Source organism: Methylobacterium litchii (assembly GCF_038442315.1).
Classification (GTDB): domain Bacteria; phylum Pseudomonadota; class Alphaproteobacteria; order Rhizobiales; family Beijerinckiaceae; genus Methylobacterium; species Methylobacterium litchii.
This window is the reverse complement of record NZ_JBBXMY010000016.1, coordinates 1-57,671: the sequence shown is the minus strand read 5'-3', so window position 1 is coordinate 57,671 and position 57,671 is coordinate 1. Positions and strand designations below refer to the sequence as shown.

Below are 57,671 nucleotides of genomic sequence, written 5' to 3'. Positions count from 1 at the left end.
GCCTCGATCGCCTCCGGATCCTTCCGGACCCGCGGCATGGTCGTGGCGCCCTGCTCCATGCGGAGTCAGGCCGAGATCGCGACCGGCGTCACATCCGGCCTGCTGACGCGGGCCGCCGACGTGACCCTGAAGGAGCGCCGCCGCCTCGTCCTGATGGTGCGGGAGACTCCCCTCCACACCGGCCACCTCCGCACCATGACGGCGCTCTCGGAAATGGGGGCGATCATCGCCCCGCCGGTTCCGGCCTTCTACGCGCGTCCGGAGAGCCTCGCCGACATGGTGGACCATACGATCGGGCGGGTTCTCGACCTGTTCGACATCGACGCACCCGGCGTCCGGCGTTGGCGGAGCGGAGAAGGCTGACCGGCGCTCAGCCCTCCAGCGCCGTCGCGAGAACCCGCAGCGGTGCCTCCGGCCAGGTCCGGCCGAGATGCGCGGCATAGAGGGCCAGGGCCTCGCCGCCCGAACTCGCCGGCATATCCGGGACCGGCGCGGCCTCGAAGAGAGCCGCGAGGGCGAGGCGCTCCGCCTCAATCTCCGCGAGCTTGATCCGCTCCCGGAGCGCCTCCGTCGTCTGGCCCGAAAGGATGTCCGACCGCATCGCCCGGCGGATCGCCCGTAAGGGACTGATCACCTGCCCACGCCAGGGGCCGATCCGGGCTTCCGCTCCGGCGAGCGCCGAGGCGTCCAGCCTTCGTCCGGTCCTCCCGCACCAGATCAGGTACAGGAGCAGGGGCACATCGGCGCCGCCCTCGTCCTGGAGCGCGAGGCAGGCCGCGGCGACGCCGGGCCGGCCGTAGAACGCGCAGGCGAAGGTCCAGAGGGGATCACTCGTCATGGGAGGCCTCCGCCCGCGCAGAACCGTATCGTCAGGCCCGGTCGAGATTGCCCTGCGTCTCGTCGGTCAGGAAGGCACCGACGAGATAGACCAGGGTGACGCCGGTCATGACGACGGCCAGCACCATCGGGATCTGCGTCGGCCCGTCGGCGACGAGGGAGACGAGCGTCGGCAGCATTCCACCCAGCGCGAAGCCGATGTTCCAGGTCAGGCCCGTCCCCGTGGCCCGCACCGCCGTCGGGAACTTTTCGTTGAGGAAGATCAACAGCGGCCCGTAGCTGGCGTTGGCGATGAGCGCCAGCAGGAAGGCGCAGGCCGCGACCCCAACGAGGCTCGTCGTGTTCGCCATGGTCAGGAACAGGGCGGGAAAGGCGAGCAGGCGGACGACGCCCATGACGAGGAACGACCGTCTGCGCCCGATATGCTGGCTTAGTTCGCCCATGCCGCAGGCGCCGATCGCCGCCGCGACGTTGGCGCCGATCAGGATCATCGAGGCGGTGGCGTTCGGCACGCCGTTCACGAGCTTGAGGAGGGTCGGCAGGTAGCCGGACGTGAGGTAGTAGGCCGCGCCGCCGCCGAAAGAGATGAGAGTCGCGACCGCGAAGCTTCCCCGGTTGGACGGTGAGAACAGGGAGCGGATCGGCGAGGCCTCCGCCGGAGCGCCTGCCCGGAGCGCCGCCTTCCGGGCCTGGAGATTCTTGAAGATCGGGGATTCCTCGAGATTGCGGAAGAGGATTAGGCCGATCACCGAGGTCAGGAGACCCGAGAAGAACATCAGTCGCCAGCCCCAGTCGGTGAAGGCTTCTCCCGGCGCCATGAGCGAGACGACGTAGAAGACCAGGGAGGCAAGCAGGCCGCCGATGGCCGAGCCGCCACCGCCGACCGCCCCGGACATCAGCCCCCGCCACCGCTCCGGGACGGATTCCGTCCCGATCGTGTGAGACGCCGCGACCACGCCGCCGACGAAGATGCCCTGGACGAGGCGGAAGATCAGGAAGATCGCGGTGGCGAGCCATCCGATCTGGCCGACCGTCGGCAGGAGGCCGAAGACCGCCGTCGACAGGCCGACCCCGGTCACCGCCACCATGAGCGCGCGGCGCCGGCCGAACCGGTCCGCATAGGAGCCGAACAGGGCCGAGCCGAGGGGCCGGATCAGCAGCGTGACCGCGAAGGAGGCATAGGCTCCCGCCAGCGACAGCATCGGCTTGTCGGCCGGAAAGAACAGGGCGCCGACGACGGGCGCCACGTAGAGCAGGATGAACAGGTCGAAGAGATCGAGCCCCCAGCCGAACAGCGAGGCCATGGCGGCCGTCGCCGTTTGCCGGCCCGTGGGCTTGGCGTGAGCGGGGGGATCGGATGCGAAGGTTGCGGCGGTCTGCATGGGGTTCCTCCGGGGGATGCGGTCGTTGCCGCGGTGGGCCGGTTCGGGCTCTGGGTCGGGACGGGGGCCATCAGGGCGCGCGCCATCGTGTCCCGCCGGGGCGGGATCGAAGCGGTGCCGTGGGGGTCACGGGGGTGGGGGGAGCTGCCCTGCAGCCCCCCCCGGCGTGGTGGGTTTAGGAGCCGGTGAAACGCGGGGCGCGCTTGGCGTGAAACGCCTCGACGCCCTCACGGAAGTCGTCGGCCTGCCGCAGGCGGCTGTAGCAGTGTCCCTCGAGCTCGATGGCGATGGACAGGCTCGCGTCCTCGGTGTCGTTGAGGAGCTTCTTGGCGGTGCGCTGGGCGATGGGCGAGAAGGCGCGCAGCTCCTCCACGAGGGCGTCGGTGGCCTTTTCCAGGTCCGCGTCGGGCACGCATTCGGTGGCGATGCCCCAGTCGAGGGCCTGCCGGCCGGGGATGCGCTTCGAGCGCATCACGATGTCCTTCGTCCGCGTGATACCGACGATCTTCTGGAGCCGGGCCGAGCCGCCGGAACCGGGGATCTGGCCGAGCTTCTGTTCGGGAAGCGCGTAGCGGCAGGTCTCGGAGACGATGCGGAAGTCGCAGGCCAGCGAGATCTCGAAGCCGACCCCGAACGTGTAGCCACGGTTGGCGGCGATGACGGGCTTCGAGCAGCGGGCCGGCGCCGCCATGTTCCAGGCGAGCTTCGAGACGTGTTCGGGCGAGGCGTCGAGGAAGCCCTTGATGTAGCCCCCCGACGAGAAGTGCTCGCCCTCCGCCCGCAGGACGATGACCCGCACGCGGGGATCCTCGTCCAGCGCCTCGAACACCTTCCGGATCTCGTCGCGCTGGGGCATCGCGATGACATTCATCGGCGGCCGCGCCAGGATCACGTCGGCACGCTCGCGCTCGGCGTCGATCTCGACGCGGAAGCCGTCGAGGTTCGTCAGGCGCGGGTCGATGGTGGGGGTGTCACTCGTCATGGGGCAGGGCTCTCGCTGAAATTCGTTGGGGGGTGTCAGGCGGCCTCGTGGCCTTCGGCGCGGGGCTCGGCCTCGCCCTCGGGCACGTACTCGCCGGCCACGAGCTGACGGCGCAGCAGCTTGCCGACCGGCGATTTCGGGATCTCGTCCACGAAGACGTAGCGGCGCGGCAGCTTGTGACTCGGCAGGCCGCCCGCACGGCAATGGGCGTCGAGCGCCGCTTCGTCGGTGCTGCCGCTCCGCTTGATGAAGGCCGCCACGATCCGGCCCCAGCGCTCGTCGGGCAGGCCCACGACGGCGACCTCGGACACGGCCGGATGCAGGGACAGGCGACTCTCGATCTCGACGGGCGAGACGTTCTCGCCCCCGGTGATGATCATGTCGTCGACCCGGCCGGTGACGTAGAGGTCGCCATCGGCGTCGGCGAAGCCGGTGTCGCCGGTGAAGTACCAGCCGTCGCGAAAGGCCTTGGCGTCGGCCTCGGGGCGATGCCAGTAGCCCTCGAAGGCTTCGTCGCCCTTGGCGATGACGGCGATCTCGCCCTCCTCGCCCGGCGCGGCGGTCCGGTCCGGGTCGCCCCCCATGGGCACGACGCGCACCATGGTGTTGAGGCCCGCCCGCCCGGCCGAGCCGGGTTTCACCGCCGCCTCGTGGTTGATCGTGAAGGTGTAGACCTCCGACGAGCCGTAATGGTTGACGAACAGGTCCGGCCGGAACGCCTCGGTCAGGCGGGCGAGCAGGCCGTCCGTCATCGGCGCCCCGGCGAAGCCGAGCTTGCGCACGGAGGTCGTGTCGGTCGCCGGGAAATCCCGGTGGTGCACGAGGTCGTGATAGAGGGTCGGCACGAGGTAGAGGTTGGTGATCCGCTCGGCCGCGATCAGCCGCAGCGCCCCGGCCACGTCGAAGCGCGGCAGGCAGACGAAGGTCCCGCCGATCAGCGACATGGCAAGGAGCGAGCGCACGCCCATCGTGTGGTAGAGCGGCATGACGCCGAGCGTCCGCTCGCCACGCCCGTAGAGGTTCTGCGCCACGTGGGCGAGCGCCGCCGCCCGCTCCGCCCGGTGTCGCCGTGGCACCCCCTTGGGCTTGGCGGTGGTGCCGGAGGTGTAGAGCATCAGCGAGATCGCTTCCGCGTCGACCCGGGGCGTCGCCGGGGGGCCTTCGGTGGCGGTGAGGTCGGCGAAGGCGGTCTCGCCGGAGCCGGGTGGCGTGCCGACGGCGATGCGCGGGATCCGCTGCGACGCCGCGCTATCCCGCAGGCTCCCGGTCGAGACCGGTTCGTAGGCGATGGCGCGGGCTTGCGCGTTCTCGATCGCGAAATCGATCTCCTCGGCCTTGGCCCGCCAGTTGATCGGCGTGATCACGATACCCGCGAACTGGCAGGCCCAGTGCAGGGTCGCCGCCTCGTGCCGGTTCTGAAGGACCGTGACGAGGTGGTCGCCGGGCTTCAGCCCGAGCCGGTCGAGCCCCGCGACGGTCGCGGAGATCACCGCGAACCACTCCGTGTAGGTCAGCCGGGTCTCCCCGTCGACGAGGGCCAGGGCGCGGGGATCGCGGGAGACGCTCGCAAGGAAGCTGGTGCCGAGATCAAGCATGGGCGGCCTCCGGGGATGACGGGGCCGGGATGTCGCCCCTGAGTTCCGCAGCCGCCTCCAGGGCGGCCTCGATGATCGGCGCGTAGCCGGTGCAGCGGCAGAGATGGCCGCCGATCACTTCCGTGATCTCCCGGCGCGACGGGTTCGGCCGCAGCACGAGATAGGCATCGAGCGACATCAGGATGCCGGCGGTGCAGAAGCCGCATTGCAGGGCGTGCCGCCGCCGGAAGGCCGCCTGCAGCACTCCGAGCCGGCCGGGCTCGGGAGCCAGACCCTCGACGGTCCGCACGGCGCAACCCTCGACCCCCACGGCCAGCGTCAGGCAGGCCCGGGCGGGCACCCCGTCGATGGACACCGTGCAGGCGCCGCAGACGCCGTGCTCGCATCCGACATGCGTGCCCGTGGCCCCGAGCCCGTGGCGCAGGGCGTCGGTCAGCAGGGTGCGGGTCTCGACCTCGACCGTGGTCTCGCGCCCGTTGAGGGTGAAGGCCACCGTGTGACGGCCCTTCGCGTCTAGCTGTGGCATGGCAAGGCCTCCTGATGGGTGTCGCCTCTTGCGGCCCTGGCCGCTTCCTCCAGCACCCGGCGGCCGAGACTCCGCACGAGGTCGCGGCGGTAGCGGGCGGTGCCGTGGAGATCGTCCCCCGCGCCGAGGTCCCAGGCGAAGGCGTTGAGGGCATCGTCCAGCGCCGAGCCGGCGAGATGGGGGAAGTCACGGGCGGTGGGCCGGTCGGCGACGCCGCCGACGGCGAGCCGCATCCGGGTGCCGTCCACGACCGCCGCGCAGGCGACGATGGCGTAGTCGCCGTGCCGACGCCCCACCTCGGCGAAGGCGGTGCCGGCGCCCTCCCGGCGGAGGGGATAGGCGATGGCCTCGATCATCTCATCGTCGGCCCGGTCGGTGACCATCATGCCGGTGAAGAAGTCCTCGGCCGCCACGCGCCGGACTTTCCGGCGGCTGCGCAGGTGAATCTCGCCCTGCAGCGCCACGAGGCAGAGGGGGATTTCCGCGCTCGGGTCGGCATGGGCGACGGAGCCGCACAGCGTCCCCCGTGCCCGGGTCTGGATGTGCCCGACCCACGGCAGGGCGGCGGCCAGCAGCGGCAGGTCCCGGGCGAGCCCCGGCCGGTCGAGCAGGATCGCCTGCCGCACGCCCGCCGGGATGACGAGAGCCCCCTTGTCGAGACGGGGCTCTTTGAGAGCGGGAATGCGCATCACGTCGACGAGCACGGCGGGCTTCGTCAGCCGCATGTTGAGCATCGGCATCAGGGACTGGCCGCCCGCGATGATCCGAGCCTCGGGGCCGTGCTGGCGCAGGGCTTCCAAGGCGTCGTCCAGAGACGTCGCGCGCAGATAGGCGAAGGGCGCGGGCTTCATGCGGACACTCCCAGGCGTGCGAGGAGCCGTCGCAGGGCGGCCGGGAGGCGGAGCCTGCGCTCGCCGGACCCGCCGGCTCGCCGAGCCAGGGCGGTGAAGAATCCGCCGATGATCACCCGCGCGGCCCCGTCGAGGAGGCGCCCGCCCACCGCCGCGACCTTGCCGCCCACCGCCGCCTCGTAGACGTAGGCGATCCGCGTCCCCCCGGCGCCGTCGGGCTCCAGGGTCAGGCGGCCGGTTCCACCGCCGCTGCCGAGGCCACCCGTCACCGTGCCGGTGAGCGTCACCGCCCGGGGCTCATCGAGATCGCTGAGGGTGACCTCGGCCTTGTAGCGGCCCTTCACCGGGCCGACGCCGAGGGTGACGTCGGCCTGGAACCGTGTGCCGGAGAGCTTCCGCACCCCGTGCGAACCGGGGATGACGGAGGCGAGCACGTCCGGGTCGAGGAGCATCGCCCAGACCGTCTCCGGCGGAGCCGTGACGGTGGCCGAGCCCTCCCCACGCAAGGTGCGGTCGCCCATCTTCGTGGCGGGCTTCGGGGCAGAGTGGCCGGCGGGGGGCGCTCGTTCCTCCCCGCCCGCCGCGAGGGCAGCGAGCTTGGCGGGGGTCAGGGGCAGGTCGATGGCCTCAAGCCCGAGGGCGTCGGCCACCGCGTTGGCGAGGCAGACCGGAGTCGACATGCAGTTGCCCTCGCCGACTCCCTTGGCGCCGAGCGGCGTGAAGGGCGACGGACTCTCGACGTGCAGGATGCGTAGATCCGGCACCTCGGTCGCGGTGGGCAGCAGGTAATCGGCGAAGGTTCCGGACAGGAAGGCGCCATCGTCGCCGTAGGAGAGTTCCTCGAAGACCGCCGCGCCGAGCGCCTGCGCGAAGCCGCCGCGCACCTGCCCCTCGACCATGCCCGGGTGCAGGATGCGCCCGCAATCGTGCATCGAGACGTAGCGATCGATGATGATCTTGCCGGTGACCCGGTCGATCTCCAGGCCGCAGATGTCGAAGATGAAGCCGTGGCAGAGGGAGGAGTTGATGTGGTCCTCGGCGTCCGGCGCCGTCAGTTCCGGGGGTGTCCAGAACACCGTCTCGCGGATCACCGCGCCGAGATCCTCGGGCACGAGGCCCGGCGACCAGTGGCTCGTGGCGGCCACCCGCGCGAAGGGCAGGCCCGCATCCGGGTTCAATCGCGAGGCGATGCGACCGCCCGCGAAGAGCAAATCCTCGGGACGCAGGTTCAGCTGCGCCGCCGCGATCCGCGCGAGCCTGTCGCGCAGGCGGGTGGCGGCGAGGTGCGCGACCCCCGCCACGGCGGCGGCGAAGCGGCTCGCGTAGTTCCCCGAGGCGATGGACCACGCATCCTTGGCGGTGTCGAGGTCGGCCGTGACCCGGACCTGCTCCATCGGGAGGCCGAGCACGTCGGCCACCACCTGGGCGAGCACCGTCCGGTGCCCCTGGCCCTGCGGCACCGAGGCGACCTGCACCGTCACCGAGCCGACGGGATCGAGGGTGATGGTGGCGGTCGATTGCGCGCCGTTCTTGGGCCCGGCCTTGGCGCGTTCCTCCGCCGTCAGCACGGTGGTGATGTAGCCCATGTTGGAGACGCTGGGCTCGACCGCCGCCGTGAGGCCGATCCCATAGAGGCGGCCCTCGGCGCGGGCGGCGTCCCGCCGCCGCTTCAGCTCATCGAGCCCGCCGTCCCGGGCGGCTTCATCGAGGGCGCGCTGGTAATCGCCGGAATCGTAGAGGGCGCCGGTCGCGGTGCGATAGGGAAAGGCGTCGGCCGGAATCAGATTCCGGCGGATCACCGCGAAGGGATCGAGGCCCAGCGTCAGCGCGATGCGCTGCATCAGCCGTTCGAGCGGATAGTACACCTGCGGCCCGCCGAAGCCGCGCACGAGGCCGGTCGGCGTCTTGTTGGTCAGCACCACCCGGTTGCGCACGGCGACGTTGCGGATGGCGTAGGCGCCGGTGAGGTTGCCGTGCATCCGGTAGAGCGTGGCGGGTTCGGGCGCCCGCAGGTAGGCGCCGCAATCCTCGACCTGATCCCAGTCGAGCGCGGTGACGCGCCCATCCGCGTCGAAGGCGGCCCGGAGGGTCGTGACCCGGTTCGTGGCGGAGACGGAGGCCGAGAGGTGCTCCAGCCGGTCCTCGATCCACTTCACCGGCTGGCCCACGAGGCGCGCCGTGGCGGCGATCAGCACGGCGTAGGGCGCGACGCCCTGCTTCACTCCGAAGCTGCCGCCGGAATCGGGGGGCGTGCGCAGGCGCAGGCGGTTGCCCGGCACCTTCAGCGCCCGGGCCACCACCGCGTGGATGCTGAACGGCCCCTGGAAGTTCGCCAGCACGTCGTAGGAATCGTCGGTGGGATCGTAGGAGGCGACGACGCCGTAGGTCTCCATCGGCGAGCCGGTGTTGCGCGGGTAGCGCACGGTCACGGACAGGCTGTGCGGGCTGTCCGCGAAGGCCGCCTCGGGGTCGCCGTAGCGGAAGCGGCGGTCGCTGACGCAATTGGCGCCGACGCCCTCGTGCAGGATCTCGCTGTCGGGGGCGAGGGCCGACAGCGGGTCGACCACCGCCGGGCGGACCCGGTACTGCACCTCGATCAGGTCGCAGCCATCCTCCGCGAGGTAGCGGTCGCGGGCGACGACGATGGCGACGGGCTCGCCGACATAACGCACCCGGTCCACCGCGATGGCGCGGGCATCGACGGCCGCCCGCAAGGCCGGGACGAGGCCGGTCGTGACGGCGTCGAGGTCCCGGCCCGTGACCACGGCGGTGACGCCGGGCAGCGCCTTGGCCACCTGGACGTCGATGCCAAGGATGTCCGCATGGGCGTGGGGCGAGCGCAGGATTGCCGCGTGCAGCGTGCCGGGCCGCGTGCCGAGGTCGTCGATGTAGCGGCCGAGCCCGGAGAGCAGGGCGGCGTCCTCGACGCGCTCCACGGACCGTCCGACATAGCTCGATGACACGATGCCCAAGCCGTTTCCTCCGCCGGACCTCTCGATGGGGTCCGTATCTCGGGGAGAATGGCGGCTCCGTGTGGGTGCGGCGATGCCGAGGCGTCTCGCGACTTACCGAAACGTCTCATTCTTTGATGACGGCGCCGTCAGGCAGCGGGCTGCCCGCCCCGCCGGACGATACCGCGGAAGATGCTCGGGGGTACGCTGACGTGGTCCCGGAAGAAGCGCGAGAAATGTGCGGGCGCGGCGAAGCCGAGGCGCATGCCGATCGCGGTGATGGGCTCCTCGCTACTCACGATGGCCTCGACGGCCTGCTCGATCCGGATCGCGTTCAGGAAGACATGCGGCGGGGCCCCGGTGGATTGCTCGAACAGGCGGTAGAACTGGGCGCGGGAGAGGCCCGCCTCGCGTGCCAGCGCCTCGGTGCCCAGCATGGCGCCGGGCTCCGCCCGCACCCGCGCGATGGTGCGTCGGATGCGCCAGTCGCCAGCGTTGCGCCGGGCGGCGGCGCGGAGGGAGAGGGGCTCCTCGCGCCAGGCCGTGAACCGCTCGATCACGGCGACCATCAGGTTCGACAGCAACTCGTCCTGGATGTGGGAGGAAAGCGGCGCGTAGACCATCTCGGCGGCGAGGTCGTGGGCGAGCCGGCGAATCGTTGGTGTGACGGCGCCCGACGGTTGTCCGAAGAAACCGGGCGCCCCGCTCGCAGCCCAATTCCGCCGGAACGCGCCGAGCCAGTCGGGCTCGATGTACAGAGCCAGGATCATCGCCTTGGCCCGCTGGGGATCGTGCAGGTAGGCGTGGGTCTCCCAGGCGTTGATCAGGACAGCCTGATCGTCGGTGAGCGCGACAACCTGATCGCCGACGAGGAACTGCGTGTCGTCTCCCTCGACCTTCAGGAGCACGTGGCAATGCGGGTGCGCGTGGCGGACGAGGCTGCGGTCCATGTCGAGGAGCGCGACGCGACCGAAGGCGCCATGGGCGATCTCAAGAGCCTCGGACATCTGCACTATTTAGCATGGTCCGCGGGTGGCAGCTAGATCGCCGCCGGGACGCCCGTCCCGTCAGGGCGCCGCAACCGGTTCGTTCCGGAGCGTAGTCCTCTTCCGGAGTTCGGCGGTACCCATCACCGCTAGGGGAATGACGAGGGCCACATAGGCGTTGTCGATTCCCCCGGGATCGCCGGCGAGGAACCAGCCGATCGTCAGGACGAGGGAAACCAGAATGCTGACGACGGCGGCCCGCGGGGTGCCGAAGCGCGGAGCGTAGAAGGCAAAGACGACCAGGACCGCCAGCGTCGCCCGCAGGGATTTCGCGAGGAAGGTCACCTTCAGGATATCCGGCGCGAAGATCGCCAGGGGAATCGGGATCAGGCCCACGAGCACCGTCATGCTGCGGACGAACCGCAGGGACGACGTCCCATCCTCGCCCCGACGGCGGGGATGATAGAAATCCTTGAACAGCAGGGTGGCGGCGCCGATGCTGAGGGCCGAGATCGTGCCGAACAGCGACCCCGCCAATCCCGCCACCACGATGGCGGCCAGTAGATCGTCCATCCGGGCGATCAGGCCCGGCAAAGCCTGGATCGCGGGGATTCCCGGCAGCAGCGCCGCCGCGCAGACACCGACCAGGGCGGCGCCGATGCCGAACGGCACGAGCAGGAAGGCACAATAAAAGCTGGCCTGCCGCGCCGTGCGCCCGTCCTGCACGGTATTGATGGCCTGGATCACGTATTGCGTCGAGAAGACCGCGCCGATGCCGGCGACCATCCACGCGAAGATCTGCGACCAGCCGACCGTATCGACCGCGAACATCGCTTCGGGCACGCGGGCCCGCAGGTTCGCGAGGCCGCCGACCTGAGACAATCCGAAGGCGACGGCCGCGAGGATGCCAAGATATTTCACGACGGCATGGAGGACGTTTGTATAGATGACCGAGCGCATCCCCCCGACACTGACATAGAGCGTCGCGACGATACCCGTGATGACGATGGCAATGGTCCGATCGACATTGAGGAGACCTGCCAGGATCATACCGCCGCCAGCATAAGTCGAGACTGCGACGATCTGAAGAGCGAAGATCATAATGACCGAGGTCGCGAGCTTGGTCGGGCGACCGTAGGCCTTATTCAACGCCCCGGAGATCGTATTCTCGCCGAGTTCCTTAAAACGGGGCGCGAGTAGGATGGCGTAAAGAACGAATCCGACGGCGAGGGCGAGGACGTTCCAGGCTGCCGACACCCCGACTCTGTAGGCCGTCTGTGTGGTACCGACGCTCGTGGCAGTCCCGATGAATTCCGACATCAACAGAAAGCCGATCAGGAACGCCGGATAGCGCGTGCCGCCGGAGGTAAAGCTTCCAGCGCTCCTCGCATGGCGTCGCACATAGAAACTGATCAGCCCCATCGCCGCCATGTAGGCCAGGGTCAGGGAGAGAACGATCCAGTTTGGCTGCATGGGTGCGGCCTAACGGCGACGCCGTAGCGCCTGAGCGCCAAGGGACCCCAGCATGTTTCCTCCGAAATCATTCGGGGCCGCAGCTTTCCTCGCAGGAACGAGAAGCAACGGCCATTGCGGGGGAAACTAGATTTCGGAGAGGAAGCGGACAAATATTCTGAATTGATCGGCGCCATCAGATTATCTGATTCGGCGCGATGGTATATATGAGGCGCACCCTAAGGAGGGCGCGGCAGGCCAAAAAAATTTTTATATTGATTTGGATTTAAAATAAATCTGATTTGCCGAATTAATAGACGTTATAGATCGTTGTGTACTCGACCGTCTACAAAACTAGACTATGAAATGGGTCAAGATATCATCAGAGCGCATTTGTATCGATCTTACGTGGGATAGCCATTAAGTAGCAGGCTAGCCGAGAAAGCTAACATACTTCTCGCGACCCGTGTCTGCCATCTCGGGCGGAGTTGGCGCATCCCGATAGCGGTCTTCCGCGGCAGTTGAGCAAAGTCAGCTTAGCTTGGGGCACGAGGGGGCGTAGGCCGTTGGTGACGGCGCGAGGGCAAGGCTGACCTCAACGATGGTGTCGTCAAAGGTCCACCGGGGGATTGTGTGCCTCGGAGCTTAATTCGTGAAGGCACCTGCGAAGCCTCCCTACGGAGATGCACTGTCGGATACATCGACAACCAGGCCATCGCTCAGCTGCCGATAGAACGTCTGCTTTCAGGTTGCTGCCCGGTTCGGCTGAGTGGCAGAAATGGGCGCTTTTCGGAAGGTCCGCTTTCCGGCCGAGCACCAGGGTCAGTTGCGGCACCGAGCGGAAGCAGGTGAGGCTCGACACGCGAGACGGCGAGAGCAAGATCAGACCCGTAATAAGATAGAGGGTGATTTTCCGTTGAGCGGAAAGGCGCGAATTAACCAATCCACCACAGATAGTCAGATTTCGGTCCAATAATAAGTAAAATTAGTGCTTGACGGACCTGTATAATGTGATATTTATACCCCTGAGTGCGCGGGCCGATTCTCTTGCCTACGCAATCGATTGGTTGGCGGTGGCAGCTTGCTGCGCACCCGGAGCCGCAAGGTCCATCCAACCACCAAAACCTCCGCTCTGAAAGCGGCTGTTTTGACGTGCTGCCAGTCCTGGCAGTGCGGCAATCGATTGTGTTTGGAGTTTTCGATGACCGCCGTTTCCACTCAGCACGCTGCCGTTCTCGCGCCTGCCCTCGCCACCATCACCGACACCACGTCTCTATCTGCGTTGATTGCAGCCAACCAGGACCTGATCGACGATAAGGTTCCTGAAGGCGGTGCGCACCCCACCGATGCCGACCGCGCTACCTGGCAGACCTCCATCACCGCGATGGGTTCAGTTGTGGCGATCGCCCGCAACAGGTCACGATTTGCCAACTGGACCTTGCTCGCCATGGCCATGCTGTATTTTCAGCATGCGCCGGACAACCAGTTCCCCGATGCGTTCGGAGAGGGCAAGTTTAAGAGGCCTGGCAGCAACCATATTTTTGCTCCAGCTGCCTCCGCTTTATTTGGCCTAAACGTTGGCGACCCCGTCAATAAGACAAGCAATAGCAAGCGATTGAACTCGCTCTGCGCGCAGTTCGACGGCTTGCTGCTCGCACTTCGAGAGCAGGGTCTACGTCTTGAGGATATGCCGCTCAGTCGAGACAGTGTTCTGCAATTGCTGAACGTCATCGAGAAGGCGGGTGGCACAAACGCTCTGGAACGCAAGGAGGCAGCCGACGACGATCAGTCGCCCCAACCAATCGGGCTCAGTGCCGAAGTGGTGAGGGAAATCCTGTATAAGCGCGGCCTTTCCGTACTCGGCGGCATGGGCGGAGCAACGCCCAAAGTGGTGCTTCAGGCGGTACACCCCGACGGCACCACAGAAGAATTGGGCGAGGTAGCTGAGAACCTGGTCACCAAGGCAGTGGCGGATTTCGCGAAGCCACTGCCTCGCACTCAGGCGCTTGGGGAAGCGATGGAGATGGGGCGATGCGTGATTGCAGAGCCCACTTCAGATGTCGCGCGACCGGGTACGGACCCGCACAATCCTCGTACACCACGGCGGCATGACGAGCCACAGATGGTATTTCACCCAGACGGAAAAATTACTTGGAGCCTTCTGTTGGGCGCGAGCAGTGTGATTGTCGAGGTTCGGACACTTGTGCCCGACATCATTCTGGGCTCCGCGGTTCTTGGACATACCCGGCTCGATACGCAGAGACGCAAGCGCGTTGAGGCGAACATTCTACCGATGGAGCGCCGAGATGTCTTTGATGTCGGTGTAGAGGCCTCTGAGACAATGACGGGCGTCGGCAAGTTGATGGTGTTTACCCACGCAGCCAGCGATGCAACCGTAGGCAAGGATCGAGTTGGAGTTCTGCTCCAGGGTCTTACCGGCCCTTTGCCGATGGAGCTGAACCCCAGCTTGACCTTCCTCGCAAGTTGTGAGGCTGTGCCAGAAGTGTTCCACGGCTACGCCGCCCCTTACGCGGACAACGCCACCAGGGCCGTGAAGACTGCTACCAGAACGGCTAAACCGCCGCCGGATGTCACCATTACGATTGGTGCTGTAGGATTTACATCCAGTGGAGCCATGGCTGACGCCCGTCCCGTTGGCATGGCGGTCAACGATGTTCAGGGCGCCAGCTCCGTGTCTGTCCGCCTAGACGACTACGTGGCATTCCTTAGAGCTTTCGCGAAGGTGCGCCCCGAGATCAAGGGCGGAGTGATCTGTCGAGTCGGCGATCACGGGGTTTGCTTCGATCTCGGCACAACTAGCTCCACTTATCGAGTGTTCATTCCATTGTCTATCAACGGCGTCCGGATGAACAGTGGCGTTCGCAAAATTGTCGTTGAGAAATGGCCAGAGGGGGCTTCGCTGACCCCCAACAACGAACCATCCAAGCTCTAGCGAGCATGCGAGGGGAGCCCTTTTAGGCTCCCCATTCATCACTCATTCCACTGATTGGACACTGAAATGGTCGCGCTTCATCAGCGTGCGAACGACTACGCGCGCTTTCTTCCCGCCATCAACGGCAATTTTGCTCGGTTTACACGAAAATCAGCATCCACCCACAAGAGGCCGCTACCTGCTGGTCTTACGGCTGAGCAGTTCGACTTTCTCGATCCCGGTGGGCTGTTCTATTATCCCTGGGCTCTCTACACAGCCGCCGAGGGAGTCAACGACACTCAACCAACTATGGTGAGCCATCGCGACCGCCGCACCTCGTTCGTCCTGGGCGATAGCGGCGGCTACTCGCTCATCAGCGGTTCCGTCAAGGAATCTATTGATACCTTTCGTGAACGTTCTCTCAGATGGATCGAGACCAACTGTGATGTGGGTCTGCCCGTTGACGTTCCAACTCGCGCCATCGATGCACAACCTGACGCCTGGACCTTCCGTAAGTGTTTGGATGCCACCCTGCACAACACCGACTACGCTGTCGCCGACGCTTGTGCGGGGACCCACCTATTAGCCGTTTATCAGGGGCGCAATCATCGAGAGGCTCGAGACTGGATAGCTGAGATGAAGACCCGACGCATGTGGGGCATTGCCTTGGGCGGCCACACGCGGCTGGACTTTTGGTTTTGGTGCAAGGCGATCAAAGTCCTCATCGACGATGGCTTTTTAGATCATATCCGCCACATCCATGTGCTGGGCACCACAGAACCCGGTGTTGCCGTACTCCTAACAGCCCTCAAGCGGGCGCTGCGCTCCTATCTCAAGCGCGACGACCTAGAGGTCACCTTTGACAGCAGCCGGGCTTACCGCATTACGCAAGCTTATGGACAGGTCACCCTAGGATTGAAGCTGGGGATGGCCGGCAACAGCGGCGCAGACAATGCCTTCGACTTCCGTTCGTTTACCTTCCCGCAGCAGGGCGGAAAGGTGAATCGGGCGGCGCAGTTTCCCTTTGATAGCCCACTCGGTCGACTATGCACGATCGGCGACCTCATGCCTGCTGTGAGCCCCGCCGTGCCCGCCTTTGACGCCGTAGGTTCGAACCTCCTCAGTCACCATGAAACCTACATGGAACTGAGCGCCATCGAACAGGCGAACCTACTATGTGACATGGACCAGAAGCAGGGATCGCTGGTGCCCTGGCACATCCAGGAGGGCGTCAGGGCCATCCATCACCTGTTCCAGACGGGCGACGCCATACACTTCAATCATCGTAAGGCGCTACTTCAGCACTACAACAAAGGCTCACTGGAAAGCGGTTTTGACGATTTCCGTTAAACGGAAAGCCGCCCCAGTCATAACAGCGACGCTGCGCAAACGTCGCTACACGCTTGTCCGTCAATAATCACCAAATCATGACACCATAGTAGGAGTAATTCAGTGTGTGAAGATAAAAAGGTCCGCAAAAACCACGAGATGTCATCGCCCACCGTTACAGGCGGAGAAGATCATTCGCGCGTCACACTTGATGATCAACTTATTCAAACGGTGGCCTTCACCACCGTTGGGACGCCGGACACGCCCAGCACGTTCAAAGATCTGGCAGCTTCTTCCTTTCGCCAGCAGATGGCTGGGCAAGTCGCCCAGCAGTTCGGCGCATTCATCACGTCTTTCCGCCCGCAGGACGAAGCTAAATGGCGCAAGCGCAGGGATGCATTTGCTCGTCAACTCACTGCCTGGATGAACAACACGGATGTGCCCTTGCACCTTCGGCTTAGCGGATGGTGTCAAACAGACATCGACGCCTTTGAAGCCGACTACGATGGCTTACTAACACAGGTGAAGAAGTTCGGTGGCTCCTACAAGGCAGCGCCAGGAGCGCTTCTCATTCACAACCGCATCGCGTGCCTCAAGGCATTCTACGCGAGTGATTGCGACTGGGGCGTCATGATGGACGATGACGCGGTGCTCTATGACAAGGCGCAACACAACAGCGCTTGGAGCTTATTCCCCGAAATGGCGAAGAATGGTTTAGCCGCCTACGCTGAGGTGGACATTTTCTTCCCAAACAATCCGGGCAAGCCCGGGGGCGGCTTCAACGCTAGATATGCAAAGGAACCACAGCTATATACGAGAAATCACGTTTTCGAGCGCAATCCCGACCTAAAAGGAAGCATGTTCATCGTGCGGAATTTCCGCAAAGCCAAGCGACATGAGGTGCTACCCGATCCTTCCTACACGATCCACGGCGAGGACACCCTGTTCGCTACGGAAGCCATCAAGCAGGGCTGTACGGTAATGAAGTGTTGGAACATCAACCTCAAGGAGCTAATCAACGAGAGCGACAGCCACTTCGCGAAAAACCGCGTCCGAAAGATGATTGAGGCCCACAAGCGCATCGCGGAGATGTACGCGGATGAAGGGCTGCGCATGAAGCACCCGAATGACCCCGAGAGCAAAACGCTCGAGCGTAAGGATTTTTACGACCACTGCTGGAAGGCCCGACCGAAGAAATGGACATGGCCTAAGCCGTGAACCTCTATATGATTGGCGGCTTCTCTGCGCGAAGAACATGCGGCCCTTCAGCCCCGCGGGTACATATTTTGAGTGTTACCCGGATCCACGATTCTACCCGCCGCCCTTGCCGCCCTCGCATAAACGGAGATGGGATGCTGGGCTCGGAAGGAGAGATCGCGCTCCAACCCAATGACGAGACCCGCGCTGACCTCCTTGAGCTCATCCAGGCTGACATAGCCGAGTTCGGGTTCGCCGACGCCGAGGTCGCATAGCCCAAACAGGGTGTCGCCATCGGGTTCCATAGCGCAGATGAGCCAGGTTGCCGGCCCTGCGGGATTGAAAAGCTTGAGCACTGGGTGATGGTCGTACTCGCGCTTGAGCCCGTTGGCCAGGAGCAGTTCACGGGTCGCGGCATCGATCAAGGGCAGCATAGGCATCCTCGTGGGTGAGACGAGGAGCGTGCAGCCGCAGGAGCGCAAGGGCGAGCGAACCCCCGGTGGCAGGAGCTAAACCTAGAACATCATAAAAGCTACATTTTATGAGCTTTTACTCTAAGTCTCTGAAAGTGCTGGCTTAGAAGCGCTGCTCGCCCTCAGACCAGACTGGAAACATCATGCTTTGCTGCAAACAGCGAAAAGTGTGAGGTTCTGATGAAACAGGCGCGTGTGCCCACGGAAGCAGAGTTCAAGCGGCTGGTAGCCGTGGTAGGGCAAGGTAGACATGGCGCTCGAAACCGAGCTGCGCTGATGCTCAGCTACCTGGCGGGCCTACGCGTCGGCGAAATTGCGTCACTACGATGGAGCGATCTTCTCGACGGCGAAGGGAGCGTACGTGAGCAGCTCCGACTAAGCGCGGCTGTGACGAAAGGCGGTCACGCGCGTGTGGTCTTCATGAACGCGCGCCTGCGTCGCGAGATCGAGCAGTTCCGTGCCAGCCTGTCCGCCGCTCCCGATCTAACGCAGCCCGTGCTGATCACTCAAAAGCGCACGACCTTCAGCGCGAACACGCTGTGTCAGCTGATGCGTAGCTGGTACGATGACGCCGGTCTCGACGGTGGCTCCAGTCACAGTGGTCGGCGCTGGTTCATCACGCGCCTAGCCCACGCTGGGATCTCACCTAAAGCCATTATGATGCTAGCAGGGCATCGCCACCTTTCGACCACGCAACGCTACATTGACGTGAATGACGAGATGATGCGCGCTGCAGTTGGGGTGATATGATATGAGAAACCCTTAAAAGCGCATGTACGCCGTGGGTTCGAAACGATCTTCAATCACATACGTCGCAAATCGACCAGCTGGCTCAACATCGAGTGGAACATACCGTTGGGGTATACGGCAGACCACCTCCATATTTGGATGACTTAATGCTGCGATTCCAAGTCCTAGCGCGTGCGGCTTGGAACCTATTGCTACGCCAGTTACAACCTGCTCTTTCGTTGAAAAACAAAAATTGTCTGCTTGCTGAAGCAGTTCAACGACATTTGTTAGACTTATGTCACAGCGAACGATCCGTGGCTCAGCAAGGATCTCGGAAATCGCCAAGCGTTCAGGCTCGGGTAATTTATCAGGCTGCTGGATCAAGCTTTCCGAGATCAGCACAAGTCCCAGCCGATTTGGTTCGTATCGCTCTAAAAACGGTAGAGATAACCCAACCTCGCCCCCCATAGTGACAAATAAGTCGCGACCTGGAGGCAAAGCCGTTTCTGCCTCCAAATATGGTATCTGAAGAGATGTCCAATCGCCTTCGGATATAATGCCCTTCTTTTTTGCAGCGTCTGCATGCAAATCCGCATGGGATATATCCAGGGAGTATTCTCCCTCAGCGTAGATGCAATCCATGCGCGAGACATAGCTTCTAGTGAAGCACAGACCCAAAACAAATAGTAGGTATGCTTTTGGAAAGCAGGTTATATCCCATAGAATGCGGAGAGGTCGCCCCTTCGCCGCCGCCTTCGTTCTTAGCAATTCTTGGATTTGCCGGGAGTTTCCCAAAAAATCCAAAGAACTATTCAAATTTATTACCTTACAATCTGCACTCAACTTTTTAAATTCTTGAAGCTGCGCCTCTTTCTTCTCTGCAATGTCGGGGTCGCTTGACGCAAATCGGAGCAGAATCAATCCCGACTTAAGATTTTGAACCGCACTAATTGCAGAGGAACTGCGCTTTTCCCAACTCAGTGCCGCAAATGTAAGATCATAATCGGCTTGAAGATCAATTCGATCGAGATCTACATGCTGAGATATAAAAAGTTCTCCTGCTACGGCACTTTTAGTCATCTTGGTCAACCTGCGCGAGAGGTAATGATAGCTGACCAGCTTCCTTGGCGCTCGGATGCCTGGCCATCTGAAGTGCCCAGCCACGAGCATTGATTTGCGATTCGCGGTCGCACAGCGCCCAGAGATCGTTCCAATCCATGACTACCGGCTCATACGCGCCGCGGAATGAAAATCGAAAGTGAGGGGCAAATCGACGGTGGAGCCTAAAAGTAACTGTGCGACCCGCTATGCCGTCGGATATGATCGATGCGCTTCGGTCTCCGCCTCCCGCTTCAAATATACGAATATATCCAGAAACCTCCGCTCTTTTAATTGTATTCCATACAGCAAGTGTTGAGCTAATTTCTTTGTCATCGATTTTTTGCGGAAACCGAATGTTGAAAATACCTCTTTCCGCCCGACCAAGCGTTGTCGGATCGTCAGGATCAGATTGCAAAATCGCTGTATAATGTCCGAGCCCTTCGAGCAAGCGTGAGAGAACATCTGATTCTCTATCTGCTCTTGCGCTGACGCCATTAAAATAAGAATGGCTAGCACTATAAATTCCGTCGGATTGAATATCCTGAGCGATCTGCGAGCCAGAGACAACGAAACGATCAAGACTCGTTAAATCGGTTGGATCTATTTTATGTCGGCGCGTGTAATTTTCAAAAATCTCACCTAGTATCTCCAAAAAATCTCGCACTCCACCGTCAGCAAGAGAGACAACAATATTGCTACCTGAGTAAGGTATCTTGCGAAATCCGTAGGCACTTGCAAAGTGCAGTAGGGCCCCTCGTTGCTTCCGCCGCAGCCAGGCTTCAAATGCCGGGTCAGAAAATTCGGTAGCCAGGGAAAGCACGCGCTCTTCGTCACTCTTTGTAAAAGTCGTTGCAAAAGACTCGCTGCGCCCTCGCCATAGTAGCAAAACGTAAGTTTCGTACAAAGGCAAGACTTCGTCACGTTGACCGTATCTGGATCGGAGCTTCCGATTTACCCGTACAATTTTTTGCTTCAGTTTTTGACTTACATCGATTAGATGGGCGACATCCGGACTTGTGGAACGATTTGCCATCGCGAGCATTAGATCATTGATATTCCGACGCCCTAAACGAATATCTAATGGGAAAAAATCTCCAATCGCTTTTGGAGCACCTCTCTCGCGGATAGCTTCGGATACAGAGAAGAAAAGCCTCAGGCTTACTACTGCTTGACAAAGTTCACGGAAATCATTTTCACTCCGCGCATCGAGCGAGATGACTTTACGGTCCGCATCAGTCAAAGGCTGCCGAGCAAGGTATGTATCTGTGACGTCGTATAGCGATCCAACAAAACTTACGACCCATGATATCGGCTGTCTTGCGACTCGAACAAGCGAGTTGAGACTCTTTTGCTGCTGCGGGCTCAATACCTCACAGTCATCCAGACAGAATTTGAATCGAAGGCTCTCTCGACGCATCGGGCCGGCAGAATTTATCTGAAAAGCACTCGACAGCTGGCTCGCAACGTAAGTCAGAAACTCTCCAGGCTCGCGAGCGGGCAACAGATCGCTCAGATCTTTGATGGTACCTCGCCCTGAAGCCTCGTTCATTAGACGAACGATCATTCGAAAAAATCTCGACAGGTCTAAAAATGTTCGTGGCTCGCCCTGTCCAAAATTGAGAATTTTTGGAAACTCCAATACAATCTGCTGCGTGATCGTGATCTCCTGACTAGTGTTAATACCAATCTCGTTGAGCAATCGTAGCTCGTGGATTGCAGTTAGGACTCGTTCTGCGCAAGTGAGCTCCACAATAAGCGTGAAGAATTTATGGAACTCATACTCTGGATCTGCAGCGTTTGGATATATCTCCGCCCACCTGGACGATACGATTGCCGAACTGATGTGGTCGGGAAATCGGACATAGACACCGATGTGGCGGAAGTCCGACAATCGCTTTTGAAGGCGGAGCGATTCATTCTTAGCAAGATCTTCCCAACAAACACTTTTTAATAAAGTTGTTTTCCCGCTGCCGCGACTTCCTCGAACGTAGATTGATTTCTCCGATGCCAACTCGTCCCCGGTCCTTGTAAACCAAATCAGCTGGTAGCCGTCCCTTTGATGTTCCCAACGAGTTGGCCGAAACGGATTGAAGCTTGCTGTCGTCATAGTCCCGCGCCTATGATCCAGTTTGCTGGGGATCGGTCGTAATTATCAATTTTAATACGGCCGTCGGCAGATAGCAGCTCTATAGCTTCAACGACCTGTTCTTCGACTTCTGTAGTATAAATTTCGCTGGCTTTTGCGAGCAGTTCTGACCAATAAACTTCTCGTTCATCGAGGATGAATGAGTACAATCTCGACAACGCGCGATCATGTGATCGCCTTCGGCGTCCAATTAGTGGCAGCACGATAGCTTGGTGCATTCTGATGGTGCCCGTATTGTCAAGTCTCCAACGGTTGAGGTGGCAACCGAGCGGCGCCCCCGTCCTCGTGAACGTCAAATCAATCACGTTGAAACCATCGGTAATCAAAGGCGCTGAAATACATATAAGGGGATCACTGTCCGGTTGAGATATTATCTCAACAGGATCATCATGGATATGACCATGGAGATAAATGACTGGTCTTTTGAGTGAGGTAAGTACATCTCTTAGTGCGCCCGAATTTACCAGCTCGGTGTAGGGCGCAAGTCGAGGCTGACGCTGCGGAAGTAGGTTATGGTGGGCGCAAACCAGCAAGATAGATGAGTCTGCATTATCGGAATACTCGTTTGAGATACTTTGGATTGTCTCATCCGTAAAAGCGGGCGTATCAAACTGCCGCTCATAGTATGCTTCTGTGCTCTTCTTATTGCTGCCGTCCTTAATTGCCATTTCTATGGCTTCAGAAACACCTGCCCGAAATTCCTCGGGGATGTACTCTGCCGATCCACATCCCCAACAGCTATTCAAAAGAGCAATGGTTGCTGCTCTCCCCTCATTCAAGAGCTTCATTCGAATCGGAAGTTGGATCGGTAGTTGCGGGAGACCAACGTCGCTCAAAGAGCGCTGAAGAGGGGTAAATTTGGTTACATTTCCCGGCGCTTTAGCAAGCTCTCGACTTATATCGTGATTTCCTGGTAGGATACCGACCTGTAAATTAGAGAAAATCCCTTTGGTACCCAGCTGTAAACTTCGCGATATATAGCTAACACATGCTTCATATCCCTCAAGCTGACCGTAATCAGTGAGATCTCCCATAAATAGAATCGCATCGACTCTATCTCTAGAAATTAGTTCATAAATTTTTCGCAATACAATTTTTATTGGGATATCGGCTATTACTGTCTTCAATTCTCGCGGAAAGCGCGCGTCTTTATCATCCGCAAACGATCGTGTTTTACATGCCCCAGGAAGATGGATGTCTCCAACCTGGATGATGCGCATACGTTTCAGCACGATCTTCGCCGGCTCTCCCATCCCTTAGGTTGCATAAGCCATTTGCTGGCTTCGTCCTAGGGGCTGTGTGGCTCGGCAGGTCACGTTCGGCCGGCTCGCTTCGCTATAAACCGCGGATTGGCTCAGGACTCAAAAGCTTCATTATGCTCGAGTCCACTCCGGCCGCAGCCGGTCCACGACGCGCTCAAGACGCACTTGGCCGTAGTGCTTGTCGATCATGGCAAGCGAGGTCCGGCAGTTCCGCGCCACATCAATCACCTCAGCTCCGTTCGCAAGCTGCTCGCTGATATAGAAGTGGCGCAGCGAGTACGGGGTTCGCTTTATACCGCGGTGATCCCGTTCCAGGCCCGCGGCCTTCACCAGCTCGGTGAAGCCGTTTGCGATCGAGGTGATGCGCTTGCCCATCTCGCTCGCGAAGACCGGATCCGAATCAGCTGGCTCTCGGCCCATGCTTCGCTCGAACAGCATCCACAGGGTGTCGAACCACGGGATCGCTGCCTTCTGCGGGATGGCTTTGCCGCTCTTGCCCTTGCCTCGCACCTGCAGCCGGATGTCCCGATCATCCACGCTCTTTTTTCGACCTGCGCGGTAACCCAGCACGTCGCCCCAGGTGAGGTTGTACATCTCGGTGGGGCGCAGGCCTGAGAATGCGCCGATCATCACGTACGCGTGGAGCACGGTGCGATCGCGCCGAGTATGGTCATCCAGCCGCTTGATGCGCCAGCTGCGCCGGTCGATGGCGCGCACTTCAGCGCCGGTGCCGTCCATGATGGGATCAACCAGCCGGCTGAGGCTCACCGCCTCCAGCTTGGCGAACTCGTGTGGTTCGAAGCTCGGCCGCCGGTTGTCGGACGAGCGCCGGGACTTTATGCTGATCTCCGGCGGAGTCTTCAGGTAGCCCTGCCGCGAAGCCCAGCGCAGCAGCGCACGCAGCACCACGCTCTCTCCGCGTTGACGGCTCAGAGACGGTGTGGATCGCCGTACAGGTCGGCGAAGGCGATGACCGCCGCGCTCGTACTCGATATGCGTGACGAGCTTGCCCGGGCCGTCGGTCCAATAGGTGCGCCGCCATTCCGCGTAGTGCTCTAGGTCCGTCTCGGTGACCGCGTCGATGGGCTTCTGACCAAAGTAGCTGATGAAGTACCGGCGAATCACGGCGGGCTCGCTCTTGCCCTGGTCGGCTCGACGTTCCCCTCGTTCCACCTCACGCAGGATCTGTGCGATGTAGGCCTCGGCCACACTCTGGAAGGTGTGCGTCTTCGCGGTCAGCCCCTGCTTGGCGCGATAGGTGGCCTCGTACCAGATGGCGTCAGCCCGCCGTTCTGCCTCTCGTAGGTCATCGGTGTCGAGAGAGCGCTTGAACTGGCCCTGGCCCTTGATGCTGAAGCGCACCTGCCACTTGGTGCTGCCGGCGCGCTGGAACAGCTGGTAGCGTTCTGTTTGGACGTTGCCAGGGGTGCTCACGATGCGGCCCTGTCTGGTTACTGCGGTGCGAAGGACTGCGCTAGAAGTGCGCTAGGGTGCTTTCTGAGCCCCCAGCAAACCGTTACGCCCGCGCGATAATTTTTTGGCTGAGCTAGCGCTGTTCTAGGATTTAAAGCCGAGATCCGCAGAGAGCAAGGCAAACAAAAAGCCCCGCTAAGTTCTTAGCGGAGCTTCGGAAATTTTGGTAGCGAGGGAGGGATTTGAACCCCCGACACAAGGATTATGATTCCTCTGCTCTAACCAGCTGAGCTACCCCGCCCCAATGCGCTGCCGCCCCGTGGGGGCTGCGTGCGACCGGCGCGGTATAGGAAGAGGCGGCGCTCGGTGTCAACGGGGCGCGTGGCGGTTCCGGTTCAAATCGTGCGCGGGCGCGTCAGGGCGGCGGCGATGGCGCCGAGCCCGAGGCCGAACGTGGCGAGGCCGAGCCACAGCACCGTGCCGCCCCCGAGGGAACCGGCCAGCGACAGGGAGCCCGTCCGCCCGGTGGCGGCGTCGATGGCCGCGAGGCCGACGCCGACGAAGCTCTCGCCGACCAGAAGCCCCGAGGCGATCAGCACGCCCCGGCGACGGGACGGCTCGATCGCGCCGGGATCGCGCCGCCGCAACACGCGCTCGCAGGCGAAGCCGAGGATGCCGCCGAGGCCGATCGTCATCTCCACCGACAGGGGCAGGTACATGCCGATCCCGACCGTCAGCGCCGGGAAGCTGAAGCCGCGCCGCTTCAGCACCACCTCCAGCCCCACCGCCACGAGGCCGAGAAGGCCCCCGAGCAGCAGCATCGGCCAGGGGAGCGTCGCGTGGACGATGCCCTGCGTGATCTGCGTGACGAGGGCCGCCTGCGGCACCGCCAGCGCCTCGCGCGGGTCCATGCCCGGCCGGGGCAGCGCGCCGACGAAGCCGTAGGCGTTGTAGAGCAGCGACAGCAGCGGCACGATCACCACCGAGCCCACCGCCACCCCGAGCAACAGCACCGCCTGCTGGCGCCAGGGCGTCGCGTCGACGAGCTGGCCGGTCTTCAGGTCCTGCAGGTTGTCGTTGGCGATGGAGGAAGCCGTCACCACCACCGAGGCGGCGAGCAGTACCGCCGCCATGGCGAAGCGCTGGATGTCGGGCGAGGCGGTGGCGCCGACGACGAGGGGCACCGCCAGCGCCCCGACCATCGCCGAGAGGATGCCGATGCCGGAGATCGGGCTGGTCGAGGAGCCGAGCAGGCCGGCGAGGTAGCCGCACACCGCCGCCATCGCCGCCCCGAACAGGAGGCAGAACAGCACGCAGGCCGCCGTCACCCCCGCCGCCTCCGGGCCGGACAGACCGGCCGCGGTGCTGAACCCCATGAACAGCCACGCGAGCGGCAGGGTGAGGAGCAGCGTGCCGAGGCCCACCCAGCGGATCGGCAGGTCGCGCTCCTGCCGGGGCAGGTCGTGGACCGGGCGACCGGCCGCTTCGACCGCCGCGACGATGCTCGCGAGGATCGGCCGCGCCAGGGCGGCGACCGTCCAGAACCCGCCTACCGCGATGATCCCCGCCCCGACGAGGCGGACCTGCCCTGACCAGATTGCCTGCGCCGCCTCCCCCGGGCTCGCCCCGGCGACGGGCCCGAAGGCGGTGAGGAGCGGCACGAGGAGGCCCCAGGCGATGGCGACGCCGGTGAGCAGCGCGAGGCAGGCGCCGATGCCGACGAGATAGCCGACCCCGATCAGGGCGAGGGAGAACCCGCTGCCGATGCTGAACGCGGCGCCGCCGAGGGAGAAGGCCGTGAGGACTCCGTCCGCCAGCACCCGCAGCCCGTTGGTGAGGAACGCGACGAGGCCGGACCCGGCGGCGGCGGCAAGCAGGGTGGAGAGGCCGCCCCGCCCCTCCTCGGCATGGCCCGCGCGGAGCACCTCGGCGGCGGCGATGCCCTCCGGGTAGGGCAGCTTGCTGCCGGTGACGAGCGCCCGCCGCAGGGGGATCGAGAAGGCGACGCCGAGCCAGCCGCCGATGAGGCAGACGAGGCTCGTCTCCCAGAACGGAAACCCCTGCCAGTAGCCGATCAGCACGAGGCCGGGCAGGACGAGGATGACGTTGCACAAAGTCCCGGCCGCCGAGGCCTGGGTCTGCACGATGTTGTTCTCGAGGATGCCGCCGCCCGCGAGCCGCAGGGCGCCCATCGACAGCAGCGCCGCCGGGATCGAAGACGAGAACGTCATCCCCGTCTTCAAGCCCATGTAGACGTTGGCCGCCATGAAGGCGACGGTGATCACGGCGCCGAGGACGAGGCCCCGCACCGTGATCTCGCGCCCGTGCCGCCCGGCCGTGTCGGCGACCGTGTTCCTCGCGTCCATGGAACCTCGTGCATCCCGTTGCGCGCAACACACCACGTCCGCGCCGCCGCGACAACGTGATGGCCTTGGGCCCGGCCCTCCCCTATCTGACCCCGTGCGGGACGGGCGATCGCGGAGACGGATCGGGACACAATGAAGCAACTCGAGGCCATTATCGCCTGGACGCCGGCCCGTTGGGCCGCCCTCCGGCCGGAGACCGCCGGGCAGGTGGCCGTGCTGCCGCTGGCGGAGGCGGAGGCGGCCAAGCGCTTCGCCATGCGGGCCGGGGCGAGTTCGTCGGCGCTGGCCACGCTCACCGAGGAGGGGCGCATCGCCCGCCTGTTCATCGACTTCCAGACCCTCGTGGTCCGCGACGGAATCGACGCCCAGGCCGCCCACCGGGCCTTCCTCGCCATCGACGAGTACCGTTTCCGCATCGCCCCCGACACCGAGGGCGCCGAGTTCGAGGACCCGCCCGAGGAAGACTGACACGGCCCCCCACGCCAGAAGGACGAGCCCGATGCCCCTGTCTCGCCGCACCCTCCTCGGCGCCGCCGCCCTCGCGCCGGTCGCGCTCCGCGAGGCCGCCGCGGAGCCCGGCGTGATCCGCCGGCCGATCCCCTCCTCCGGCGAGATGCTGCCGGCGATGGGCATCGGCACGTCGCGCCGCTACGAGGTCGAGCCGGCGCCGGAGCCGGTGAAGCCACTGCGCGAGGCGGTGGAGACCTTCGTGAGGCTCGGTGGCACGGTGATCGACACGGCGCCGAGCTACGGCACCGCCGAGGACGTGCTCGGCCTGATCCTGTCGGAGGGCGACCTGCGCTCCAGGGTCTTCCTCGCGAGCAAGGTCGATACTAAGGGTCGCGACGAGACGCGGGCCGAATTCGCCCGCTCCCTCCAGCGCATGCGCACGGACCACCTCGATCTCGTGGCGGTCCACAACCTCATCGACACGAAGGACAACCTCGCCGTCCTGCGCGACCTAAAGGGCGAGAAGAAGATCCGCTACGTCGGCGTCACCGTCTGGCGGGACAACCAGTTCGACGGACTCGAACCGGTGATGCGCGCCGAGCCGCTGGACTTCGTGCAGGTCAACTACGCCATCGACAACCGCGCCGCCGCCGAGCGCATCCTGCCGCTCGCCGCCGACAAGGGCATCGCGGTGATGATCAACGTGCCCTTCGGGCGGGATCGTCTGTTCAACGCGGTGCGCGGCAAGGATCTCCCGCCCGTGGCGAAAGAGATCGGCTGCCGGAGCTGGCCGCAATTCTTCCTGAAATACGTCCTCGGCCACCGGGCGGTGACATGCCCGATCCCCGGAATGGCCAAGGCGTCCTACGTCGAGGACAACCTCGGCGCCGCCCACGACCCGCTGCCCGATGCCGGACAGCGCAAGCAGATGGAGGCCTTCATCGATGCGCTCTGACATGCTCTCGCGCCGCGCGGCGCTCGCCCTCGGCACCGCCCTCGCCCTTACCGCGAGCCCCGTACTCGCGCAGGATTCCGGCGGCAAGATCAAGATCGGCGTGATCGGCGGCGGCAACATCGGCGGCACGATCGGCGGGCTGTGGGTGAAGGACGGGCACGAGGTGATGTTCGCCTCGCGCCACCCCGAGAAGCTGAAGCCCCTCGTGGACGAACTCGGCGCCAAGGCGAAAGCCGGCACGCCGGAGGAGGCGATCCGCTTCGCCGACGCGGTGTTCCTGGCCGTGCCCTACAACGCCTATCCCGAACTCTCGAAGGAGGTCGGCCCGCTCCTGAAGGGCAAGGTCGTGCTCGATGCCGGCAACGCCACGCAGAAGCGTGACGGCGCCCTCTACGACGAGGTGCAGAAGGACGGCCTCGGCATCACCTCCGCGAAGTACTTCCCCGGCGCGAAGCTGGTGCGGGCCTTCAGTTCGGCGAACTACAAGATCTTCGCCAAGGAGGGCGCGAACGGCGGCAAGGACCGCGCGGGCGGCCGCATGGCGATCCCGATCGCCGGAGACGACCCGCAGGCCCTGAAGGTGGCCGAGGGGCTGGTCCGTGACGCCGGGTTCGACCCGGTGGTGATCGGCGGCCTGAAGGACGCCGACAAGGTCGCCATCGGCGCCCCCGGCTTCGGCCAAGACGTCACCGCGCCGGAACTGAAAGAGAAGCTCGGGCTCGCCAAGTGAGCGATGGGCAGGCGGCCGCGCCCCAACGCGGCCCCCTCGCGCGGCTCATCGACACCCGGCCCGGAGAAGGGCCGGCGCTCGCGTGGTCCTGGGCCTACATCTTCTCGATCCTCGCCGCCTACTCCGTCCTGCGGCCGATCCGCGACCAGATGGGCGTGGCGGGGGGTATCAAGAACCTGCCCTGGCTGTTCACCGCCACCCTCGTCGGCATGTTGGCGCTGAACCTGCCCTTCGCGTGGCTGGTGAAGCGCCTGCCCCGCGCGCGGTTCGTGCCGCTCACCTACCGCTTCTTCGCGCTGAACATCCTCGGCTTCGCGGCCGCGCTCTACTTGGCGCCGCCGGACTGGGACGTCTGGATCGGCCGGGTGTTCTTCATCTGGCTGTCGATCTTCAACCTGTTCGTGGTGTCGATCTTCTGGGCGACCATCGTCGATGTCTTCACCAACGAGCAGGGGCGGCGCCTGTTCGGCTTCATCGCGGCCGGGGCGACGCTCGGCGCCATCGCCGGCTCGGCGACGACGGCGGGGCTCGCCAGGAACGTCCCGAACTGGGGCCTCATGCTCTGCGCGGTCGTGCTGCTGGAGGCGGCGGTGTTCTCGATGCGCGGCCTCGCCCGGCTGGCGCAACAGCTGCACGAGGTGCCGGGGGGCGGCAACGAGGGGACCACGCGGGACACCGCCATCGGCGGCAGCGTCTGGTCGGGCATCACCCGCACCCTGGCCTCGCCCTACCTCCTCAACATCGCCCTGTTCCTGCTGCTGTTCTCGATCACCTCGACCTTCCTCTATTTCGAGCAGGCGGGCATCGCGGACCGCAGTTTCAAGGACCAGCAATCGCAGACCGCTTTCTTCGCGAGCGTCGACCTCGCGGTGAACGTGCTCACCCTCGGCGTGCAGCTGTTCCTCACCGGACGGATCGTCGGGCGGCTCGGGGTGGCGGCGACGCTGGCGATCCTGCCGGTCTTCAGCGTCTTCGGCTTCGCCGCGCTGGTCTATGCGCCGACCATCGGCGTGATCGTGGGGTTCCAAGTCCTGCGCCGGGCCGGCAACTTCGCCATCGCCCGGCCGATCCGCGAAGTGCTGTTCACGGTGGTGCCGCGCGAGGACCGCTACAAGGCGAAGAGCTTCATCGACACGGTGGTCTATCGCCTGGGGGATCAGGCGGGGGCGTGGTCCTTCACGGGACTCGGCGCCCTGGGCCTGGGCACGGCGGGCATCTCCGGCGTCGCCGTGCCGCTCTCGATCCTGTGGCTGTTCAACAGCCTGTGGCTCGGCCGCGCGCAGGAGCGGCGACGGGCGGCGCCCGAGTAAGGGCCGCCGCCCGCCCTGTCATTTCTCGGCAAAGCTTGTCCTGATTTGAGGAATCCCCACAGGGAGTGCTCTCAAATGAGCTTGGCCTAAAGCACACGGAACTCTGTCCATACAGATCCGTGCTTACAGAGAAGTTTGACCTTGTTCGCGAACGGCCCCTCACGTCCGCTCAGCTTCGCGTTTCCGTGTTCTCGACCGACTGCGGCTTCCGCGATGGCTCGGAGGATAACAAATTGCCCTCGTCTCACCGTCTCACCGTCTCACCGTCTCACCGTCACGGTTTTTCGGATTGAGGCGGCAGTACCACAGCCTGGTTCCGGAAAAGAATCTGCGCAGCACAGTCCGCAGCAGATCCGACAACCCGCCTTGGTGCACGCTAACATGAGAATTTGTCTTGATTTCTGTTACCTCTGGAGGGGCGGTCTCATTTAAGTTTATCCCGATTTGTAGGGAACGTGATCCGCCTCGCTCCCTAGACCCGACATGCCCAGGCGCGGATGCCTGGTCCAACCCTTGGAAACAGAGGCCGGCATCAAACCCGATGCCGGCTCGATCATAGGGCCGATGGGTCCAGACCGCGTCCTTAGCGTGATCTGCGGACCGGACCATGCCCTTCGGGTTGCCGTACTTTCTTTTCGGAATGGCCGCGAGGACACCACCGGCCCCCAACGCCGGGGGGCATCCGGTCGAGCGCCCTGATCGTTCAGGTCCGAGGAGGCGCCCTGGCGGTCGGCTCGGCTGGCTTCGCCGATACCGTCGCTGCGGTCCTCACGTGTTCGGATCGGCCGCTCCACGATGATCTGGACGGCGGCCCGGCATGCACGAGGAAGCCGCCTCGGGACGAGGCGAGCCGGACGGCTGGGACAGCCGAGGCAGACTATCATGAAAGCGTGTCCCGATTTACGGCCCTGCCAATGGTACGCACTCAAGAGAGCTTATCCCGATTGTCAGGGAAGCCTGTCCTCACGCCCGGGATGTGCTTGAAGCCGGTGGCCTCCGCAGAGGGGGTGGCCTCCGCAGAGGGGCGCCCGTGACCGCGCCGCCCCTCTGCGGACATGATGATTCCCGTGTTGGGCCTGAGCCAGGACCGCTGGCCGGGACGAAACCTTTTCGGTTTCGCGGCCTGATCGGGCATCCACTCCCCGGAATTGCCGCGCGCAGGAATGCTCTCCGCTTTCGACGGGCAGGGCGACACCCACGTCGGACGGGGTCTGCGGAGAGCGGGGAGCGTTTGCGAGGCGGTCGTCGAGCTCCCTGCCCTCTTCCTTCGTCGAGGTCACGAAATCGGGGACCGCGGGTCGAAACACCGGTCCTGGGCGGGCACAGCCCCGACGCCGTCGGTCATCGAGGCCGTCTCAGCTCGCCGCGCTCAGGTCCCTTGCCCTCCTGAGCACGCCGACCATGGCTGGTTCGATGTCCGTCGAGCGAGTGACCGAGGCACCCCCGCCGGGAACAAGATCCAGGTCGTGGCGGCGACCGAGCGCCGTGGGCTCGCTCATGAGGCGCCGGCACAGCAATTCCGCCAACGACGGATCCTCGACGGCACAGACGATCTGCCGGCCCGACCGCTGCAGGGCCGACAGGACCTCGACCAAGTGCAAGGCCCGGAAATCATCGATGTGCTGGACCGGGTCGTCGAGCATGAGCGTCCGCCAATTGCACCATGGCCGGGACAGGTGAACGGAGAGGAGGAAGGCCAGCCCGGCCGCACGCCTCTGCCCGCTGCTGAACACGAATTGCGGGTTCAAGCCGTTGCCGACCCGCAGGCTCAGGAAACGCCTGACGTCGCCGCGTATGCCGTAATCGATGGTCCGCCACTCGGAATGCGGGCGAAGCCGCTGGTACAGCTCGTTCAGCAGCGGGCTGATAACCGCCAGGCGCTCGTCGATGATCTCGGCATTCGTCCTGCGGACCGTACGATCCAGCGTCCGGGCGGTCGTCACCGCAGCGTGGGCGCGCGCGAGCCGGTCGCTCGCGTCGTCGGCCTCTGCCCGAAGCGCTTCGAGGCGCGCTTCGAGCTCCGTTACGCGTTCCACCGCCTGCGAAGCTTCCAAGGTGAGGATGCTCCGTTCCAGGTCGATCAACCGACTCCTTTCGGCCTCCACCACCTCCTCCAGGGCCTCTGGGTCGTAGGCCAGCTCTCCATCCAGGGAACGTCGCACGAGCTCGGCCGAAAGCGCCTCTTCCCGGGCTTCCAGCTCGGCTTGGGCGGACGCGAGGCGATGGACGACCGTCTCGGCCTGCTTCAGGATCTCGCCGGCATCCTCGACCCGGGTTCGGGCCGCCGCGACCTCGCCTCGCGCCTCCGGCACTGCCGACCGCCGGGCGGCGAGGCGCTGGCGCGCGGATGCGAGCCCCGTCTCGAACTCGGGGGCGCCCTGCGGCGCGCGGCATAGCGGGCAACGGTCGTCATGCAGGCCGATCCGGCTGCCGTGATCGACCAGGATCGCGAGCGACGCGGCGAGGCCGTCGCTTTCCTGTTCACGGTCCAGGCGCGCCTCGGCGGCCTGCAGCTGGCGGCGGGCTTCCTGGACCGCGACCTCGGCTTCGGCCACCGCCACCGCGTCCCGGCCTGCGCTGTCGCCGTGTCGCGCGACCGTGTCGCGCAATGCGGCCACCGCGCGAGCCTCGTCGGCGACCCATCCCATCTCGCCGAGGTTCGAACGGCGCCTGGCCAGCGTCTTCCGAGCTGCCGCGACCCGAGCTCCCAGGTCGGGGCCGGCCCCAGGCGTAAGCTCGTCCAGGGTGGCAAGGACGGCCGCGACGTCCCCGGCCTGCAGGGCGACGTCCCGGATCTGCTCCAAGTCGGTCAGCGCCGCGGTCAGACGTGCGCGCGCCTCCTCATAGGCCTGCGCGGCGGCATTGTGTACGGCCTCGGCGGAGGACAGGGCCTCGCGAGCCTTGGCGGCGTAATCCGGACCCTCGATGGCGCCCAGCGCCGCGCGCACGAACTCGAACCGTTGCGTTTCCGTCAGGTCGAGGCTGAGCGCAGCGATCCATTCGTCGCGAATGATGGATGTCCTGCAGACCTGCTGGAGGGCCCGCTCGGGCTGCGCGCCCGGAACGCAGAGCATCGCCTCGATGCGTGCCGCGTCCCGGTCGGCGCCGGTCTCGCGCGAGCGCGTCACTGCGAAGCCGCTCCCGTCATCGGCGCGGAATCCCACGGTGACGAAGTGCGCCTCCGGGTGGCCTTCGCCGCGCCACCAGACGTAGTCGTCGAGGCTTTCCTTCGCCGCCTTGTCGACGAGGTACTTGTCGATTTGGCCGGTGAGGGCGAACTCGACCGCGTCGCACAGCGTGCTCTTCCCGACGCCGTTGCGTCCGCAGATCACGGTGAAGCCAGTGCCGAAATCGACCCGCTGGCGCTCCAGGAAGCCCCGGAAGCCGCACAGTTCGAGGTAGTCGAGCCTCATGGCGCATCCACCAGGATGCGCGCCACCTCGGAAGCGCTCGCCGCGCCCAGGAACGCGGCCACAGCGTCGTCCGGCAGGTCGCTCAAGCGCGCCCGCAGACGGGCCCGGTAATCGGCCCCGCCGATCTCGGGTGCGCTGAGGACCGGCAGGAGGGGCAACAACGTTCTTCGCAAATCGGCCACCGTGCGCAAGTCGCCGCGCGCGATCTTGCGGGTCATGGAGAAGTCCTCCTCGATCCGCTCGATCCGCCGCGCGAGGGCCGGTTCGGAGCCGCAAGCCAGGAACAAGGCGTAAACGTTCCAGGCCTTTGTGCCTGCAGAGCGCAACGAGGCCGCATGCCGGCCGAGCGTGGCCTGCTGGATTTGCTGCCAATCGGCGAGCAGGCTCTCGCCGCTCGCGAAGACGTGCAGGAATCCGACGACCGCCGCGTTCTCGAAGCAGACGACCGGCACGCTGCCGCCCGGCCAGGTCCAAGTCTCATAGCCTGCCGACCGGAGGAGCACCTCGGATTGAGTCGCTATGTCCATCACACGTCGAGCTCCCTGCGGGCGGCGGGAAGGTCGAGCCATGCCGCGGAGGCGCTCGGCCGGATTATGTCGCCCGGTCGCCCTTCCCGAACGACGTTCAACGGCAGGCCGACGTCGGTGGCTCCGGCGCAGACCACGATGTCGGCGACCTCGAACGGCGTCTCCCTGAACCGGTCCTGCACCGTCTGGAGCAGCATGCCCGAACCGTTCACGACCCTGATCCGGCGGCCCGCGAGATCATAGCCGACGGGGGTCTGGCTGGCACCGGCACGCCGCAGCAACAGGTGCGCGTAGCCCAGGACCTCGGACGGCCCCGGGTTCCGCAAGGTCGCCGCGGCGGTGGCCGGCACGCCCTCGGCGTCCCGTCGAAGGTCGTAGAGTTCCTCGCTGCCCAGGTCGGGCGGATCGAGCCAGCCCGCCTCACACTCCGCTCCGAGCTCGCTCTCCAACGCGGCGCGCCCGGCGTGCAGGACCTTGCGTAGGTACGCCTGGGAAAACGCCCTCCGGAGTTCGTCTAGGACTTCGGCCCCCGAACGCTGAACATGCGTGAACCGGACGTTCTCCGAATTGGCCAGGGTCCAGAGTTCGGGCGCCTTGGCCTGCAGGACGTCCTCGGGCGCCAAATCGACCAGCGTCACCGACAGCGGCGCGACGCCCGTCAATGCCTCGGCGAGAACGGTGTTGAGATAGGACCAATCCGACCAGAAGCCGACGACGAGCAGGTCGCTCTCGCGGAGGTGGTGGGCCATCCACGTCTTCGTCTTCTCGATGCGCGCGGCGATCACCCGGTCCTCGGTGAGCTGTGAGGCCGTCCAGACCGTGGCGCGCCGCTCGCGGACGGAGCAGCCATGAAACTTGAGCAGGGGCGCGTGCTTGCGGGCCTGGACCTTTGCCTCGTCGCCGTCGAGGGAGGCGAGGAGATCGAACCCGTATTCCTGCGCGCGGCGCTCGATCAGGGTGTCGTAATTCGCCGACACGACACCGGCGGCCAAGCGCGTGATCAGGAAGTCCGCCACCGCGGCGTGCCCGACGTTGGGCGGCCGGACGAAATCCTCCCAGGGCACGAGAGCGTCGATGAAGACCGACCCGAGCATGTCCTCCTTGGCGAAGATCTCCGCCAGGGACTCCAGGTCGCCGCGCAGTTCCTGCGGGCACTCCGGATCGATGCTCATGACATAGCGGTCGTAGCACCTGGCGGCCACGGTCCAGGCCGACGGCAGGGAACTCGGCGGCGCCATCGACAGGCCGGCGCCGCAGAGGAGGACGAGGCGCCCGGCTTCCATGGAGGCGAGCAATCGCGCACGAACCGCCGCGTCCAAACCGCCCCCCTTCGTCCGCCGGATCTTCGCCAAGGCGATAGACCGGAGGCACGCCTAAGGTAAAGCAAGGTGATCCGGCTTCCCGTTGCCCGCCCCGAGGGTTCACCGGTGCGTCGCACCCTGGAAGTCTCGCCGGCATAGGTGCGCGTGGCCGCCGGGGCGATGGGAAGGTTCGAGGCGTCTCATCCCGGGCCAGCATACGAACACGTGCTGGTGCGTCATGCCTGACTTGGAGGCCCGCCAGACCAACGTCGGGAAGATCCGGCTGCGGTTTCCTTACGGCAGCGTGAGTTGCACCGCGTGCGGAGCTTTGGCGGGTAGGCCGTACAACTCGCCCATCCGAGCGACGAACTCGGTCTGACCTCCGTAGCTGGGATGCCGGACCCGCTCGGCCGCCATACCCAAGTCCGCCAACGCCGCCTCGGCATCCCTCCCGATGGCGACCAGGACCCGGGGCCGCAATTCCGACACCAGCCATTCGAGGAGGTGGCGGGACGCCTGCCGTTCCCGACGGGTGTGGCAGCGATTGGACAGCGGGTCGCCCGACGCGTGCGGATGGAGCGGGAAGACGTTCCAGAGGAAGATCGGACGTCGCAGGTCCCGGAGAACCTGCCAGATCACCGTCGCCGTGCGCTCGGTCATCGCGGGGCCGCGGGTTGCCCGCGCCAGCGGCAATTGACCGTAGAGGCCGGCATGGGCGGAGAGGTGGGCCTCGTCCGTGAGCGCCAGGCCCGTGCGCCGCCCGCCACGGTACCCGAGGTCGCGCGCGATCCAGATCGAGTCGACGCCTCCGGCGAGGGCCGCCTCCAGCACGAGGCGCAGGTTCTCACGCCGGACCTGGGGCGCACCGACGCCGTCGTGGTCCGGGCAGGCCTCGGCGTAGGGGTTGAAGGTGTCGCTGAAGCGAAGCGCCGCGAGGGCCTCGATGAAGGCGCCAGGTGTCATGTCGGCAGGTCCTCGACCAGCATCTTCCGCCCGACCAGATCGAGCCGAAGGCGCCCGCGGCGCTTCTCCCGCAAGAAACGAAACGCTTCGTTACCGGCGAGGATGGCCTCTTCCCAAAGCCAGAGCGGGCAGGCCTCGACCTCGTAGCCGCGCACGAATTGCCTCACCGATTTCAGGAAGGCGAAGCCCAGGTCGCCCGGGCGCTGTCCTTCGAAGAAGCCGAGCTGCTTCGCCTCACCGAAGACGAACGTCGCCACGCCCTCCTCGATCAGGATCGCGCGCGCTCCGTCCTGCCCCTCGTCGACGCGGGCCTCGCTTTTCCTCTTCAGGCGGAACAGCGCGCGCGTCACCGGCGACCAGCCGAGGACGGCGGCGTAGGCATAGTGGAAGGCGTCGTGGAACCGGTAATCGTCCGGCTTCATGATGTTGTCGGTCAGGCGGTCGCCGATGAAGATGCCGTTGCATCGCTGCACGACGTACCGCCTGTCGTTCCCGCCGGTGCGCTCGAAGATGTCGATGGTCAACGCGCGGGGTAGGCGCTCTTCGTCCGGGAACGCCTCGTCGAACAGCGGCGGGGCGACGCGCGTCGCCGGCCAACGGTCCTCGGCCTTCGCGAGGTTGCGCATGGCGGCCTGCTCCAGGGTGACGCCGGCCTCGTTCGCGGCCGCGACGAGAAGGCCGAACACTGCGGAGAGACGCTCCAGGAGGTCCGGGCTTCCCGCGAGGTCGCCCCGCGCCCCCAGCGCGGCCAGCCGGCCGACGGCCCCGGCCAGCTGTAGCAGGGTGTGCTCGAAGGCGACGGTCGGGACGTGCAAAGGCAAGGCACGCTGCGGCTGCACGTCCGCGAAGGTCGGCTCGGGTCCCCCGGCGAGGTCCCGGCCGGCGAGATCCCCCAAGCGCAGCCCGGCGTGATCGGCGATCACCGCCAGGTACCAGAGCGCGTCGCCCATCTCCTCGACGACGCTCGCCTCGTAGCCGAGATAGGACCGCGCGTCGCGCTGCTTCTTCTTGGTCTCGCTCAGCAGGCTGCCCGTCTCGCCGAAGAGGCCGAGCACGGCCAGGTCGAGGCCGGTGCCCTTCCCTCGCGTCCGGTCCGTCCGGACCGCCCCGGCTTGATAACCGTTCAGGCTAAGCGGCGCCGTATCCATGTCCCCTCCCCGCTCCAGGTTGGCCTATCCTCAGGTTGCCATCGTCGGACCTTTCCGGCGCTCAGTCCAGGGTGCCGGTGCCCACCCGCGCCGCCGCGGACGGACCCTTGCCATACCGACCGCGGCTGACCACCTAAGCTTTACTGAGCCAGGCTCCCGGGCGTAATGCGCGACGGAAGGACCTGGGCACCGGGGAGAAGCCGCACATGCCGAAGGTTTGCGTGCTCGGTCCTGTCGACGACGAGGAACGCACGGCCCTGCTCAAGCTCTTGGCCGAGGCGGGCTGCGATGTCGTGGACGAGGAGGTCGCCGCCGTCGAGCCCGGCGAAGGGGAGGACGACGAGGGGGAAGACGGCGAGCACGTCGAGGATCCCGTTGCGCCGGAAGACGACGAGCCCGCACCCGCGGATGACGAGGCCCCCGCCGGTCACGCCGAGACGCCGGACGAGGACTTGGGGGTGATCGTGCTGTCTCCCGATTGCCTCGCGGACGAGGAGCTGGGGCGCGTGATGCAGCGGGCCGCCGCCCAGGGTCGTCGCGTGATCGGGATCTGGCCTCCTGGAACCCAGGACGAGACGCTGCCGCGCGCGTTCGAGGATTACGGCGGGGATACCGTCCCCTGGGATGCGGGCAGCCTGCGGGGCGCCCTACCGCGGAGGAACGCGAAGCCCGAGTGGTTGAAGCCCGACGCCCAGCCGCGGGCGGAGCGCCAGACCAAGCGGAACAAGTGCTGAGGCCGGCGTGCGCGTCCACTCCTACGTGATCGACCACGACCTCGGGTTCGCGCCCAATCCGTTCCACCGGGTGTGCACGCTGAGCGCGTGCAAACCGCTGATCCGGCAGCACGCGAGCGTCGGGGACTTCGTGGTCGGGACCGGCTCGATCCCGAACGGGATCAAGGACCGTGTCGTCTACTGGATGCGGGTCGACGAGATCCTCACCTTCGACCGGTACTGGGACGACGCTCGCTTCGGCGCCAAGCGACCGGTGATGTCCGGCAGCCGCATGCAGATCTACGGCGACAACATCTATCGCCGCTCGGCCGACGGCACCTTCGTCCAGGCCGATTCCTTCCATAGCGAGCCCGGGGGCGTCACCAGCCTGCCGAACCTGGTGCGCGACACCGGTCGGACGGACCGGGTGCTTCTCGGGCGCGAATACGCCTACTGGGGCGGTTCGGGCCCGCTGGTCCCCCAGGAACTGAGCGATCTCGTGCACAGCACGCAGGGCCATCGAAACCAGTTCACGCCCGAGCGGGTGAGCGCCTTCGTGACATGGCTCCGCGGCATGCCGGGCCGCGGCTTGCTGGGTCGGCCGGCGAACTGGCCAGCCTGAGAGCCGAGCGCCCCGGCGGCCCCACCGCCGGCGAACCCGGCCACGAGGCCATGGGCGTGACCCGCTACGAGGTGGCCTCGCCCCGGTCCTTCGGCGACATCGACGCCGCGCGCCGGCTGCCCCCGACGGGCGGCTAGGAAGGCGGCGCTTGCCGGAATGAGCCTGGCTCAGAAGCCTCTACCGCCGACTTGTCCCGTGCGATGCCAAGGGGCTTTCGAGTAGGGGTGACGGGCGGCGACCTTTCATCCGAGCCGGTCGGAAGTCCGGGCGGACAGCCGCTCGTGGCCATGGATCTGGCCTCGATCCGTCGAGCCACGGTGGCGGGACGCGAGCCGAGACCAGGCGTTCCCAAAGGCGTTGAATGGCGGCGGCACACATCGGGTTACGTCGTCCCGCCGCGTGCGCGCCGTCTCACTCGGTCCGTGGCAACCTCGGTGATGCCGATCCTTGCGCGCGGCTGCGCAGGACACGCTCTCAAGAAAGCTTGTCCCGTTTGCAGCACCGCGACAGCGGCGCTCTCAACACAGCTTGTCCCGATTTGCCCGGAACCTTGTCCCGCCGCGATGCGGACGCCCCGATCCGACCGCTCGCGGGGCCGTCCGGCTAAGGTGTTCGTGGGTCGGCCCACGCCACGACATGGCCTCGTGGAGCGGACGGGAGGGACGCCTTGGCCTTGCCGAACCGGACGTAGAGCGCCGGAAGGACCAGCAGCGTCAGGACGGTCGCGCTGGCCAAGCCGCCGATGACGACGGTCGCCAGCGGCCGCTGCACCTCCGCACCTGTGCCCGTCGCCAAAGCCATCGGCACGAAGCCCAGGGCGGCGACCAAGGCCGTCATAGCCACCGGCCGCAGCCGGGTCAGGGCGCCCTCGCGGACGGCATCCGGAATCGCCGTCCCCTCCGCCACGAGCGCGCGGATGTGGTTCAGCAGCACCAAGCCGTTCAGGACCGCGACGCCCGAGAGCGCGATGAACCCGACCGCGGCCGAGACCGAGAAGGGCATGTCGCGCAGCCACAGGGCCGCAACGCCGCCGGTCAGGGCCATCGGCACGGCGCTGAACACGATCAGCGCGTCGCGCCCGGACCCTAGCGCCCCGAGGAGCAGGAGGAAGATCAGCGCGAAGCAGGCCGGCACGACCGCCGCCAAGCGCTGGCGAGCGGCCGTCAGGTTCTCGAACTGCCCGCCCCACTTCACCTCGTAACCGGGCGGCAGCCGCACCTCGGCGGCGATGCGCGCCTGCGCCTCGGCCACCAGCGAGCCGATGTCGCGCCCGCGCACGTTCGCGGTGACCACGACGCGGCGGCGGCCGTTCTCGCGGCTCACCTGGTTCGGCCCCTCGCCCAAGGCGAACGAGGCGAGCTGCCGCAGCGGCACGCTCGTACCGCCGGCCGGCCCGGGAGCGGCCGGGACCCCGGTGCCCGTCCGCGCGGGCGCGGCCTGCGAGGGCGGTAGCGGCACCGGCAGGTTCCTCAACGCCTCGACGTCGCCCCGGGCGTCGTCGGCCAACCGGACCACGATGGCGAAGCGACGGTCGCCCTCGAACACCAGCCCGGCGTCCTTGCCGCCGACCGCCGTGCCGATGACGTCCTGCACGTCCGCCATGCTCAAGCCGCGCCGGGCGATCTCGCGCCGGTCGACCTTGATCTCCAGGAACGGCAGCCCGACCGCCTCCTCGACCTTCACGTCGGCGGCGCCCTCCAGGCTGCGCAGGATGCCGGCGATCTTGCGGGCGCCGTCGACCATCGGGCCGAACTCCTCGCCGAACACCTTCACCGCGAGGTCGTCGCGAACGCCCGCGATCAGCTCGTTGAAGCGCATCTGGATGGGCTGCGAGAACCCGAGCAGCGTGCCCGGGATCAGCTTCGCCTCGGCGTCCATGCGGGCGATCAACGATTCCTTCGCCTCGGACGGGTCCGGCCACTCCGCTTGGGGCCTCAGGATCAGGTAGGTGTCACAGGCGTTCGGCGGCATCGGGTCGGCGGCGATGTCGGGCGTGCCGCAGCGCGAGTAGACGAAGGCCACCTCCGGGAACTTGCTCATGGCGTCCTCGACGCCGAGCTGCATGGCCTGCGACTGCGAGATAGCCGTCGAGGGGATGCGCCGCGCCTCCATGACGATGTTCTTCTCGTCGAGCGTCGGGGTGAACTCCTGGCCGAGCCGCGTCGCCAGGGCCCCGGCCAGCCCGAGGACGACCACCGCGCCGCCTATGAAAGCCAAGGGCGTCCGGACCGCCCCGCCCAGCACCGGTCGATAGGCCGCCTTCAGTCCTCGGATCAGCAGGTTGTCGCCCTCGCCGACCCGCCCGGTGATGAAGGTCGCGACCATCGCCGGGACGAAGGTCAGGGACAGCACGAAGGCCGCCACGAGCGCGATCAGCACCGTCAGCGCCATGGGTGCGAAGGTCTTGCCCTCCACGCCGGTGAACGTCAGCAGCGGCACGTAGACCAGGATGATGATGGCCTGCCCGTAGACGCTCGGCTTGATCATCTCCTCGGCCGAGACGCGCACGGTCTCCAGCCGCTCGTCGAGGCTCAGCGTCCGTCCCAGCGCGTGCTGGCGCTCGGCCAGGTGGCGCAGGCTGTTCTCGGCGATGATGACCGCGCCGTCGACGATGAGCCCGAAGTCGAGCGCGCCGAGGCTCATCAGGTTGGCGCTGATGCGGCCCGCAAGCATGCCGGTCGCCGTCAGCATCATGGCGACGGGGATGACCAGGGCCGTGATGATCGCCGCCCGGATGTTGCCGAGCGCCAGGAACAGCACCGCGACGACCAGCAGCGCACCCTCGGCCAGGTTCCTGGACACCGTCCGGATCGTGGCGTCGACGAGGTCGGTCCGGCTGAGCAGCGTCCGGGCCTGGATGCCCGGCGGGAGAAGCTTGTTGATCTCCTTGATCTTGGCGTCCGCGGCCGCCGAGACGGTTCGGCTGTTCTCGCCGATGAGCATGAGGGCGGTGCCCAGCACGACCTCGCGGCCGTTCTCGCTGGCCGAGCCGGTCCGGAGCTCGCGGCCGATCCCGACCTCGGCGACGTCCCTCACCAGGATCGGTATCCCGGCCCGGGTCGCCACGACGACATCGCGGATCTGGTCGACGTTCTCGATCAGCCCTCCGGCCCGGACGACATAGCCCTCGCCGTTGCGCTCGACGTAGTTGGCGCCTCGGGTCACGTTGTTGGCTCCGATGGCCCGGGTCAGGTCGGCGAAGCCCAGGCCGTAGCCGACGAGCTTCATCGGGTCGGGCTTGACCTGGTACTCCTTGACGAAGCCGCCGATGGCATCGGCACCGGCCACGCCCGGCACGCTCTTCATCTGTGGCCGGATGATCCAATCCTGGACCGTGCGCAGGTAGACCGTGCGCTCGAAGTCGGACCTCAGCCGCTCGCCCTCGGGCGTCAGGTAGCTGCCGTCCGACTGCCAGCCCGGCAGGCCATCGCGGACCGGGGCGCCGTCGCCGGCGGCCTGGTACTCGACCGCCCACCAGTAAATCTCGCCGAGGCCGGTCGAGATCGGCCCGAGCCTGACCTCGACCCCGGGTGGCAGGGTGTTGCGCACCTCGCCCAGGCGCTCGTTCACCTGTTGCCTGGCGAAGTAGACGTCGACCTTGTCGCTGAACACGGCCGTGAGCTGGGCGAAGCCGTTGCGCGAGAAGGAGCGCAAGCTCTCCAGGCCCGGCGTGCCGGCGAGCGCCCGCTCGACCAGGACCGTGACCTGCTTCTCGATCTCGACCGGCGTCAGCGCCGGCGCGATGGCGTTGACCTGGACCTGGTTGTTGGTGACGTCCGGCACCGCGTCGATTGGCAGCCGCGCGAGCGACCAGGCCCCGAAGGCGGTGGCGATGAGCGTCACCAGGATGACCGCGTAGCGGTTGGCGACGGAGAAGGCGAGGATCGGGCGGATCACGGTTCAGTCCTCCGCCGCGGCCTTGCCGAGCTCGGACTTCAGCGTGAAGGTGTTGGCCACCGCCACGGCCTCGCCGGGCTCCAGCCCCTCCGTCACCTCCACGGCGGCGTCGTCCGACCGCCCGAGCTTCACCGGCCTAGCCTCGAAGCCCGCGGCCACCCGCACGAAGACGTTCGGTCTGCCCTCCAAGGTCTGGATGGCCGAGGCCGGGATGAGCACCCGCACCGGCTTGTCGGAGATCACGATCTCGGCACCCACGAAAGACCCGGGCCGCCAGGTCTCGTCCGGGTTGGCCAGTTCCGCGACGACCCGCGCCGCGCGCGTGGCCTGGTCGAGGACGGGCACGATGATGACGATGCGACCGCGCGCGGCCTCGCCGGTCGCCTCGGCCCGCACGGCCACCGCCTGGCCCTCGCGGACCAGCGGCAGGTCGCCGGGGCTCACCGCGAGATCGACCCAGACCGTCGACAGGTCTACGACGCTGTAGAGCTCGGTCTCCAGGTTGTCCCGGCCGACGGCCGCCCCGAGGTCGACGCGCCGCTCCACGACCTTGCCACCGAGCGGCGAGCGGATCTCCTGGCGCTCGAACTGCGCCTCCGGCTGGTTCGGCAACGCCTGGATCTCGGCTTGGCTGAGGCCGAGGAAGGTCAGCTTGCGGCGGGCCGCGTCCTCCTTGACCTTCAGGTCCTGGTAGCTCGCCTGCGAGCGCAGGTACTGCTGCTCGGACGAGATGCGCCTGTCCCAGAGCTCCTTGTCGCGCTCGTAGAGCGTCTTCTGCAGGGCGGCCGACACGCGTGCCGCCAAGTATTCTCCCTTGGCGTCGGCGATCTCGCGGCTGTCGAGGAGCGCCACGACCTCGCCCTTGGCGACCTTGTCGCCGAGCCCCTTGCGCAGCTCCACCACCGTGCCGGTGGTCTTCACCGCGATGCGGGCGGTCAGGTTGGCGTTCGGGACGATGGTGCCCGGCACGTGCAGGTGGCGCGAGAGGTTCCCGCCACCGACCCCGTCCGTGCGGATGCCGGCTTTGCCGACTTGGTCGTCCGTCAGCTTGACGAGGCCGGATCTCTCCGGCTCCGGACCGGCCGCCGCGTGCGGTTCGGGCTTGGCAGGCGCGGCGGCCCCCCTGGCGCCCGCCAGCATGGTGCGGACCGCATCGGGAGCGCCGGGCCACCAGGTCGCGATCAGGACGCCGCCGGCGAGGGCCAGCAGAACGGGGATGAGACGTCTGGACATGTCGGTGCCATGGACGGGCGGCCGCACGCGCACGGCGCCGTCGTTCGAGGATGGGAAGTGGCGGAAAGCCTCAGGCCCTCGGAGGCTCGAACGGTCCCTGCGCCCCGCCCCCGGCTCGGAAGACGTCGTCCAGGCGGGCGAACGACCGCGCCGCCGACGTGGCCACGCTCGCGGGAGCCTTGGCGGCGACGGGCATCACGCCCTGCGCGTGCGATTGCGCGTGGTGGACCAGGTCATCGGCATCCTGGTGGGCCTTGGCGTGGTCCTGTCCCGCCACCGGCGGCATGGCGAGCGCGACGGGACCGGAGGCCGCGTGCCGGGCCTCGGCGAGCAACGGCATCACCGTCACGCCCGCCAGGAGCAACGCGACGGCCACCGTCATGAGACGCCGTCCGAATGACACCCGACACCCTCTTCCCGGCGAGCGCCGTCCATCCCGGCGCGTCGAACACCCTTCCCTTATCCCCTCCGGGGGGATAGCATGTCAACATGGATCACGTTCACGCCTCCCACCCGGAGATCATCAAGCGGCTGAGGCGCGCCCACGGCCATCTCGCCGGCGTCATCGCGATGATCGAGGAGGGCCGCCCCTGCGTGGACCTCGCCCAGCAGTTGCAGGCGGTCGAGAGCGCCATCGCCAACGCGAAGCGCACGCTGATCGAGGACCACATGGAGCACTGCATCGGCGACGGCGTCGCGGACGGCGGCAAGTCCGCCAAAGCGGCGCTGGCCGAGTTCAAGGCGCTGGCCAAGTACCTGTGAAGGCCCCGTTGCTGAGCGTCCTCGCGAACCGCACCTACCGGCACCTGTTCGCCGCGCAGGTCATCGCCCTGGTCGGCACCGGCCTGCTGACGGTGGCCCTCGGCCTGCTCGCCTACCGGTTGGCCGGGGCAGAGGCCGGGGCGGTGCTGGGCACGGCGCTCGCCATCAAGATGGTGGCCTACGTGCTGGTGGCGCCCATCGCGAACGCCTTCACCGGGCAGTTGCCCCGCCGCGCTTTCCTGGTTGCGACCGACCTCGTCCGGGCCGGCGTCGCCCTGATCCTGCCCTTCGTCGACCAGGTCTGGCAGGTCTACCTACTGGTGTTCGTGCTGCAAGCCTGCTCGGCGGCCTTCACGCCGACCTTCCAGGCGACCATCCCGGACATCCTCCCGGACGAGCGTGACTACACCCGGGCGCTGTCGCTCTCGCGCCTCGCCTACGACCTGGAGAACCTGCTCAGTCCGACACTGGCCGCCTTGCTGCTGACGGTCATCGACTTCCACTGGCTGTTCGGCGGCACGGTCGTCGGATTCCTGTGTTCGGCCGCCCTGGTCGTCTCGGTGGCGCTCCCGTCCCCGACGCCGCCCGAGCGCCAAGCGGGGGTGTACGAGCGCACCATGCGGGGGCTGCGGATCTACCTCGCCACGCCGCGGCTGCGCGGGCTTCTCGCCCTGAACCTCGCGGTGGCGGCGGCCGGCTCCATGGTCATCGTCAACACGGTGGTGATCGTGCAGGCCCTCCTGCAACGGCCCCAGAACGACGTCGCGGTGGCGCTCGGGCTGTTCGGGGGCGGCTCGATGCTGGCGGCTCTGCTGCTGCCGCGGGTGCTCGACCGGCTGCCCGACCGCACGGTCATGCTCCCGGCGGCGGCGTTCCTCGGCGTCGTGCTGCTCGGCTTTGCCGCTACGACCTGGGGCGGCGTCATCGGCTGGCCTATGCTGCTGGCCGCCTGGCTGGCGCTCGGGATCGGGTACTCCGCCGCGCAGACCCCGACCGGACGGCTGCTCCGGCGCTCCGCGACGCCCGGCGACCGCCCGGCCGTGTTCGCCGCCCAGTTCGCGCTCTCGCACGTCGCCTGGCTCTTGACCTATCCACTTGCCGGCTGGCTCGGCGCGAAGGCGGGCATGCCGGTCACGCTGGCGGTGCTGGGCGCGCTGACCTTGGTCGCCGTCGCCGCGGCGGCGGCGCTCTGGCCGGCCTCGGACCCGGACGTCGTCGAGCACGCGCACCCCGGCCTCGAATTTGGCCATCCGCACCTGGACGGCGTCGGGACGCGCCGGCATGCCCACGCCTTCGTCATCGACGACCTGCACCAACGCTGGCCCGCGGCCCGGCCGGGATGAACCGACCCGGATGTTCGTCGGGCGCTTCGGTCCCGAGGCCGTGGATGCCACGCGCCGCGGCTCTAACCGAATGGCGAAGGTGCGGGGCTATGCGCCGCCGGAACCCCGCCATGCGGGTCTTCGCAGTGGCAGCCCGGTCAGTCCGTCGACTTGCCCCACGCGTCAGGAGGCTCGACCGGTTCGCTCCGAGCGGGCAGCCGCGTCCATCTCGGCCACATCCGCCGATGCACCGGCGCTTCGACGGCTGTGGGCTTTCGCGGCGAGGACCGGCGGGGCGACCAAGCCCGCCGGGACCGCGCTTACGATGGGCTGATCGATGGGTCGATCCCGACCGCGTGCGCCGCGGGGTCGGGATGGATGCCCTGCCAGCCAAGCCAGCCGGTGTAGAGGCCGACGAGCACGATCAGGGCTGCCGAGGCGTAGGGCGCCCGACGGGCGAAGGCACCGAACCCGGACCACCGCGACGCGACGTGCTTGACGCTGAGGGCGGCCAGCACCCCGGCCGAGACCATCGTGACCGCGAGGCCGATGCTGAAGCAGACGACCAGCGCGAAGCCGAGGCTGAACTGCTTGAGCTGGATGCACAGGAGCAGGACCGTGATGGCGGCCGGGCACGGGATCAGGCCGCCGGTCAGCCCGAACAGCACGATCTGTCCCGTCGTCACCTGACGCCCGGCGAAGCGCCGCCGGATGTCCTCCGCATGCGCTCGGGCATGGGCGTCGTCCTCGTCGCCCAGGTTCATGTGACCGTGGTCGTGATCCTGCTCCTCGAACGCGACCTCGTGGGTTTCCGCACCCGCGGGCCCGTCAAGGCGCAGTCGCGCCGTGAAGGCGTGCGGCTCGGGGATCTCCTCCAGGCTCTCCAGGAAGTCGCCCCCATCGGCGAAGGCGAACGTCTGCCGCCCGCCGTCCGGACGGACCGTCTCGACGGTGACCGCACCCGGCGCGGGCAGCGGACCCGTCCCGGCCCGGAGGCGCCAGCGCGGCGGCACGCCGTCCTCGTACACCTCCAGCGTCAACCGGCCGTCGCCGGTCACGACGTGCCGGTGCTCGCCATGGTGATGATGGTGACCGTGGTGCTGCTCGCGCCAGGTCCGCCACGCCATCCAGAGCGCGATGCCGACGATGAGCACCGCCGACGCCAGCTGGAAATACGGCTCGGCCGTGTCGCCACCCCATTCCTGGCCGAGATACTGTCCGCCCAGCGCGATCACCCAGACGACCGCGGTGTGCGAGAGCGTGGCGGCCAGCCCGAGCAGGATGGCCTGCGTGACCGTGCCCCGGACCGCGATGATGAAGGCCGCCATCATCGTCTTCGAATGACCGGGCTCCAGCCCGTGCAGGGCGCCGAGCAGGATCGCGCTCGGCACGAACAGCCAGGCATGCGCGGTCCCTTGCTGAAGCAGGTCAGGCAAGGAGGTCATGGGGGCTCGTCACTTGAGGTAGGTCCGCACCACCTCGATCAGCTCGGCCGCGCCCCGGGCGCGCTCGGCGTCCGGCTCGGCGTCCGGGTTCACGACGTGGTGGCGGATATGGTCTTCCATCAGCTCGGCGGTCAGCCCGTTGATCGCCCCGCGCATCGAGGCGACCAGCATCAGGACGTCGGCGCAGCCGAGTTCGGCCTCCAGAGCCCGCTCGACGGCCTCCGCCTGTCCCTTGATCCGGCGCACCCGCGCCAGCAGCTTGGTCCTGTCCTTGATCGTGTGAGCCATGAATGGCGTCCTCGTCCTCGCAATACATAGGGGGGTACCCTATCTGTGTCCAGCGACCGATGCGTCGCGTGGCGGGGAGGCCCTAGCATGAGGAAGGACGACCCCTGCATCGGGGTTTGCCAGTGGGATGGGCGGACCGGCTGGTGCCTCGGTTGCGGCCGCACGGTCCCGGAAATACGCGCGTGGCGGAAGATGACGCCGTACAGGAAGGCCGCCCTCGCTCGCGAACTGCCGCGGCGCGTTCGGCAGGTCGCCGTCGCGCAGGTCGAAGCCGAGCCCGGCAGGACCCCGAGCCGCTCCTAGATCGCAGGATCTGCCGGGCGGAACGGCGGCCCCGGTCAGATCGTCCCCGACATGGGTTTCGTCCAGCCGGACGCCCCGTCAAGCCACCCCAGTGTAGCCGAGCCGGAATCGAAAGGCGTCGTGACCGGTGACCGTCACCGCCGCGATTGCGTCCGGCACGTCGGGCGGCATGCGTCGGACGATGCGCTCCATCCCGCAGCAGCAAGCCCGGCGGACGAGGACGGCGAGCCCCGATCCGTTTCCGGCGGTCGCGGTCGCCGTCTTTTTGCGCCGGGACACGCCGGGCCAGACCACGAGGCTGACCAGCCCCGCCGCTGCCGATGCCCGAGGCGCGAACCGAGCCCGCCGGCGTCGATGGGCAGGTGAAAGCCTGACCGCGAGGGTGGACGTCGGCACCGTCTCGGCCTCGCAGGCCGGCGGTGATCTCATAAGCGCGTTGGAGGCCGAACCCGAGCGGCGGCAGGACGGAGATCCGATCCAGCCAATGCCGGGCGATCCGGCAGGTCGCCGCCTGCAGCGCCGCCAGCGCCGCCAGCACCGCGACGCCGGTCGCACCGAGGACGGATCCGAGCGCGAGGCCGCGCCAGCCGAACCGGTGGGCCGCCGCCGCGATCACGGTCGCGGCGATGATCCGATCTGTTCACGTCCCCTGGAAGGCGACGGGGTCCCCGAACCAAGACGACGTCACATCCTTCCTCGGTCGACGCCCCGCGCAGATCCTCATCGCCCCGCTCATGGCTTTGCGCCGACGGCGCTCGCGCGGCACGGCGGTCCCGGCGTGCTCCTAGGGTCGCGGCGTGTGGGTCCTTGCGATGCGGCGCCGAAGGTCCGTCGGGACATCCATCCGGCGCCATACCGTCGTGGTCTTTCGGCCCGTGATCGCGAAGGCTGGCCTGACGCCGGCCCGATCCAAGGCTTCCCGCACCCACCGCGCGCCGGATCCCATCTCCCTGGCGAGCGCACCCGTGGTGGCGTACTCGGCCTCGTAAGCCGCGAGCGCATCGTCCCGCACCAGGATCTCCCCGCACGGCATTGCTGTCCCCGCCATGAGGCCTGCCCGGACGATCAGGCCGACGCTGTCCGTCGGGACCGTGAGCCGCCGGCCGACCTCTTCGAGGGTGAGACCCCCACCTTCGCGCGAACGCCGCGCGACCCTGATGTCCTCCGGGTCGACCAGGAAGCCCGCGAGGCCGGGTACGTCCCGCAGGACCGCCCTGACCCGAAGCTGGCCGGCCAGGATCATGTCGCAGGTGCCGCGCACGCCGTCGACCTTGCCGTGCTGGCTGGCTCGCGCGAGCGGAAGGAGGCCGGCGGGCATGGCCCCGACGGTCGGCGCCGAACCACGGATCCGGGATAGCACGGCGGCCACGGCATCCCGGTCGAAGACGTCGGCCTTGATGCCGGCGCGCGCGTGGATCTCGGCGGGCGGAACGATCCGCGCCGCGACCAACATCCGCGTCTGGCGCTTCGCCAGCCCGAGCGCCGCCGGCAGATCCTCCGCGCGGAGCGCGCGGTCGAGGATCGCCCGGATCTGGGCGGCGGTCTCGCGGGCGATGCCGATGGGCGTACCCCTCCTCGTCCGTTGCGGCCAGGCGCCCAGGGCCTTGACGTAGCCGGCGATGAACTCCGGCCTTCGGCCGCATTCCGCGGCGATGTCGGCGAGGCTGACCAACGGGACGTCGGCATGCCGGATCACCACCGAGGTCTTGTGAACCGGGCCCCGACCGGCGTGATGCGCGTATAGGGCCGCCCGAACCGCATCCCCGCTCGCTCCCGCCGGCAGCCGCTTCGCCCAGAGATACAGGTAGCCATAGACCTGTTCGGCCCCCCAGGCGCCGAGGCCGACATGGTCGGCTCTGGCCATCCCGTCGAGCAGGGCGTCGAAGGCGTGCGGCCAGTCCCGGGCGGCGGCGAGACCGGCCGAGAACACCTCCGGATGGCGCTCCGCCGGAAACTTCGAGAGGGCCCCGTCGGCGCCCCCGAGCAGGGCGACGCCGAACCGCTCCATGGCGTCGCAGGCCTCGGCGAGCGTCAGGCCGTCGAGGAGGGGCACGCTGGTCCGGGCCATGCCGCCGAGGCGGCCGACCACGTAGGCGTCCGCCAGCGTCGTCGCGGGCGGGACCCTGGCGCCGTCGCAGGCGAGAAGGGAATGGCCGTTCCTGCAACGGGTCAGTGAGCCGGCTTCCCAGGTGACGCCCGTCCGGCAAATCGGGCAGGACCCCTCCAGGCGGACATGATGGAGGGGACAGGTGCCGACGGCGGCCACGTCCCACCAGAAGCGCCGGTGGATGTTCCAGTGCGCGTGTCGTCCCGACGGCGTCCTGCGAAGGTCGTCCTGCCAACAGCAGGGGCACCACCGCCGCACGTTCGTCGTCCAATCGTCCCGGTGGACCACCTCGTCCGCGATCACGACCTTTTTCTTGGTGATCTCGGTGGGCGTCCAACCCCGGAACGCGTCCTCGCCACGGCCGAGCCGATCCGCGAGGGGGCCGGCGGCGCGGCCCTGCAGGATGTCGCTCATGGAATGGCCCGCGGTCCTGAGGCGTTCGCGGCTCCACGGCTCGCCGTTGACGTCGAAGGCGCGCAGCAGGTGCGCCGCGGCGGATTCCCCGTCGATGACGGGCGGGATGATGGTCAGCCGCATCGGTTTCCCCCTACGCGTCGTCGGCTTGCGTCTCGACCCCGGCCTCGGCGGTCCCCGTCAGGCGCGTGAGCCTCTCGAACTCGATCTCCTTCATCTTCGGCAGGGTCGAGATGTCGACCACCAGGAACGGGTTCCTGCGCGGACCGAGCTCGAAGATCTCCTCGAAGACGAAGCCGAGGTGGTCGACCTGCCCGATGCTCGGCTTGCCCGACTGGATGGCGCGGAAGGCCGCCTTCTTGACGAGGTGCATCATGCGACCGGTGTAGCCGTTCGAAGCCTTGAGCATGCGCTGAACCATGTCGTGCTCCGACAGGCCGCACGCGGCCGGGAAGCCGAGCCTTGCCTCGACCAGCGACAGGAATTTCGTGGCCTTCTTCACGCAGGCTTCCGAGTGACCCAGCGGCTTGATCGGCTTGAAGACGCAGCGCCGGAGGAGCTGGAAATCCTCCTTCAGCACCTTCTTGAGCCAGGGCATGCCCGAGAGCACGAGGGAGACGGGGCGCAACTCCGCACCGGGCGGCCGAAGCGGATCGTCCGGATCCGGGATGACGAGGTTCTTCAGCGTCTCGACCAGGGTGCGCCGCTCGTCACCGGTGCGTCCGCGGAAGGCATGGTGGAATTCGTCGATCATGATGATGGAGACGAGTTGGGCGTGCATCTGGTGGCGCACCCGGGTCCAGATATCGTGCTCCTTCAGGTTGGCGCTGAGCTCCTTCTCCGTCATGGCGAGGTACAGCGCGAGACCCAGCGTCTTCAGCGTGCAGGGGCTCGGCGCCTTGATGTAGACCAGCGGCCGCACGGGGCCGAACTCGTCGCGGAACGGCACGAGCGCCGGGCGGAGCTGCAACCGGGCGAGCAGATGCGACTTCCCGGCCCCGGAAGCGGCCGGGATGACGAGGCACTGACCCTCGACATCGTCGCCGAGGTCCTTGAGCATCTCGTCGAAGCGCGCGACGGTCTTGATCACCACGTCGGTGTTGACGTGGATGGTGTCGACGCGTCGCTTCCAGGCCCGCCGTTCGAGGTCCTGCGGGCTCAAGCGGATCGCGAACCGCTCACGGCGGACCGGGGCGGCCTGGGGGCCGGGAAGGATGGTGACGTCGGGGCGGAAGGTCTCCCCGTCCTGGCTTTGCGGCATGCGATGGCCCTCACTCGGCAGTCCAGTTGTCGGGATCGTCGGGGTCGAACTCGGCGCCGACGTCCGCCGTCACGCTCCGCGGATCGGCCTCGGCGGCGACGGGCCTCGGACCGGCCGGCCGGGCCGCCGGCGCGGCGTCCTGCGGGGCGTCCTGCGGGGCGCTGGCCGGGCGCGGCGCGGTCTTGCGGCCACCCTGCCCGACCCGGGGCGCGGGTGCCGCGTCGGCCGCGGCCGGCGGCGCGGCCTTCCGCGGGCGCCGGGTCCGCAGCCGCTCTTCCTCGTGGGCGCCCTCGTCCGCGACGTCCCAGGCGACCTCGAACATCGGGTCGTCGGCGTGGTCGCGGAACCAGTCGACGTCGGCGCTCGCCAGGCGCTTCGGCTTGACGCCGGCCTTGCGGCATTCGGCGCGCAACAGCTCCATCGCGCGGACGAGCGTCGCGCGAGCGACGCGCTGGCCTTCCTGCGTCATCCGACGCGCCGTGCGGACCACGTCTCGCCACTCCGCCAGGGAGGTCCCGTCGGCCAACCCGTCCTCGCAAGGGACCTTGATCCAACCGGCCTCCTCGTCCACCAGGACGAGGAGGTGGCCGAGATCGGACGCGTCGGCCTTGACGAGGAATTCGTCGCCGAAGTGGAAGCCCTTCCTGCGACGGACGCCCTTCAGTTCGTCGGACTGGTAGGTGAGGCCGAGGAAGGTGATCCCGTTCCGCTGAATGGTCCGCGGGACCACCAGGGCGATGAGCGGGTCGAGGTCGTCGGCCGACGGCGGCAGGCGCGTGCCGTAGCCCGCCAGGTCCTGCCAGCGCAGCAGGGGCGTTCGTCCGAGCAGCCCGCCATGCTTGCGGTTGTGGTAGATGTCGACGACCCAGATCGTGAAGAACTCGACGAGTTGGGCCAGGGTCAGGGCGGCCTGCCCGACGCTGTCGTAGTCGCCGCGCTCGCGCACGTCGCGGAAGGTCCGGCCGGGAAGGTAGGCGCAGAAGTCGCGCGCGATGGTGCCGAGGGCGCGCTCGACCTTGCCCTTCAGGTGGGGCTTGCGCCGGGGCATGTAGCGGAGCTCGAACCGCAGCTGTCCGGCGGCCGCCTTCATCGACCGGGAGTGGAATTCCTTCCCGTTATCGAGCTTGACGACCTCCGGCACGCCGAACACGGGCCACGCCGTGTCGACCCGGATGCCGGTCAGGTCCTTCGGCAGCACCGCCATGCGCAGGCAGTGCATCACCGAAGTCCAGGAGGGACGCTCGTCACTGAGGTGGAATCCCACGATCATGCGGGTCGCGGCGCAGATCGCGACCGTGAGCCAGACCCGCCTCGTGCGCTTGTCCTTGCGGCGCCGGTCCCGCGCCGGCGTGCCGTCGCCCTCCAGGACCAGCACGTCGAGCGGCGTGTGGTCGACCTCGACGATTTCGAGCGGCCGCGTCGCCTGGGGGGCCTTCTTGACGTGCCGGAAGGCCTGCTCCGCCGCCGCGGGGCCCTCGCGATGGTAGATCACGTCGAACTGGCTGACGTTCGCCTTCACCCAACGCCGGATCGTCATGCCATCGGGCACGTCGAAGGGCACGGTGCGCGTCTTGTTCTCGCGCTCGATCCTGCCCTGGATGAAGACGATGACATGGCTCAGCGGCGGTCCGTTCCGGGTGAGCCAGTCCTCGCGCACGCGCTCCGCGATGATCATCTCGACCTCGGGATCGAGGCGGAAACCCGCCCGTCCCTTCAGGTCGTCCAGCGGGATCAGCGCCACGATGGACTTGCCGCCCTTGCGCCAACGCCCGTACCAACCCTTCAGCGAGGAGCCGCTCACCCGTTCGAGCGGCACGTCGTCGGGATGGGAGCCCTCGTTCTCGATGGCCCGCTGCCGGCGCTCGGCCGCGACGAGCCTCGCGATATCGGCGTAGCCCTTCGGGACCTTCCTATGGGTCCGCTCGGCGAAGCACCGGTCGCAGGCCTGCACGTAGTCGAGGCGCATCAGCGCCGCGTCCTGCTGGCGAACGTCGAAGGTGTCGATGTTGCGAAGGAGGTTGTCCCTGACGCCTTGGGGGAGCCCGGCGGCGGTGTCCTCCACCAGTTGGAGCCGCCTGGGCTCGCCGAAGTAGAGGTCGGCCAACTCGGCATGGGTCTTCGTGACCGTGACCGGCCTCGCCCCGAGCGTGCGCAGCGTGACGCCGGCCTCGTCGCGCGAGAGCACCTTGTGGTAGACGCCCTCGACGATGACGAGCGCGTCCGCTTGGAGACGGATCTGGCACGCGCCCATGGTCAGCGCAGCCCCCCGCATGCGCCGGGTCCCGCCATGCGCACCCTCCCGCCGCGGTGGAGGTCCACCAGGACGGCGTCGCTCAGCAAGACGGTCTCGGAACCGCCCGCGAGCCTGCGCAGGGCGAGGCCCGCCCGCTCGCGGGCGACGGAGGCGTAGGGGACGCCGTCGACGACGACGACCGCGCCGATGGGAAGGCGGAACTGCTGGTCGAGCCTGTTCAAGGTGCACTCCTGAGGTTCGCGGGGCGGCGGATCATGGCGTGGTCGTCGAAGGGTCGGCCGGGGTCGGCCAGCTCGGCCTCGCCGCGCGCGACCAGGGCCACGACGGCCCGGAAGGCGCGGGCCTGGAGCCCCGACGCCGCCCGGAGTTCCCGGACGAGACCCCGGCCGCCGAAGCGGTCGAGGACCACGCGCATGGTGTGCTGCTCCGCCTCGTCGACCATGAAGGTGCGCTCGCTCGCGACGAGCGCGGCGTTCGCGACGCGGAGCGCGTCGATCTCGACCTCGGTCCAGAGCTCGAAGCCGTCGTAGCCGGCGGCCCTGGCGCCGGCCTCGATGCGGTGCCGGATCCCGTCCCAGCCCAGCCTGATCACCCTCTTCCGCGGCTTGACCTCGACGGCGAGGCGCCGCCCGTCGTCGATCTCGACGCCGAAGTCGGCCGTGTAGCTGCGCCACCGGACGCCGTCGTGCCAACGGAAGGGTGCGGGCTCCTCCTGGTAGCGCAGGACGGCATCGTCCTGCTCCAGGATCAGGATGAAGTCCCGCGCGAGGAGGCCCTCGTAGGCCACCATGCGGTAGCCCATCCCCGCCTTGCCGGATGGGACCTCGCCCGTGATGCAGTCCCGTCGGCCGGTGACGATCGGGCGCGACGGGCTCGGCTTGCCGACATGGCGGCTTCGCAGGGTCGCCGGCATCAGGACCTCCGCCGGGCGTCAGGGCCGTCAGGTCCCTCGGCCGCGTCGGCGCCACCCGATTCCTCGCCGGTCGGGATCGCGGGGGTGGCCCCGGGCGACAGCCGGATCGGATAGCGCGCGCCCCCCTCCTGCCAGCGGTCCAGCGGGGTCGACCGGTCCGGTCCGGAGCGGCGGACGTCGAGATCGGCGAGCCAGGCGTGCGCGGCCGCCATCAAGCCTCCTGCGTCCTCGACCACCTCCCCCCGGGCCGTCAGCCAGCGCTGCAGGCCCGCCACCCGGCAGGGAGCGCCCGGATCGTCGACCGCGGCGAAGTGCAGCCGGATGCCGAGCGCCGCCGCGGAATGCCGGAACGTGGCGCCGAGGAAGGCGGGATCCCGGTCCAGCACGATCACCTCCGGCAGCCCCATGCACAGGCGGGCGGCGCCGAGCGGCTCCGGGGCCGCCGTCGCGGTTTGCGCCCCGAACAGGCCGAGCAGGTCCTCCCCGTCCGGCGGCGCGGTGCCGAGCGCCGCCGCCACGATCACGCCGCTGTAGCTGTCGCGTGCGGTGACCAGGTGAACGCGGTCGGCGCCGAGTTCCGGGACGGCGACCCGCAGGGCTTCCCGGGCGACGACGACCTCGGCGAGAGGACGCCCGCACGAGAGGTGCCGGAACCGGTACGCCTGCTGCAGGGGACGCAGACGGTCGCCCACCATCCGCACGAGGGTGCGGAAAGCGGGAACGTCAGCGGCCGCGCCTCCCCGCGCATGCGACGCTTCCAGGCACCTCGCCTGTGCGAGGCGGGCCATGGCCGTCAGAGTGACGCCCCGGCGCGGGTCGGCCTCGGCCACGACCTGGTCGACAAGCTCGCCGATCCACGGGGCCCAGTGGGTCTGCTGCCGGGGCGACCGCGCCATCCGCCGGTGGGCGAGGCCGGCCGGGTTGCCGTCGGCCTCCCGGAGCCGCGCTTCCCATGCCCTGACCTGGCGCGGCGTGGGCGGATCGACGTCGTCGCTCAGCTCGCAGACGGCGCGGATCGCGACCCGCAGGTGGCGGTCGCCCCGCCGTCCTGGCGGGAGGTCCTCGACCGCCCGCACGTAACGGTGGCGGCGCAGCGCGGCGGCGCGCTCGCGCTCCGTCATCTCGTTGAGGGCCTGGATCTCGGCCCGGAGCCGGTCGGTGTCGGCGGTCGTCGCGGGAAAGAGTTCTAGCTGCTTCATGATCGCGCGGGTCCTCGAAAGGCGGACGGAGCCAGCCTTGGTGGTGGGATGGGCGGTGACCCCGGCCCGGAGGCCGGGGCTTCGGCGGCGGCTCAGAACTCGGTGGGCTCGCTGGCCTCGGTCTCCGGCTCGAACGTCCCCCGCGGGACGCCGAGCAGCGCGGCGACGTCCCCGTCCCAGGCATCGAAGGCCCGGTCGATCAGGGGGGCGAGGGGCGGCTGGAAGTCGGCCGTGAGGGTCTCGACGCGGTACGGCTCGTTCATGGTGCTCTCCTCGGATGGGGTCGCGCGGGGCCGGTCCGGATCCGTCGCGGGGACGGTCCGGGCGCGGCCGGCTTGGGCCGGCGGATCCCGAGGAGGCGGAGCGCAGCCCGCTTGCTTTCGCAGGCGAGAGCTGGCATACGTCATCGGTCTCGAATGTCGGCCTTGTCCCGGTGGTTGGCCGGTTTGGTATGCGGCGGTCGTGATCACGAGGTCCGGCGGTGACGTGGTCGAGAGGGCTCAAGCTCTCGTCCGGCGTGCCGGACCTTACCCGCTACAGCCTTTCGGCTGCGTAGCGGGCAAGCTCAAAGCGTGCGGCCCGGATCGGGCCGTGCGCTTTTATTTTGCCTCGACGATCACTGCCTGGCCCGGAGGGTCGCGGGAGCGCGCGCGGAGGGCTGCGCGATATCGGTTGCGCATCGAAATTCTCCTCGATAATTGATGAGTTGTTGGATCTAGACTGATCTTATGACGCTCAGGCCTTCGTTGGATCTTTCAGATACCAATGTTGTGCCTTCCGATCATGGTAAACGAGGTTTTTATTCTTAAGACGGGTCTTATTTTTCTCCGAGGCATCGAGCGTGTAGCCGGCGTCCCGGACCGCGTCGTTGACTTCAGTCCCCGACAACCCCTTGGCGCCAGCCTTCGCGAGAGCGTCGACGATGACCTGGGCGACCAGGCCGGAGACTTTCGGCGCCGGCATCCGTTCGGCCTCGTCCGGTACCGGCTCGTCGTCCGGCGCCGGCCGGGCCTCCGCTTTCGTCTCGGCCTGGTCGGCCGCCTGGGCCGGTTCCGGGGCGTATGCCGCCCCTTGCTGCAGGGTCGCGATCATCTGGTCGAGGCGGGCCGCCTTGGCGGTCTCCGCCGCGATGGCGCTCACGTGTTCCAACATGAGCTCCTGAAGCTGCCGCGTCCTGTCCGCGGCGGCTTGCCGGGCCCGGTCGCGCTCCTGGCACATCTGGGTGATCACATCCATTCGGCACCCCCGACCAGGTCCAGGTCCGCATCCAGGTCCGGAGGAGCTCCGCGACCTGATGATCGGACCATAGACCGGGTGCCCGCCCAGCCGCAAGTTCTTTCGCCCAGGTCCACCGGACGTGGTAAACGGAAGCTGACCCGGTCGACCCGGTTGAGTGGCTGAATAAAACCGGGTCGCGCCCCCGGCCAACCTTGTCCGTCCCGTCCCCGGGTCATCCTCCGGCCGAGTGTCGCTTGTCTCCAACGGCGGGCGGCCGTCGACGTACCCTAGATGTTTGGTCCCGGCATTTGGTGGAGCGGGTTTGACCTGAAGCGTTCGGGCTCGGCGGACCATGCTTTGCAGATAGCCTCGTAGGGCGTGAGGCCACGCAGGATCTTGAGGCGGCGGCCAAA

At 66.9% G+C, this 57,671-nt stretch carries 47 protein-coding genes, 1 tRNA gene and 1 pseudogene (1 of these 49 running past the window's edge); 14 read left to right on the top strand and 35 right to left on the bottom strand.

Annotation, left to right across the window (positions count from 1 at the left end; all coding sequences use genetic code 11):
* Positions 1-363, top strand: the 3' portion of a protein-coding gene (locus AAHF99_RS22195; RefSeq protein WP_342166611.1) for a UbiX family flavin prenyltransferase. 210 nt of this gene lie to the left of the window's left edge; the window shows 363 of its 573 coding nt (coding positions 211-573); its start codon lies off the left edge, out of view; it ends in the stop codon at positions 361-363.
* 7 nt (positions 364-370) lie between these two features.
* Here AAHF99_RS22195 and AAHF99_RS22190 read toward each other — a convergent pair whose 3' ends face one another.
* From AAHF99_RS22190 to AAHF99_RS22150, 9 genes are all read right to left on the bottom strand, one after another.
* A complete protein-coding gene (locus AAHF99_RS22190; protein WP_029357555.1) occupies positions 371-838 on the bottom strand; it encodes a TIGR02444 family protein in 468 nt (155 codons plus the stop codon).
* A 31-nt stretch (positions 839-869) separates the two neighbouring features.
* Positions 870-2,219 (bottom strand): MFS transporter, encoded by a 1,350-nt coding sequence (locus AAHF99_RS22185; RefSeq protein ID WP_091861417.1) that lies wholly within the window; start codon positions 2,217-2,219, stop codon positions 870-872.
* A 175-nt stretch (positions 2,220-2,394) separates the two neighbouring features.
* On the bottom strand, positions 2,395-3,201 hold the full coding sequence (locus AAHF99_RS22180) for an enoyl-CoA hydratase/isomerase family protein (RefSeq protein WP_029357553.1): 807 nt from the start codon (positions 3,199-3,201) through the stop codon (positions 2,395-2,397).
* A 35-nt stretch (positions 3,202-3,236) separates the two neighbouring features.
* Positions 3,237-4,796, bottom strand: a complete 1,560-nt coding sequence (locus AAHF99_RS22175; RefSeq protein ID WP_342166610.1) for an AMP-binding protein — start codon at positions 4,794-4,796, stop codon at positions 3,237-3,239.
* Positions 4,789-5,322: a (2Fe-2S)-binding protein gene (locus AAHF99_RS22170; protein WP_029357551.1), complete on the bottom strand. Its 534-nt coding sequence runs from the start codon at positions 5,320-5,322 to the stop codon at positions 4,789-4,791. The genes AAHF99_RS22175 and AAHF99_RS22170 overlap by 8 nt, the downstream gene beginning before the upstream one ends.
* A complete protein-coding gene (locus AAHF99_RS22165) occupies positions 5,310-6,173 on the bottom strand; it encodes an FAD binding domain-containing protein (RefSeq protein ID WP_342166609.1) in 864 nt (287 codons plus the stop codon). The genes AAHF99_RS22170 and AAHF99_RS22165 overlap by 13 nt, the downstream gene beginning before the upstream one ends.
* Entirely contained in the window at positions 6,170-9,145 is a 2,976-nt protein-coding gene (locus AAHF99_RS22160; RefSeq protein ID WP_342166608.1) for a xanthine dehydrogenase family protein molybdopterin-binding subunit, read from the bottom strand. The genes AAHF99_RS22165 and AAHF99_RS22160 overlap by 4 nt, the downstream gene beginning before the upstream one ends.
* A gap of 128 nt (positions 9,146-9,273) precedes the next feature.
* On the bottom strand, positions 9,274-10,131 hold the full coding sequence (locus tag AAHF99_RS22155) for a helix-turn-helix transcriptional regulator (RefSeq protein WP_029357547.1): 858 nt from the start codon (positions 10,129-10,131) through the stop codon (positions 9,274-9,276).
* 60 nt (positions 10,132-10,191) lie between these two features.
* Positions 10,192-11,541: a sodium:solute symporter family protein gene (locus AAHF99_RS22150; protein ID WP_342166607.1), complete on the bottom strand. Its 1,350-nt coding sequence runs from the start codon at positions 11,539-11,541 to the stop codon at positions 10,192-10,194.
* Between the two features lie 1,222 nt (positions 11,542-12,763).
* Between AAHF99_RS22150 and AAHF99_RS22145 the strand changes: the two genes are divergently transcribed.
* The 3 genes from AAHF99_RS22145 (at position 12,764) to AAHF99_RS22135 (ending at position 17,041) form a co-directional block, all read left to right on the top strand.
* Positions 12,764-14,515, top strand: a complete 1,752-nt coding sequence (locus AAHF99_RS22145) for a hypothetical protein (protein ID WP_342166606.1) — start codon at positions 12,764-12,766, stop codon at positions 14,513-14,515.
* A 66-nt stretch (positions 14,516-14,581) separates the two neighbouring features.
* Complete coding sequence (locus AAHF99_RS22140; protein ID WP_342166605.1) at positions 14,582-15,844, top strand: hypothetical protein; 1,263 nt, start codon at positions 14,582-14,584, stop codon at positions 15,842-15,844.
* A 102-nt stretch (positions 15,845-15,946) separates the two neighbouring features.
* Positions 15,947-17,041, top strand: a complete 1,095-nt coding sequence (locus tag AAHF99_RS22135) for a hypothetical protein (protein WP_342166604.1) — start codon at positions 15,947-15,949, stop codon at positions 17,039-17,041.
* A 47-nt stretch (positions 17,042-17,088) separates the two neighbouring features.
* On the opposite strand, the gene AAHF99_RS22130 is transcribed toward AAHF99_RS22135, so the two are convergent.
* Positions 17,089-17,454, bottom strand: a complete 366-nt coding sequence (locus tag AAHF99_RS22130; protein ID WP_342166603.1) for a DUF2958 domain-containing protein — start codon at positions 17,452-17,454, stop codon at positions 17,089-17,091.
* Between the two features lie 219 nt (positions 17,455-17,673).
* Between AAHF99_RS22130 and AAHF99_RS22125 the strand changes: the two genes are divergently transcribed.
* Positions 17,674-18,243, top strand: a complete 570-nt coding sequence (locus tag AAHF99_RS22125) for a tyrosine-type recombinase/integrase (RefSeq protein ID WP_342166602.1) — start codon at positions 17,674-17,676, stop codon at positions 18,241-18,243.
* A gap of 12 nt (positions 18,244-18,255) precedes the next feature.
* Here the strand turns inward: AAHF99_RS22125 and AAHF99_RS22120 are convergent, their stop codons facing one another.
* From AAHF99_RS22120 to AAHF99_RS22095, 6 genes are all read right to left on the bottom strand, one after another.
* Positions 18,256-19,302 (bottom strand): hypothetical protein, encoded by a 1,047-nt coding sequence (locus AAHF99_RS22120; RefSeq protein WP_342166601.1) that lies wholly within the window; start codon positions 19,300-19,302, stop codon positions 18,256-18,258.
* On the bottom strand, positions 19,295-21,430 hold the full coding sequence (locus AAHF99_RS22115; RefSeq protein WP_342166600.1) for an ORC-CDC6 family AAA ATPase: 2,136 nt from the start codon (positions 21,428-21,430) through the stop codon (positions 19,295-19,297). Before AAHF99_RS22115 ends, AAHF99_RS22120 begins: the two co-directional genes overlap by 8 nt.
* On the bottom strand, positions 21,427-22,701 hold the full coding sequence (locus AAHF99_RS22110) for a metallophosphoesterase family protein (RefSeq protein ID WP_342166599.1): 1,275 nt from the start codon (positions 22,699-22,701) through the stop codon (positions 21,427-21,429). The genes AAHF99_RS22115 and AAHF99_RS22110 overlap by 4 nt, the downstream gene beginning before the upstream one ends.
* Positions 22,702-22,842: 141 nt before the next feature.
* Positions 22,843-24,165: a tyrosine-type recombinase/integrase gene (locus AAHF99_RS22105; protein WP_342166598.1), complete on the bottom strand. Its 1,323-nt coding sequence runs from the start codon at positions 24,163-24,165 to the stop codon at positions 22,843-22,845.
* Between the two features lie 203 nt (positions 24,166-24,368).
* Positions 24,369-24,445 (bottom strand) — tRNA-Met (locus AAHF99_RS22100).
* A gap of 94 nt (positions 24,446-24,539) precedes the next feature.
* Positions 24,540-26,510, bottom strand: coding sequence for an OPT family oligopeptide transporter (locus AAHF99_RS22095; RefSeq protein WP_342166597.1), 1,971 nt, complete (start codon positions 26,508-26,510; stop codon positions 24,540-24,542).
* A gap of 132 nt (positions 26,511-26,642) precedes the next feature.
* Between AAHF99_RS22095 and AAHF99_RS22090 the strand changes: the two genes are divergently transcribed.
* The 4 genes from AAHF99_RS22090 to AAHF99_RS22075 are packed head-to-tail and all read left to right on the top strand — an operon-like array spanning position 26,643 to position 29,955.
* Positions 26,643-26,978: a hypothetical protein gene (locus tag AAHF99_RS22090; RefSeq protein WP_342166596.1), complete on the top strand. Its 336-nt coding sequence runs from the start codon at positions 26,643-26,645 to the stop codon at positions 26,976-26,978.
* 31 nt (positions 26,979-27,009) lie between these two features.
* Positions 27,010-27,915, top strand: coding sequence for an aldo/keto reductase (locus tag AAHF99_RS22085; protein ID WP_342166595.1), 906 nt, complete (start codon positions 27,010-27,012; stop codon positions 27,913-27,915).
* Positions 27,905-28,645, top strand: coding sequence for an NADPH-dependent F420 reductase (locus AAHF99_RS22080; protein WP_342166594.1), 741 nt, complete (start codon positions 27,905-27,907; stop codon positions 28,643-28,645). Before AAHF99_RS22085 ends, AAHF99_RS22080 begins: the two co-directional genes overlap by 11 nt.
* Complete coding sequence (locus AAHF99_RS22075) at positions 28,642-29,955, top strand: NTP/NDP exchange transporter (RefSeq protein ID WP_342166593.1); 1,314 nt, start codon at positions 28,642-28,644, stop codon at positions 29,953-29,955. The genes AAHF99_RS22080 and AAHF99_RS22075 overlap by 4 nt, the downstream gene beginning before the upstream one ends.
* Positions 29,956-31,310: 1,355 nt before the next feature.
* Here the strand turns inward: AAHF99_RS22075 and AAHF99_RS22070 are convergent.
* The 5 genes from AAHF99_RS22070 to AAHF99_RS22050 form a co-directional block, all read right to left on the bottom strand.
* Complete coding sequence (locus AAHF99_RS22070) at positions 31,311-33,368, bottom strand: ATP-binding protein (protein WP_050735150.1); 2,058 nt, start codon at positions 33,366-33,368, stop codon at positions 31,311-31,313.
* Positions 33,365-33,895 (bottom strand): hypothetical protein, encoded by a 531-nt coding sequence (locus AAHF99_RS22065; RefSeq protein ID WP_050735149.1) that lies wholly within the window; start codon positions 33,893-33,895, stop codon positions 33,365-33,367. The genes AAHF99_RS22070 and AAHF99_RS22065 overlap by 4 nt, the downstream gene beginning before the upstream one ends.
* The gene (locus AAHF99_RS22060; protein ID WP_238277069.1) at positions 33,895-35,247 is read right to left on the bottom strand and encodes an SIR2 family protein; all 1,353 of its coding nucleotides are present in this window, start codon (positions 35,245-35,247) and stop codon (positions 33,895-33,897) included. Before AAHF99_RS22060 ends, AAHF99_RS22065 begins: the two co-directional genes overlap by 1 nt.
* A 243-nt stretch (positions 35,248-35,490) precedes the next feature.
* A complete protein-coding gene (locus AAHF99_RS22055; RefSeq protein WP_050735148.1) occupies positions 35,491-36,159 on the bottom strand; it encodes a uracil-DNA glycosylase in 669 nt (222 codons plus the stop codon).
* On the bottom strand, positions 36,156-37,307 hold the full coding sequence (locus tag AAHF99_RS22050) for a nucleoside triphosphate pyrophosphohydrolase family protein (RefSeq protein ID WP_050735147.1): 1,152 nt from the start codon (positions 37,305-37,307) through the stop codon (positions 36,156-36,158). The genes AAHF99_RS22055 and AAHF99_RS22050 overlap by 4 nt, the downstream gene beginning before the upstream one ends.
* A 206-nt stretch (positions 37,308-37,513) precedes the next feature.
* Between AAHF99_RS22050 and AAHF99_RS22045 the strand changes: the two genes are divergently transcribed.
* Together AAHF99_RS22045 and AAHF99_RS22040 are read left to right on the top strand one after the other, a co-directional pair.
* Positions 37,514-38,041, top strand: a complete 528-nt coding sequence (locus AAHF99_RS22045) for a hypothetical protein (RefSeq protein ID WP_050735146.1) — start codon at positions 37,514-37,516, stop codon at positions 38,039-38,041.
* Between the two features lie 7 nt (positions 38,042-38,048).
* On the top strand, positions 38,049-38,642 hold the full coding sequence (locus AAHF99_RS22040; RefSeq protein WP_050735145.1) for an Nmad2 family putative nucleotide modification protein: 594 nt from the start codon (positions 38,049-38,051) through the stop codon (positions 38,640-38,642).
* 603 nt (positions 38,643-39,245) lie between these two features.
* Here the strand turns inward: AAHF99_RS22040 and AAHF99_RS22035 are convergent.
* From AAHF99_RS22035 to AAHF99_RS22025, 3 genes are all read right to left on the bottom strand, one after another.
* Positions 39,246-42,539, bottom strand: coding sequence for an efflux RND transporter permease subunit (locus tag AAHF99_RS22035; RefSeq protein ID WP_050735144.1), 3,294 nt, complete (start codon positions 42,537-42,539; stop codon positions 39,246-39,248).
* 3 nt (positions 42,540-42,542) lie between these two features.
* On the bottom strand, positions 42,543-43,772 hold the full coding sequence (locus AAHF99_RS22030) for an efflux RND transporter periplasmic adaptor subunit (protein WP_050735161.1): 1,230 nt from the start codon (positions 43,770-43,772) through the stop codon (positions 42,543-42,545).
* Between the two features lie 70 nt (positions 43,773-43,842).
* The gene (locus AAHF99_RS22025; protein ID WP_050735143.1) at positions 43,843-44,154 is read right to left on the bottom strand and encodes a hypothetical protein; all 312 of its coding nucleotides are present in this window, start codon (positions 44,152-44,154) and stop codon (positions 43,843-43,845) included.
* A 107-nt stretch (positions 44,155-44,261) separates the two neighbouring features.
* Here AAHF99_RS22025 and AAHF99_RS22020 point away from each other — a divergent pair, with 107 nt between their 5' ends.
* Together AAHF99_RS22020 and AAHF99_RS22015 are read left to right on the top strand one after the other, a co-directional pair.
* Complete coding sequence (locus AAHF99_RS22020) at positions 44,262-44,534, top strand: metal-sensing transcriptional repressor (protein ID WP_050735142.1); 273 nt, start codon at positions 44,262-44,264, stop codon at positions 44,532-44,534.
* An 8-nt stretch (positions 44,535-44,542) separates the two neighbouring features.
* Positions 44,543-45,877 carry an MFS transporter gene (locus AAHF99_RS22015; protein WP_050735160.1) on the top strand — a complete coding sequence of 445 codons (1,335 nt, stop codon included), beginning with the start codon at positions 44,543-44,545 and terminating at the stop codon, positions 45,875-45,877.
* Between the two features lie 299 nt (positions 45,878-46,176).
* Here AAHF99_RS22015 and AAHF99_RS22010 read toward each other — a convergent pair whose 3' ends face one another.
* Together AAHF99_RS22010 and AAHF99_RS22005 are read right to left on the bottom strand one after the other, a co-directional pair.
* Positions 46,177-47,301, bottom strand: coding sequence for a nickel/cobalt efflux transporter (locus tag AAHF99_RS22010; RefSeq protein ID WP_342166592.1), 1,125 nt, complete (start codon positions 47,299-47,301; stop codon positions 46,177-46,179).
* A gap of 9 nt (positions 47,302-47,310) precedes the next feature.
* Positions 47,311-47,589, bottom strand: a complete 279-nt coding sequence (locus tag AAHF99_RS22005; RefSeq protein ID WP_342166591.1) for a metal/formaldehyde-sensitive transcriptional repressor — start codon at positions 47,587-47,589, stop codon at positions 47,311-47,313.
* 87 nt (positions 47,590-47,676) lie between these two features.
* On the opposite strand from AAHF99_RS22005, the gene AAHF99_RS22000 reads away from it, so the two are divergent.
* A complete protein-coding gene (locus AAHF99_RS22000; protein WP_050735139.1) occupies positions 47,677-47,892 on the top strand; it encodes a DUF1289 domain-containing protein in 216 nt (71 codons plus the stop codon).
* A 784-nt stretch (positions 47,893-48,676) separates the two neighbouring features.
* Here AAHF99_RS22000 and AAHF99_RS21995 read toward each other — a convergent pair.
* From AAHF99_RS21995 to AAHF99_RS21955, 9 genes and pseudogenes are all read right to left on the bottom strand, one after another.
* A complete protein-coding gene (locus AAHF99_RS21995) occupies positions 48,677-50,536 on the bottom strand; it encodes a TniQ family protein (protein WP_050735138.1) in 1,860 nt (619 codons plus the stop codon).
* A 10-nt stretch (positions 50,537-50,546) separates the two neighbouring features.
* Positions 50,547-51,674: an ATP-binding protein gene (locus AAHF99_RS21990; protein WP_050735137.1), complete on the bottom strand. Its 1,128-nt coding sequence runs from the start codon at positions 51,672-51,674 to the stop codon at positions 50,547-50,549.
* Positions 51,675-51,684: 10 nt separating this feature from the next.
* Positions 51,685-53,946, bottom strand: coding sequence for a DDE-type integrase/transposase/recombinase (locus tag AAHF99_RS21985; RefSeq protein ID WP_050735136.1), 2,262 nt, complete (start codon positions 53,944-53,946; stop codon positions 51,685-51,687).
* The gene (locus AAHF99_RS21980; protein ID WP_050735135.1) at positions 53,928-54,149 is read right to left on the bottom strand and encodes a hypothetical protein; all 222 of its coding nucleotides are present in this window, start codon (positions 54,147-54,149) and stop codon (positions 53,928-53,930) included. Before AAHF99_RS21980 ends, AAHF99_RS21985 begins: the two co-directional genes overlap by 19 nt.
* Positions 54,146-54,841: a TnsA endonuclease N-terminal domain-containing protein gene (locus AAHF99_RS21975; RefSeq protein ID WP_050735134.1), complete on the bottom strand. Its 696-nt coding sequence runs from the start codon at positions 54,839-54,841 to the stop codon at positions 54,146-54,148. The genes AAHF99_RS21980 and AAHF99_RS21975 overlap by 4 nt, the downstream gene beginning before the upstream one ends.
* A complete protein-coding gene (locus AAHF99_RS21970) occupies positions 54,841-56,040 on the bottom strand; it encodes a hypothetical protein (protein ID WP_342166590.1) in 1,200 nt (399 codons plus the stop codon). Before AAHF99_RS21970 ends, AAHF99_RS21975 begins: the two co-directional genes overlap by 1 nt.
* Positions 56,041-56,132: 92 nt before the next feature.
* The gene (locus tag AAHF99_RS21965) at positions 56,133-56,303 is read right to left on the bottom strand and encodes a hypothetical protein (protein ID WP_160320619.1); all 171 of its coding nucleotides are present in this window, start codon (positions 56,301-56,303) and stop codon (positions 56,133-56,135) included.
* 472 nt (positions 56,304-56,775) lie between these two features.
* Positions 56,776-57,276, bottom strand: coding sequence for a hypothetical protein (locus AAHF99_RS21960; protein WP_050735132.1), 501 nt, complete (start codon positions 57,274-57,276; stop codon positions 56,776-56,778).
* Positions 57,277-57,545: 269 nt separating this feature from the next.
* A pseudogene (locus AAHF99_RS21955) lies at positions 57,546-57,671 on the bottom strand (IS481 family transposase); the annotation flags it as partial.

Bases quoted from the DNA above. Each gene is read 5' to 3' on its own strand.
- AAHF99_RS22050 (WP_050735147.1), bottom strand. From the start codon at position 37,307: ATGGATACGGCGCCGCTTAGCCTGAACGGTTATCAAGCCGGGGCGGTC.
- AAHF99_RS22145 (WP_342166606.1), top strand. From the start codon at position 12,764: ATGACCGCCGTTTCCACTCAGCACGCTGCCGTTCTCGCGCCTGCCCTC.
- AAHF99_RS22175 (WP_342166610.1), bottom strand. From the start codon at position 4,796: ATGCTTGATCTCGGCACCAGCTTCCTTGCGAGCGTCTCCCGCGATCCC.
- AAHF99_RS22125 (WP_342166602.1), top strand. From the start codon at position 17,674: ATGAAACAGGCGCGTGTGCCCACGGAAGCAGAGTTCAAGCGGCTGGTA.
- AAHF99_RS22085 (WP_342166595.1), top strand. From the start codon at position 27,010: ATGCCCCTGTCTCGCCGCACCCTCCTCGGCGCCGCCGCCCTCGCGCCG.
- AAHF99_RS22150 (WP_342166607.1), bottom strand. From the start codon at position 11,541: ATGGCGGCGATGGGGCTGATCAGTTTCTATGTGCGACGCCATGCGAGG.
- AAHF99_RS22170 (WP_029357551.1), bottom strand. From the start codon at position 5,322: ATGCCACAGCTAGACGCGAAGGGCCGTCACACGGTGGCCTTCACCCTC.
- AAHF99_RS21970 (WP_342166590.1), bottom strand. From the start codon at position 56,040: ATGAAGCAGCTAGAACTCTTTCCCGCGACGACCGCCGACACCGACCGG.
- AAHF99_RS22130 (WP_342166603.1), bottom strand. From the start codon at position 17,454: ATGCTGCCCTTGATCGATGCCGCGACCCGTGAACTGCTCCTGGCCAAC.
- AAHF99_RS22030 (WP_050735161.1), bottom strand. From the start codon at position 43,772: ATGTCCAGACGTCTCATCCCCGTTCTGCTGGCCCTCGCCGGCGGCGTC.
- AAHF99_RS22020 (WP_050735142.1), top strand. From the start codon at position 44,262: ATGGATCACGTTCACGCCTCCCACCCGGAGATCATCAAGCGGCTGAGG.
- AAHF99_RS21995 (WP_050735138.1), bottom strand. From the start codon at position 50,536: ATGCGGCTGACCATCATCCCGCCCGTCATCGACGGGGAATCCGCCGCG.
- AAHF99_RS22115 (WP_342166600.1), bottom strand. From the start codon at position 21,430: ATGACGACAGCAAGCTTCAATCCGTTTCGGCCAACTCGTTGGGAACAT.
- AAHF99_RS22120 (WP_342166601.1), bottom strand. From the start codon at position 19,302: ATGACTAAAAGTGCCGTAGCAGGAGAACTTTTTATATCTCAGCATGTA.
- AAHF99_RS22165 (WP_342166609.1), bottom strand. From the start codon at position 6,173: ATGAAGCCCGCGCCCTTCGCCTATCTGCGCGCGACGTCTCTGGACGAC.
- AAHF99_RS22090 (WP_342166596.1), top strand. From the start codon at position 26,643: ATGAAGCAACTCGAGGCCATTATCGCCTGGACGCCGGCCCGTTGGGCC.
- AAHF99_RS22140 (WP_342166605.1), top strand. From the start codon at position 14,582: ATGGTCGCGCTTCATCAGCGTGCGAACGACTACGCGCGCTTTCTTCCC.
- AAHF99_RS22080 (WP_342166594.1), top strand. From the start codon at position 27,905: ATGCGCTCTGACATGCTCTCGCGCCGCGCGGCGCTCGCCCTCGGCACC.
- AAHF99_RS21990 (WP_050735137.1), bottom strand. From the start codon at position 51,674: ATGCCGCAAAGCCAGGACGGGGAGACCTTCCGCCCCGACGTCACCATC.
- AAHF99_RS22070 (WP_050735150.1), bottom strand. From the start codon at position 33,368: ATGAGGCTCGACTACCTCGAACTGTGCGGCTTCCGGGGCTTCCTGGAG.
- AAHF99_RS22180 (WP_029357553.1), bottom strand. From the start codon at position 3,201: ATGACGAGTGACACCCCCACCATCGACCCGCGCCTGACGAACCTCGAC.
- AAHF99_RS22010 (WP_342166592.1), bottom strand. From the start codon at position 47,301: ATGACCTCCTTGCCTGACCTGCTTCAGCAAGGGACCGCGCATGCCTGG.
- AAHF99_RS21985 (WP_050735136.1), bottom strand. From the start codon at position 53,946: ATGCGGGGGGCTGCGCTGACCATGGGCGCGTGCCAGATCCGTCTCCAA.
- AAHF99_RS22000 (WP_050735139.1), top strand. From the start codon at position 47,677: ATGAGGAAGGACGACCCCTGCATCGGGGTTTGCCAGTGGGATGGGCGG.
- AAHF99_RS22190 (WP_029357555.1), bottom strand. From the start codon at position 838: ATGACGAGTGATCCCCTCTGGACCTTCGCCTGCGCGTTCTACGGCCGG.
- AAHF99_RS21960 (WP_050735132.1), bottom strand. From the start codon at position 57,276: ATGGATGTGATCACCCAGATGTGCCAGGAGCGCGACCGGGCCCGGCAA.
- AAHF99_RS22185 (WP_091861417.1), bottom strand. From the start codon at position 2,219: ATGCAGACCGCCGCAACCTTCGCATCCGATCCCCCCGCTCACGCCAAG.
- AAHF99_RS22155 (WP_029357547.1), bottom strand. From the start codon at position 10,131: ATGTCCGAGGCTCTTGAGATCGCCCATGGCGCCTTCGGTCGCGTCGCG.
- AAHF99_RS22025 (WP_050735143.1), bottom strand. From the start codon at position 44,154: ATGACGGTGGCCGTCGCGTTGCTCCTGGCGGGCGTGACGGTGATGCCG.
- AAHF99_RS22065 (WP_050735149.1), bottom strand. From the start codon at position 33,895: ATGGACATAGCGACTCAATCCGAGGTGCTCCTCCGGTCGGCAGGCTAT.
- AAHF99_RS21975 (WP_050735134.1), bottom strand. From the start codon at position 54,841: ATGCCGGCGACCCTGCGAAGCCGCCATGTCGGCAAGCCGAGCCCGTCG.
- AAHF99_RS22095 (WP_342166597.1), bottom strand. From the start codon at position 26,510: ATGGACGCGAGGAACACGGTCGCCGACACGGCCGGGCGGCACGGGCGC.
- AAHF99_RS22005 (WP_342166591.1), bottom strand. From the start codon at position 47,589: ATGGCTCACACGATCAAGGACAGGACCAAGCTGCTGGCGCGGGTGCGC.
- AAHF99_RS21965 (WP_160320619.1), bottom strand. From the start codon at position 56,303: ATGAACGAGCCGTACCGCGTCGAGACCCTCACGGCCGACTTCCAGCCG.
- AAHF99_RS22055 (WP_050735148.1), bottom strand. From the start codon at position 36,159: ATGACACCTGGCGCCTTCATCGAGGCCCTCGCGGCGCTTCGCTTCAGC.
- AAHF99_RS22045 (WP_050735146.1), top strand. From the start codon at position 37,514: ATGCCGAAGGTTTGCGTGCTCGGTCCTGTCGACGACGAGGAACGCACG.